The organism is Halomicronema sp. CCY15110 (assembly GCF_016888165.1).
Lineage (GTDB): Bacteria > Cyanobacteriota > Cyanobacteriia > Phormidesmidales > Phormidesmidaceae > Halomicronema.
Genome location: NZ_JACSWC010000312.1, coordinates 1 through 43134 on the forward strand (window position 1 = coordinate 1; position 43134 = coordinate 43134).

Here is a 43134-nt window from a genome sequence, read left to right on the forward strand (position 1 = left end):
CAGCATTACCGCGCCCGCACTCCTGAAATAAACTAGGGCCTGTCGTCCTTTTGCCGCAAGGCTTTGATGACTAAATGCTGACAGGTCCTAGGTCTGCCACTCGAAAAACGGGTAGCTCCAAGTCATCCCTGCGCCAGTACAGTCCTCGGAAATCGTGGACCTGGCACCACGCTCCCCTGCCCCTCATGCGCCCCCGCCCGTCAGCCGTAATGACCCGAAAACTTTCCAATCGCACCCATTAAAGAAATTGCTCCCTAAGCCCCATAATTTCTTTTAAGCTTTGAACACAGCGTTTTGAAGGAATCCCCCATGGTTCAAGTTGGTCAAGTTGGGCGGTTGGGCGTCATTGCCGGAACAGCGATCGCGATCGTTACCCCCGGTTTATTCAGCATGGCCGCTCAGGCTCAAAACAGTTCTCCAGCTAGCGTGGCCGCGCTACCTGTGGTGCCCGACGAAGTCGTGACCTGTGACCTGTTGATTGTGGGGGGCGGCTTATCCGGCACAGCGGCAGCCTATCAAGCCCTGCAAGCAGGACACACTGTGTGCCTCACCGAAATGACCGACTGGGTTGGCGGCCAAATTTCCTCCCAGGGCACCACCGCGCTGGATGAATCTCGTCGCCAACGTCAGCTGCTCTTTTATTCCGCTGGCTACAACGATCTACGGCAGCGAGTTGAAGAAAAATATGGCGAACTTGATCCCGGTCGCTGCTGGGTGAGTGCCACTTGCTTTTTGCCCTACGACGCCCACGCCATCTTATCCGACATGCTCGAAGAGGCCGCCCATGAAGGCAATGGCGAGCTGAAATGGTTTCCCAACACCGTACCGAAAGACCTGGAATTCAATGCCGATCGCACCCAAATCGTCAGTCTGATCGGGATTCAACATACGCCCCAACCAGAAACGCCACCGCTAAATACCGAGCCGCTGTCCGCCATCATCGAAGACTTTTACACCTTCGAAGATTCGGCCCGCTTTGCCAAGACCGTCATTCAATTTGTGCCGCCCGAAACGCCGCCCACAGGCCCGGCAGATTGGTACGTCATTGAAGCGACAGAAACAGGCGAACTGATTGCCCTGGCTGATGTGCCCTACCGACTGGGCCTTGATCCCCAGTCTCACCTCAATCCGTCGTCTCCGGTGACGGAACAAGATCCCTACTGCACCCAGGGCTTTACCTACACCTTCGCCATGGAGAAGACCGAGGAGCCCCAGCCCCAAAACATTCCCGAGTATTACCCCCAGTACGAGCCCTACTTTAGTTGGGAGCAAGTCCGCGATTTCGACGCCCAAGACTATTACGATTTCGTCTTCACCTATCGCCGCATCTGGGCCGCCGAGCCCGAACGGCACGAAACGATCGCAGGCGTGCCCCGGCCCCGGCCCGGTGATATCTCAATGCAAAACTGGACCTGGGGCAACGACTATCGCCCTGGCAATGCGGTGGACAACCTCATCTACACCCACGACCAACTGGCGGAACTGGGACAGCTAGAGCCCGGTGGCTGGCTCGGTGGCCTGCGGCAAGAAACCCTGCGGCGCGGCGAGGAAAATGCCATCAGCTACTACTACTGGATGGTGATTGGCGAAGGCGACTCCCAACTGGATGACAGCCTTAAGGAACCTGTGTTGAACAGTCGCTATTTAGCTGGCTACGACTCGCCCATGGGAACCGCCCATGGCCTATCGAAATTTCCCTACATTCGTGAAGCGCGGCGGATTGTCGGTCGCCCTTCCTTTGGCTATGACGATGGATTTGAGATTAATGAGGTCGATTTCACCTGGATTGATTTCAACGACCCGTTTTATGAAGAAAACCTCGATCCCGCCACCTACGAGCGGCTGCGGGTGGAAGCGGCGGGCCAAGGGGCGATCGACGCCCTGGTCAACGAAACTCCCCCCGGCGAGATTCCCCAACGGCGGCGGGCCAGAATTTATCCCGATTCCATCGGCATTGCCCAGTATGCGATCGACTTTCACCCCTGCATGTTAGAGAGTCCGCCGGAAAAACCGGGCAACATTGAACGGCCAGGGGTGCGGCAGGCACACGGCCAAGCCTATCCGACTCAGATCCCCTTGCGGGCACTGATTCCCCAGCGGGTAGACAATCTGCTAGTGACGGGCAAAGGCTTAGCGATGAGCACGATCGCGGCCGCCGCCTACCGGGTGCATTCCTACGAATGGTCGGTGGGCGTGGGAGCTGCCGCCACGGCTGACTTTGCCCTGCGCAACGGCGTTTTGCCCTATGAACTGGTGAATGAGACACCGCTGCTTGATCCGCTGATGTATGAACTGCGGCGTGAGCTAGAACTGAGTGGCAATCCCACCCAGTTTCCCGGCACGTCCATTTTCAACGAAGATTGGGAAGACTGGCGGCCATGGTAATCACATTCTCCGTCCCTGACGCTTGGGTACTGCTTTGAGCAACTTCCTGTTTGATTTTGATGGCACATTAGCCGATAGCTTATCGGCGATCGTCACCATCACGAATCGGTTAGCCCCCGAGTTTGGCTTTCGTCCCACCCCGTTGGCCGAGGTCGAAGCCCTCAAAGGGCTCACCGCGCGGCAACTGATTCGCTATTCTGGCATTCCGTTGCTCAAAATCCCGGCGTTACTGCGGCGCGTGCGGGCTGAGTTGAATCAACAAGGAGGACACATTGCCCCCTGCCCTGGCATCCCCAAAATCATTCGCACCCTGTATGAGCAGCACCATACGCTGGCAGTGGTCACCTCCAACGCGCCGGCCACGGTGGAGGCCTTTTTAGCGGCCCATCAACTGGCGGACTGTTTTCTCAGTGTGGATGGCGGCGGCACCCTCTTTCGCAAAGGCAAGCTAATTGTGCGCTGTCTGGAAAAACATCAGCTTGCTCCCGCTGACACCGTTTACGTGGGCGATGAAATTCGCGACATTGACGCGGCGCGGTTTGCTGGGGTCAGACCGGTTTCGGTGACTTGGGGCTTTAATAGCCGACCTTTACTGATGAAGATGACCCCCGACTGGTTAATTGATGATCCCGATCGCTTGCTGGCGATCGCCGAACAGTTACAAGCTCCTCAACGTCCCTGACTACAGCGCGATCGCCCGCGCCCACAGCCCCCTTCCGCGATCTCGCAGCAAATTATCCGCTGTTTCGACAACAAGGTGCTATAGTTAGGAGCCAACCCAAATGGCTACGGACGCTAGGAGAGTCAGCCGTTTTGTCGCGGTCAGCGTCACGTGTAAGTACAAGAGTTTTGCAAATGTAAAACTTTGCCATTTGTTACATAACGTCAATTAAGTTATTATTAGATTCTCCAAGGGTGCATTCTGGTCTGCACCTGCAATCTTCTCTGTATGGAGAGATGCTTAGCCACACACCGCCTAGACTGGGCCCAACTTGAACTTTGGGGTAGGCGCTTACCGGAATTACATACTGTATGACTTTTGAATCTCTTGGCTTGTCTGGCAAGCTGCTGCGGGCGATCGCGGATGAAGGTTACGAGACGCCGACTCCCATTCAAGCTGAGGCCATTCCAGCGGTTTTGGCCGGCCATGATTTATTGGCCAGCGCGCAAACTGGCACGGGTAAAACAGCTAGTTTTACATTGCCGATTTTGGAGCGCTTGAACCAAGTTAAGCCTGCTCGCAATCGTCCAATTCGTGCTCTGGTGCTCACCCCCACTCGCGAACTCGCGGCGCAGGTAGAAGCCAGCATTAAAACCTACGGCAAGTACATGCCGCTAAAGATTGCCTCCATCTACGGAGGGACTCGCATGGGGCCGCAAATCGCGCGCTTGCGCAAAGGCGTCGATGTGTTGGTTGCCACCCCAGGGCGTTTGCTCGACCATTTGGGTCAAGGCACCGCTGACCTTTCCTCAGTGGAAACGTTGGTGTTGGACGAAGCCGATCGCATGTTGGACATGGGCTTTATCCACGACATTCGCAAAATTATTGAGCACATAAAAAGCGAGCGGCAAACGCTGTTGTTCTCCGCCACCTTCTCGCGTCAGATTCGTAAGCTGGCGGACGATCTCTTAAACAATCCGCAGATGATTGAGGTCGCTCGTACGAACACCGTCGCCGAGAACGTTACCCAGGTGGTGCATCCGGTGGATCGCCATCGCAAGCGCGAGCTACTGTCCCACATGATCGGCTCCAAAAATTGGCGTCGGGTGCTGGTATTCACCCGTACCAAGCATGGCGCTAATCGCCTGGCCGAGCAGCTCCAAAGCGACGGCCTAACGTCGGACACGATTCACGGCAATAAGAGCCAAAGCGCCCGCGCCCGCGCCCTCGACTCGTTTAAGCGGGGCAAGGTGCGCGTTTTAGTCGCCACCGATGTGGCCGCTCGCGGACTCGACATCGATGAACTGCCCCATGTGGTGAACTTTGATTTGCCGAACGTGGCAGAAGATTACGTCCACCGCATTGGCCGGACGGGCCGAGCGGGTAATGACGGCGATGCCATCTCCCTGGTCTGTGTCGATGAGCATTATCTGCTGCGCAATATCGAGCGGTTGCTCAAGCGCGATATTCCTTCGACGGTCATACCGGGATACGAGCCCGATCTCTCCATCGCGCCGCAGCCGATTCCGGGTGCTAAGCGTCCTTCGAATCGAAGCGGCAGCGGTGCCGGCAAGAGCTATTCCCGGAATGGCCAAAGCCGCCGTTACGGCGGTGGTGGTGGTGGTGGTCGCAATAGTGGGCGGCCATCGGCTCCCAATACTCGCGGTAGCGGCAAGTCACTGCCCGCGCCCGTACTGAATAAAGGGAAGCGTAAGCAAGCGTAATCGCGGATTAGCGAGTTGATTTTGCGGGGGATTGTCACTGTTGTGACAGTCCCCTTTTTGCATGGGCACGCGTAACCGGGTGCATGTCAGGTTTGCAAATATCCTGCCTGGCCCACCCTTTGGGAAGAGCAAAGCTCTACATCCCCCAGCCCCTCCTCCCAACATTGGGCTACTACATACATCTCGATGGCTCCCTCAAAATGCTGCCTTTGCCCCCCAAACTTGGGGGATTTAGGGAGCTGAATCACTGGCAAGTCATCACGGATAACTTGTGTACGTAGTATCCAAGCTGAGGAGAGGGGTTTAGGGTGAGGGCTCAGCGGTGACATACTCCCCGCATGACCGCCCCAGTCTCTGCTTTCAGCAAATTAGGCAGAACTCTGTCAAAGACTTGTATAGCAAGGTTTCTGGCCTTGAGTTGCAGGGGGTAAAACCTCACCGCCGGCGGCACCTCTCCTGGGTAAGGAGAGGTTTATCAAGGCTGTCGGTTCGTCTCCTTGCGTGGGCGTAGCCTGCCCGGAGGGCTTAGGTGAGGTGAGGTTCTACAGCCCATAAAACTGCCACGACCGATCGCGGCAACCTTTCCCCGACCAGCGATGCAGCAACTTGTGTATCAGGGATGACTTCTGGGAGGGGTGCCCGCAAGGCGGGGTGGGTCTGAATTAAGAGGAGAAATTAGCGGCAAACCCATCCCCAACCCCTCCAGCAGAGGGGAAATTCACCCCCAAGAGGCTGGTTGGACATGAGATTTATTTGACCCGAACTGACGTTCGTTATGGCGCTGGCGATTGCTGGGCCGTAATCATCCCAATCAATCCGTCAATCATGCGATCGCGCTCTAGGGGCAACACGTCATCCCCATGCAGGAGTTTCTGAATAATCAGGTAATGCACCAGAGAACCGGCAAAAATGCGGGCGGCGATCACCGGGTCAGGCAATTGCAGTTGAGTTTGGGACGACAGGTATAGCGTCAGCTGATCCAACATGGGCTTGGTGATGTCTGTCACAAACGTTTTAGCGACCTCCGGGAAGCGATCGGATTCGCCAATGACCAAACGCATCAGGGTCAGCAAAGGTTGGTTTTGCTCAAAACTATCGAGCATACACACCGCAATTTGACGCAGCACCTGCTGGGGCGGCGCTTGCAAATCAGCCTGTGAGAGCAAGGCAAACGCTTCTTGACGACTGGCAAAAGTCATCTCCTGCATGAGCGCTAAAAACAACCCCTCCTTGTCTTGAAAATTGCTGTACAGCGTCGATTTGGAGACGCCGGCGGTGGCGGCAATGCGATCCATGCTGGCCGCGGCATACCCCTGAGCCATAAATACCTGAAAGGCTCCCTCTAGAACCGCCCTTGCCTTTTCGGAACGCTCCCTCATCGGCGGCATTGAAGAGGATGAATTGGGCAACATCGGCACACGTTCAGAAACATTCACTGCCCTCATTGTCCACCTTCGGAGCCACATTTGACATGCCAGCGCGAACCATACTAAACGGTTTAGTTGACAAAACCATACCGTTTAGTATGATCTAAGTGTCGTTCATCCGCTTGAGTCAAAGTTATGAGTGCGAATGCGTTGAATTCCCAGGGGTATGGCGGCCAGCGATCGCGGCGTTGGGGGGTCATTATCGGGCTGGTTGCCGTCAGTTTGGCGGGAGGAATGGCCTGGAAAAATGGACAATGGGCAGCTATCGATGGCCCCGAGTCGGCAGTTGTCCTCAGTGCTGACATCAATACCGTGACGGCTCTGGGACGTCTGGAGCCAGAGGGGGAGGTGATTCAGTTAATGGCACCCACCGCGATTCAAGAAAGTCGCATTCAAGAATTGCTGGTTAATGTTGGGGATCACGTGGTCGCTGGGCAAACGATCGCCATTCTGGATAATCGCGATACCTTGCAAGCCGCTCTGGCCAGCGCCCAAGAACAAGTCCGCATTGCCCAGGCCCGGTTGGCCCAGGTGCAGGCCGGGGCTAAAACCGGCGAGTTGCAGGCCCAGAATGCGGAAATTTCGCGTTTACAGGCCAACGAAGCGGGGGTGTTGGCAACTCAGCAAGCCACCATTGACCGCTTGCAAGCAGAAGTGAATAATGCCCGGTTGGAATACGATCGCTACGATGCCCTCTATCAGCGGGGTGCCATTTCAGCATCAGAGCGAGATGCCCGCGAGTTGACCTGGGCAACGACCCAGCGGCAGCTCCAGTCAGCCCAATCAGAGCTGGCCCGGCTCCGGAGTACCAGTCAGGGGCAGATTCAGCAAGCGAGGGCGACTCTCGACCAACTGGCAGAGGTGCGTCCCGCCGATGTGGAATTAGCCGAGGCCGAAGTGGCGGCGGCGAGGGCAGCCGTTCAAGAAGCGGCGAGTCATTTAGCCAAAGCCTATGTGCGATCGCCGCAAGCTGGGCAAATTCTCAAGATTCATACTCACCCCGGAGAGAACATTGCGAGCGCAGGGATTGCCACTGTGGGGCAAACCGACCAGATGATAGCGATCGCTGAGGTTTACCAAAGCGACATTCAGCACATTCAACTGGGGCAAGCCGCGATCGTGACCTCTCCCGTGATTGCGGGCGAACTGTCAGGCACCGTCGAGCGCATTGGGTTGCAGGTTGAGCCGCAGCAAGTGGTGGATGAAGACCCCGCTGCCAATATCGACGCCAAGGTGATTGAAGTGCAGGTGCAGCTAGACGATGCCGCCAGGGCCCAGGTGACCGGCCTGACGAATCTCCAGGTCACGGTCCGCATTGCGATCGCCGAGGGAGGTCTGGAATGATGCGTCGTTTTCTAAACGCCTTGCAGCAGCGTACGCCCCTCGGACTGAAGCAACTCAAACATGATCCGATCCGGTTACTGACGGCCATTGCAGGCATTACGTTTGCCGATATTTTGATCTTTATGCAGTTAGGGTTCGCCGACGCCCTCTACAAAAGCAATACCCAATACCCTCGCGCATTGCAGGCAGATCTCGTCATGATTAGCAGTGAGGCCAAAAACTTTGGGCAGTTGAGCACCTTTGCCCGGCGGCGGTTGTATCAGTCTTTAGATGTGCCGGGGGTGCAGTCTGCCGATGCCATTTATTTGGGATCCACGCAATGGCGCAACCCGCAAACCGGTCAAGAGACTTCGATGCTCATTGTGGGACAAAACCCAGAGCAGCCGGCTTTAGATTTGCCCGTGGTCAATGCACAACTCGACCTGCTGCGCCTGCCAGATACCGTGCTCTTTGACCAGGCTTCGCGGGGCGATTATGAGACGGTGATTGCCCAAGTTCGGGCCGGGGTGCCCGTCTTTACCGAAATTGGCCTCCGGACGGTCGCTGTGGGTGGCCTGTTTGAAGTGGGGGCGTCCTTTAGTGATGATGGGGCCTTGATTACCAGCGATCAAAACTTTTTGCGACTCTTCGGTCGTCGGGACGCTGGGGCCGTGAGTCTGGGGCTGATGCAGCTCGATGAGGCGGCGGATTCGACTCAAGTGCTGGAGGCGTTGCGCGATCGCCTGCCGGGGGATGTGCAAGTCTTGACCCACGCCGAATATATCGACTTCGAGCTGAATGATATTCAGTCCGAGTCGCCCATCGGCTTTGTATTTGGCCTGGGGTCAGCCATGGGCTTCATTGTGGGCGTCGTGATTGTATACCAAGTGCTATCGACGGATGTGAATAGTCACCTGGGCGAATACGCCACCTTTCGAGCGATGGGCTATCGCAACGCCTACCTGCTGGGCATTGTCTTCGAAGAGGCCGTGATTCTCTCGGTGCTCGGGTTTGTCCCTGGTTTGATCATCGCTCTGGGTGCCTATCAACTCACGGCAGCGGCTACCGCGTTACCCCTCGCGATGCCGGTCAGTCGCGCCATTTCAGTGTTGCTGTTGACCTTTGTCATGTGTGGCGGCTCCGGCGCCATTGCCACCCGTCGTCTTCAGGCTGCCGACCCTGCCGATATTTTTTAACTCAGGCCGTTCAACGCTTACCTTTCCATCATCATGAGTCAAAATTTTTCCATTGTGGTTCATCAGCTGGATCATTTCTTCGGCACTGGCAAACTCCGCAAACAGGCCTTATTCAACATTAATTTGGAAATTGCGGCGGGTGAAATTGTGATCATGACGGGGCCTTCGGGCTCTGGCAAGACTACTCTGCTCACCCTGATTGGCGGATTGCGATCGGCTCAGTCCGGCAGTTTGCGTGTCGTGGGGCACGAAATTTGCGGCGCTACTGAAAATGATTTAGTGCAAGCCCGTCGCCATAATGGGTACATTTTTCAAGCTCACAATTTGCACGGCAGTTTAACCGCGCTGGAAAATGTGCAGATGGGGCTTGAAGTGCATCGCCGTTGGGCCAAAGCTGACAGACATCGCCAGGCGGCGGCAATGCTGGAGCAGGTAGGGCTAGCAGAGCGCATGCATTACTATCCCGGCGATCTCTCAGGCGGGCAGAAACAGCGAGTGGCGATCGCCCGCGCTTTGGTGAGTCGCCCTAAAATCGTTCTCGCTGACGAACCCACCGCCGCCCTAGACAAAAAATCGGGGCGCGATGTGGTGGACATTATGCATAATCTCGCCAAGCAACAGGGCTGCACCATTTTGTTAGTCACCCACGACAACCGCATCCTTGACCTTGCCGATCGCATCGTCTACATGGAAGACGGGCGTCTTTCTAAGCAACCGGAACCATCAGCCTTGCCTTAGCGGCGCTGCCATCGGTTGCCTGCCCTAACGTCATGGTTTGCCATCTCAACTGGCGTAGCAATCGATTGAAAGGGGCCAGGGACAAGGTGTACGGAACGCTATTGTCTCAAGCGGTTTAGTCATTGAGAGTAGCCCAACCTGATGGTGGATTGCGATAGCAAAAGGCAAAATTCAAAAGGTAAAATTGAGACCCTCGCAGCACAAGGCTTCTAGCATTTTGAGGGGGGTGAATCTGACAGCCGCTCGCTATATGAGCGTATGCCTTTTGCCCAGGGCCACATCGGCCGCCAGGGCTGGTTTACCATAGGAAGCACTGAAACTATTCGCGTGAAATTGCCTGTGCTGCTCGATCAGATGGGATTTGTGGTCAAAGTATTGGGGATGTCGGCGGCGATCGCGATCGCGTTCAAAACCGTCGCTCCCCAGCTCCCGATTCCGGCCACCTCGGCGGTGAGTCTGGCGATCGTGCTCTTGCCGTCCCTCATTGTCGGGGCTATTCTGACCTGGCAACTGTGGAAACTGAACCATGCCGACGCGACGCACCCTCGACGAGATTAACGCCAAAATCCGCACTCAAACGGCGGTGGTAGAAACGGCAGAAGCTTTCAAACAACGAGTCGCTCAGTCGAGCGTGGGCGAAGCTTTGGCTGCCGTGGATGTGGTGACGACGGGCACCTTTGAGCCAATGGAATCGTCGGGAGCGATACTCAATATTGGCCACACCGACCCGCCGATCAAAATTCGTGACTGTCGGTTGGATGGGGTGCCCGCTTATGCCGGGTTCGGGGCGGTGGATTTGTATCTGGGAGCCAGCCAACCCGCCGACTCTGGCAACCCTGGCGACAACGTGCCGATGCGAGACCGAGGCGGCGGCCATGTAATTGCCGATTTGGTCGCAGGCAAGGCGGTGCAACTGCAAGCGACGGGGCACGTAACGGACTGCTATCCGCGCGGCAAGCTCGACACCACGATTTCCCGCGAGACGATCAACCAGTTTTATCTGTTTAACCCGCGCAACCTCTACCAAAACTTTATCGTGGGGGTGAATGGCGGCGATCGCCCCCTCGCCACCTATCTGGGGCCGTTGCAACCCAATTTGGGCAACGCGGTGTATGCCAACTCCGGGGCTCTGTCGCCGCTGATGAATGATCCCCATTTGAACGTGGTGGGCATTGGCAGTCGCATTTTCCTCGGCGGCGGTATTGGCTATGTGGCGTGGGAAGGGACGCAGCATTTCCCCCTGCAAAAGCGCTTGCCCAATGACACGCCCATTGGCCCCGCCGCCACCGTGGCGCTAATTGGCGATGCCAAACAGATGCAGCCGCAGTGGGTGCGGGGCTGCTATTTCAAAGGGTATGGCCCCTCGCTGATGTTGGGCATTGGCATGGCGATTCCCCTGCTGAACGAGGAAATTGCCCGCCATTGTTCAGTACAAGACAAAGACCTAGTGGCCCCGGTGATGGATTTTTCCATTCCGCGCCGGGTGCGCCCCACCTTTGGCCTGGTGAGCTACGCCCAGCTCAAGTCAGGCCGCCTCACCCTGAACGGCCAAACGGTGCGCACGGCTCCCCTTGCCAGCATTTATCTGTCGCGCCAGGTCGCCGCTGAACTCAAAGACTGGATCACCCAGGGCCAGTTTGAGCTGACTGCCCCCGTCGCCCCCCTGGCCCGCGATCGCGCCTTCCTCGCCCAAGACACCTGGAATCCCCAGGGCGGGCTGAGCTAACGCGGCGGATATCCCTCCACAGAGCGAGAGCGTCCGCTCGCCGACTTCGTTAACATGTCAACAGAGGTTTACAAATGTTAACGAGGCGCTCACCGATATGTTTGACCTGCTAGCAGCCACCCGCGACTACTGGAAACAGCTCGATCACGTGGAAGCGGCCTACCACCGGGGCGAGCTGTCGGCCCAGGAAGTCAATACGCAGGTGCATGACCTGATGGCCGAACTGGGGGACGCCCGCCGCCAAGCCTTTAAAGATGTGTGGGCCAGTCTACAGGTGACCCTATCGCAGCAGCGAGACGCGATCGCGGGCACCGTCGCGGTGGGCCTCTTAGCCTATCTCTGGCTCGCGACCCTGGCCTGATGGCGAACTGGCTGGTTCGGCTCCAGCTTCAAAGCATAAATGGCTCTACGCGCTGGTCACTGCGAATGCGATCGCGATCGACCGCCGACAGCACTTGATGCTCGGCTGGGGCAGACGACAAACAGCGCATGACGAGATCGGCCACGTCGGCGCGGGTGATACTCCCCGCGATGCGTTCATCCTTCACCAACATGCCCTGGCCCGTCGCCGGGTCAGACAGCAGCCCCCCCGGTCGCACAATGGTGAAGGGCAAGCCACTCGCCATCAAATGTTCTTCGGCCTTGGCCTTAGCCAGCAGCGCTGGCCGCAGGGTTTCCAACACTTGCTCTGGCAACGCCACCGCACTCTCTCGTACTCCAATGGAAGAGACCAGAATTAACCGCTCACAGGGCAACCCTTTCACCGCATCGATTAAGTGGCGGTTGCCTAAATAATCACACCGAGGCTCGTCGCGGGTGAAGCCCTTGCCCCCCAACGTCGTCACCACGGCAAACGGTTCATCTCCAAAGCACTGCACCGCTGCGTTCATCCGGTCGGGATCAAGGGCATCGCCGATTTGCACTTCAGCGCCTAGCGCTTCGAGTTGCGGACGGGCGTCGTCGGTGCGCAGCAGTGCCATCACCCGGTATCCCCGCTGCCGCAAGCCTCTGACAACTTCAAAGCCAACACCGCGGCTAGCACCTGCGACAAACACGTTGTGAGAATGAGAGGTGGTCATTGTTATTGGTATGACTGAGGGCGTTCATTTAGTCTCAGCGTCTCACATTAACAATGCTCTACGCACGATGATGCGGACTGTCTTTAGCGATTAGGCCGCCGACTAGGCATTCTCCTCCAGCTCGTTTCACGGAAATGGTTCAGGATGCGATTCATGCTCCACTTCAAAGACGTGACCATACAGGCTAGAAAGGATCTGTTTGCCCTCTTGGGTAAGTTTCAAGTGCGCGATCGCATCCTTAATAAAGGGGTACACCGTCTTCCAGTAAAAGCGGGGATAGTTGCGCCGCAAATCTTCGGGGTGACGATAGCCCAACTGCTGGTTGACGCCCGTTTCTTCAAATTCATAAAACAGGGCGGGAATTTTGTGCAAATAGCGCGGATCGGACAGTTGCCCGATCAGGTCAGCGGCTCGCACTAACCCCGGAAACTCCACCGTGTCTTGGTGATCCCCATCGAAGGGCACCGGAAACCGGGTGAGTTCAATATTGCTTTTGATAATTTCCGCATCAATTAAACTGTGCCCCCCAAAGCGTTCTTCGACAAAGCGCTTGCCGCGATCGACATGGTAGGGCGTGAGACTAGCGTCGGTGTGCCCTTCGGGAAACTGCACCGTCTCCTCGTCATTTTTACCCGTGGCATAGGTTCTCGCCGAAACGACGTCCCGACGACAGACACCTTTGACATAGCCAATATCGTGACAGACGAGCGAGATGGTGAAATGGAGCCAATCTTCGCACGAGACCCGGCCCTCGCGAATGTGCTTGCCCCGCAAAATTTGCTGCCCCACCAATGTGACAAAGATGGCGTGCTCCACATCGTGATACAGGGCATTGCTGTTGGCAATGGTTTCCACCCCCATGTTGCCCACCCACGCAATGATATCAGCGTAGTCAGGCTTTAACCCGCCATAGGTTTGGGTGTAGTTAGACCGCAGCTCAGCCACAAAGGCATTGCCGAGAAGCTTGTTGGGGTTGATCATGCGACTGGGGGAAACGGGGAGAAAATTGTGCGCCGGCCATAAGACTGTTCTATCCGATCTAACAAAGGCTCAACAACCTGATCAGGACTGATTACATCTCATTTATTGCCAAGGGGACAATGAGGCGTGAGGGATGATGAGCATCAGCACCGTTACTTCCGGGCTGGGTTGCAGCATCTGCCCGAACAAGCCTTGCTGGGATCAGGCAATGGCCGACAATGCCGAGCTAGCTGATCGGTAAATATCGCCCGATCGCTGCCGCTGTCCATGCGTTAACCCATCAGGCGACTGGCAATCGCGAGAGGGAACCGCTTTAAGGGTGCGACTTACCGTGGCATTGCTTGTATTTTTTGCCGCTGCCACACCAGCAAGGCTCGTGGCGTTTGGGCTCTACAGGTGGCAAATGCTCGCCGTCCAGGTAAAACCAGACCCCTTTCTGCTTTTTGAACCGCGATCGCTCGTGGATTTGTCCGGGCTGGTCGGCCTGAAACCGCGCGACGAATTCAACCATGCCGGTATCGTCATCCGATTGGCCTTGCTGGGTCGAGAGAATGGTCAGGCCGAGCCAAGTCGTACTGGCCATACTTTGGCGCAGCGTGGCGCGATCGCTCAATTGCCGCTGGGTGGGATGGTGAGTCGCCATCAGGTAGTCAACGTTTTGCTGCACATAGGCGGTGTAGCGCGATCGCATCAGCGCTTCGGCCGTGGGCGCGACTTGTTGCCCAGAAAGATAAGGCTCACAGCAGCTCAAAAAGGGGCGATCGCTGCCGCAGGGACAGGGAGAACAGGAATTCATCTTGGCAACTCATAGTTGAGTCGGCACCACACATTCGCCGACAAATTTCAAGGCATTCGTCATTCGAGCCCCAGGCCAACCCACGTTACGCCGCCGTTAGGCAAGTTGCCCTCACAGTGTGAATGCACTCAGGCCGGCGTTTTCATCACATCGGCATCCACCAGCGAACACCGCTCAGCAACGGGGCAATCGCTTGTCGGCGGGGGGCGTCAATGGCGCGGCTAACTCGCCGATAATGTCACACAGGGTTCGCCTTGACACTGATTCACCTCCACCAACACATGGGAAAGGGTCGGAATGTGAGCCAGTAATTGTTTATAGTCGGTCGGTGATTTGGGATCGTGCGTCACGAGTGAAATCGTTGCCGCCAAATGATTTTGGTCGAGATACCAAACATGTAAGTCGGCAATGCGATTATCCGCATCGGCCTCAATGGATGAAATGATGTCACGCTTCACCCGCTTGTCTACCGCACCATCCAGCAGCACTGCACTCGTATCTTGGAGCAGCCCATAGGCCCATCTCGTAATGACGATCGCCCCAACGATGCCCATCAAGGCATCCAGCCACACCCACCCGAAAAATTTGCCCGCAAACAACGCGACGATCGCAAACACCGATGTGAGGGCATCGGCGATGACATGAAAATAGGCTGCCCGGAGGTTCTGGTCTGGCGCATGAGGGTGATGATGATCATGACCACCATGATGATCATGGTCGTGCAACAACCAGGCACTGGCTAAATTCACCACTAGCCCCAAAGTAGCGACCCCAATGGCCTCATTAAACAGAATTGGATGGGGACTAAAAAACCGCTCTACGGATTCAAACGCCATCAAAAAAGCCACCACGGCTAGCGCCACCGCACTGGCAAAGCCCCCCAAAACACTCACCTTACCCGTGCCAAACGTATATTTTGGGTCGCCTGCATGTTGGCGCGCATAGCGATACGCAAAGATTGTGATGCCAAAGGCCGCGACATGCGTTGCCATATGCCAACCATCGGCTAACAAGGCCATCGACCCAAAGAGGGTACCCGCGATAATTTCTGCCACCATCATGGCGGCGGTGAACCCCATTACGATGAGGGTATTTTTCTCGGCATGGCGCTGATGCGTTGCGAAGTTGTGCCGATGCTGCCATTGCTCCAATGTATGGATATGCATAAAACTCCTGTGGTGTTTGGTAGACAGACTTCCTGCCACAGCCTGAGTGACTTCTATGGTTAAAAAATGGTTGAACAGGCTGCCATGCCCAAAATGGTTTCTAACCGTCTTAATTTTTGTCCCAGTACAAGGACGTGCATAGCTATTTTACCGAGTCGATAGTTGCGAGGGGACTGTCCGCCACAGTTCTTCTAGCTTGTTGGCGGGAATGGTGAGGTACAGCACATCTTGGTTGTCTAGCGTGTAAGAAAACAGGTCAAACCCGTGGAGGGCTCCCTGGGGGGTCTGAATGTATAGCGGCACCAGATCCGCTTCTTGGGCAATGTCTGCCACCCGTTTGCCAAAAAAGGTATGCCCCGGAGTGATCAAGGTACCCAGCGCAACCCACAAACTCTGACCAGTCATCCCGCTGCCCAGCACTTGGCCCCCTAGCGCGGCGGCGGCAAACGAAGGGGCCGCTAATTCGGTAGGACTCAGCACTTGCTCGAACTCAAACACTTGCTGCACTTGGCGGGCAAAGTTGGGGTCTTGATTGCGCACCACAATGGGCAACTGATGGGCGAGGCTCTTGGCCGCTAGCGCAATTTCGAGGTTGCCGGTGTCGTAACTGGTCACCGCCAGTAGTCCGGTAGCGGTGGTAATGCGGGCCTCTTTGAGGGTATCGGGCAGGCTGGCATCGCCCACAATCACGGGAATTTTGAGCGCACGAATGCTGTTGACAAAACGCCCTTGGGCGTCGCGTTCGATGACGACGACATCGTGGCCACCCAATTTGAGCTGACGGGCAATTTGAAAGCCCACGCCCCCCAGCCCACAGACAATGTAGTGGTGACGTTGCGGCAATTGCACCGCATTCCACACTTGATGAAAATGCGTGCCTAACACCAAGTCATTCAACAGAGCATAGAACACCCCAATGACCCCGGCTCCCACCAGCATCATGATGGCGGTAAATATTTTGATGGCGACGGGAGCCTGCTCGGCGACTTCTTCGTGACCGCCCGCACCCGTCAACATGCCCACGGTGAAATACAGGGCGTCGGCGATCGCGATATTGAAGTTGACGCTGATGTAAATCAGGGTGGCCGCCGCGATTAATAAAAATAAAACGAGGGTAATAGCCAGCGCCGCCTGACTCTGTCGCCGAAATTGGCGTAAACCGGCCAAAAAACTGCGAATTCGTCGTTCCCAGGTGAGGCGCTGCATTCTGCCGGGGGAGGGTCGGGTCGCGATGATGAGGCGATCGCCCACGGCCAGTTTGTGATCTTGGAGCACCGCCGAGACCAAATCCACCTGCTGATGGGCGGCTTGGTAGTAGATCAACATGCGATCGCGGTTTTCCCATAGATGTCGCAGCAACACCCCATTCCAAGGATGGTTGCCATCGATCAATTCTTCGTACATGGGCCAGTTGCGCCCCATCAAATCAATCTGGCCGATGGCCGCATTGCCCAAGGCGGCATAGGCAAAGATGGGGCCAGACAACGCCGACACACTCATGGAAACGTGATACGAGAGCGTTTGATCCAGACGGCTGCCCAGCCCCTCATTGAGGAGTCGGTTAATAATGAGAAGGCGCGGATTCAGCACGCGCGCTTGGGTCAAAATCGCCAAATTCAGGGCATCGTCTGAGGTCATCAAGAGCAAGGCGGAAGCATCGTGGATGCCTGCTTGTACCAAGACGTCGGGCGATCGCAAATCGCCGACCACCACATGCTCTTCGTCGATGGGCTGCGAGCTGATGCCAATCACCTGCGCACCCTGCTGCCGCAACAGCGAAAAAACCCAATACCCCGTATTTCCTAACCCACAGACAATAATTTTTGGCTTCATTGAGTAATAGAACGCACGATGTGGGAACACCGCATCCATCTTTGTAATAGTGTCTAGGGGCAATCTAAACGTGTTGTAGCGTTTGATACATCTACTTACTTTTTAGGCCGCTTCCATGAATCGTGGCGCAGGGGCGATCGCCCGTAAGTCCACTTCCACAGCTAGTCCTTAAATCTAGCGCTTAAATCCAGCGGAAATAGCCTGCCGTAAACTCCCAACCCGCCTCCAGAAGCGGTTGGCTGGCAAATTCGCTGCCCCTGATCGGTGTGTAAGTGGTCGCCCCACGACTCCCCTCCACCCTTGCTAGTCTACGGGGCGCGCGGCATTCACGATCAGGGAAATCACGCTTTGGACATCCCGCCAACCGAGAAGACTTATCTGGAGAGGATGAGCTGGGAGCCGTCAGGGGTTTTGCAGACATCAATGCGGGTCTCAAAGGCTTCGCGAAAGTGGGGAATGTGAGTCACGGCCAGGATGCAGGCAAAGTCCGCCGCGATCGCATTAATGGCCCCAATGAGGCGATCGCAGCCTTCCCGATCTTGCGTCCCAAACCCTTCATCAATGATCAGCGTGCGCAATGGCGTACCCGAACGCTGAGCCAGCAGTCGCGCTAAGGCCAGACGAATCGCAAAATTGACCCGAAAGGCTTCCCCACCGGAGTAGGTTTCGTAGGGGCGGGTGCCCTGGGCATCGGCGATGACAATATCCAGGGTGTCGATGAGTTTGCCCTGGCGACTGCGACCCGCCCGCTGGGTGAGGAACTGCACGTGGAGTTGGTGGGCACTGAGGCGACCCAACAGGTGGTTGGTTTCCGCTTCGAGTTGCGGCAGCAGATGCTCGATCAGTAGTGCCTGCAAGCCGTTGCGGCCAAAGGCGGTGGCGAGTTCTTGGTGGACGCGGTGACAGCGGCGGGCCTGGGATAAGTCTTGCTGGTGCTGGGTGAGCTGGTCTTGCAGTTGGTCAAACTGGATGAGTTGCTGGCGCAAGGCCCCCAGTTGCGCCAGATGCTGTTCGCGCTGGTGTTGGCGATCGCGCTGGCGTTGCTGTACTTGCTGTATTTGGGCCTGCACGTCTGGGGACTGCTGCAACTGCACCGTGAGGACTTGTAACTGCGTGGTTAAATCGGTTTGCTGTTGAGCGACCTGCTGTCGCTGCTCGGTCAAAGCGGCGAGCTGCTGTTGCAGTTGGGGCTGTCGTTGCTGCGCCTGTCGCAGTTGTTGATCATGCAGCCGCCACCCTTGGGCTTCCTTCAGCTGCGTTCTCAGGGTTTGGTGCTGGTCCAGGCGGTAGCCCAACGCTGCGAGTTGGTCATCCAGCTGGATGATGGCCTGCACCGTGTCGGACTCTTTGAGGGCAGCGATTTCGGCATCCAAAGCGGCGATCGCTGCTGCCAGTTGCGGCTGTCGTTCCAGCAATTGGGCCTGCTGACGTTCGGCCTGGCGAATTTCGGCCTGACGAATCTCCGCCCAGCGCAGGCGATCGACCTGGCCCCGGGCCAGGGCGTGATCGCGCTCGTCATAGGCCAGTTGGACAAGTTGCGCTTCGATCTGTTGCAGTTCCGCCTGTAAATCCTGGGCATAATCGCGCTCTTGCAGACACCGTTCCAGATGCGATCGCTCTTGCCCCAGGGCCGCGAGCTGCTGGGCTACCGATTCGCTAGAACCCAGTTGGGCCATCAGACTGCCGCGCTGTTCGAGGATGTGACCATAGCTAGCGAGTTCCTCCTCCAGTTCGCGATATTCCTGGCGTAGAACCTGGATTTCTCGCTCGGACACGGCCAACTGCTCACGAATCACCCAAATCTCGCGCTGCAACTCCTCGCGCTCGGTCTGATGTTTTTGCAGCACGTCATCCCAATTGTGTTGATCGAGGGGGCGATCGCACACGGGGCAGGCGGCATCGGGCTGTTGCAAAAGCTGCAGTTTTTGCTCAATTTGGCCGAGTTGGACTTCATAGCTGCGCTGTTCGGCCTGCAAGCGCTCCATAAAGTGGCGGCGTTCGATGCCTTTTTCCCGCACTTTTTCTTGATAGGCGCGTTTGGCCGTCAGGTCTTCCAGGGTGTGGCCGACGGCGAGCACCGCTTGCTGCAACTGGGGCTGCTGCGCCTGCTGTTGCTGGAGCTGAAATTCCGAATTGGCGAGGGCGGTCAAGCGCGCCGTGAGTTCGGCCTGGGTTTGGTCGAGCTGTCGCTGGAGGGTTTGCTGCCGCTGTCGCAGGGGACTGACCTGGAGCTGCACCTGGTCGAGGTGTTGCCGGCGATCGCGGGCTTGAGTCAGCGCCACGAGGGCGTCTTGTACGGCGGCCTGCTTTTGCAAAATCGGTTCCAGCTCAGCCAACTGCTGAGCCAGGCGATCGCGCTCGTGTAGCTGCTGCTGCCGCTGGGTTTGCAATTGCTGAACTTGGGTCTGGTGGGCTTGATAATGGCGATCGCGCTCGGTCTGTAGCGCTTGCTGTTGCTGAAATTTGGCCGAAAAGACCTCATCCTGGGTTTCCAAATCCTGCAATTGCGCTAGGCCAGCGGCAATCTCATCCGCCTGCGCTAAGACGGCGGCGACGTCTTGCCACTGGGCCGTCACCTTCGCCGTTTCTGCCGCGAGCCGCTGGGTTTCGGCATGGCGATGGCTGAGCTGTTGTTCTAGCAACAATTGCGACTGCACCAAGCTTTGCCGCTGGTGTTGCTGCTGTTCTAGCTGTTGCTGCTGGGCGTGGTCTTGCTCGTAGGCCTGCTGAATGGCCACCAGACAGGCTTCTATGTGCTGGGCCTCCTGGGCGATCGCGCCGCGTTGCTGCACCTGTGCTGCCAGATTTGCCACCGAGGTTTCCAAGAGAGCCAGGGTGGCTTTGGCTTCCCGCGCCCGATCTTTGGCTTTGTCGGCCAGGTCGTCGTATTGCCCCAGCTTCAACAAATCGGCAAGAATCTGCTTGCGCTCGCTGGGCCGCTTCAGCATAAACTCGTCGGCCCGGCCCTGACGCAAATAGGCCGAATTCACGAAGGTCTCGTAGTCCAACCGCAGAGTCTGACAGATTAACTGTTGGGTAGCCCGCATGCCCCGCTGGGTCAAGGGCCGCCAGCCCGGCTCGGTCTGCACCTGAAACTCCAACGACCCGCCCTGGTTGCGCCGCCGCGATCGCACCACGCGATACAGCTGCTGTTGGTGCTCAAAGGTCAAATCCACCTGCGCTTCTAACGTGCCGAGATGGATCACATCGTCTTCGGCGACGGTGCGGCTGTGGCCCCACACCGCCCAGGCGATCGCTTCCAACAGCGACGATTTGCCCGAGCCATTGGGGCCGGACACACAGGCAACTTGCAAACCCTCAAAATTGAGGGTAGCAGCTCGATAACTCAGAAAGTTGCGGAGCGTTAGCTGCTTCGGGATCATGCCAGCAACAACTAAGGGATAGCTCTAAAATAGCAGTACAATCGACCTAAAGTACAGACGAACTTTAGGATATTTGATCTTATGAAACATTCCCCACTGGCTGACAGGAAATCGCGGCAAGGTTGTGTCCCAAATTATCGGCGGGCGATCGCGCCAAACCAATCACAATCGGGCTGAACCAAGTTGGGCAAAATGTCGATTTCACCATCACTTTAGTTGGGACAACCAGAATGTCTGATCGCCCCGATCACAGTTTTTTCTCCCCCATGGATCAGGCTATACGGGCCATTGTCAGATGAGATATGGTGATGCCAACCCTCTGGAGGCGAAAATCACCGTGGCTAGTAGCCTAACCGTGAGACAACTGGGAATACTGCGTCCTAACCATCGCGAAACAGTGTTTTGCCAAACCCTTGTGGTGGGCAATTCGGTGGCGGCGTACACAGCCACCCTGGCAATTTTGCAGGCGGGGGGACAGGTTTGTTGGGCGCAGGCGGGCACGTCAGCAGGGGGAGAAATTTGGCCCCGCCAATCGCGATCGCACCCCGCAGAATCGTACTTTAGTTGGCGTTTAGGTCGGCGGATTTCGCCCTGGGAAGCGGGCACCATCATGTCCGAAAGTCAGCAGGCTTTTTGGACCCATTGGCGCTCTCCGTCAGCTCTCCATGCCGCCTCATCCTCAACATCGCAGTCCGCCCCCACAGCAGGCGCTGAAACCGCCCGCTCCCAGTCAAAGGGCGGCCAGTTTCGTGAGGCGATCGCCCCCTATTTACAAAACCAGCAGCTCATCTTGATTCCCCAGGGACTACCGATTCGTGTGCTCTATTCACAACAGCGGGGGCAGCGCCGGGTGCATCAGGTCGTCTTTCACGACCCCACCCCCCACCAGCAGTTTCAAGTCCATGCGCGGCTGATTCTCGATGCCACGACAGACGCTCGCTTACAACAAGATTTAGTGGCGGATGCAGCGGCTCCCCTCAGCCCCGAACATCAGCTCACGGTGGCAGAAGCGATCGCTCACCACCGGCGAGAAGCGCGGGGATACTTTTTTGCCGACAGCGTGGCCCTGGTGATGGCGACTGGGGAACCAGGGGGCAAACCGCGCCCCTTTTCAGTGCCGTTGCGATCGCTGATGTTGCGCAATACCGAAGGCTTTCTGACCGTCAGCCTGCCGGGGTGTGTCCCGCAGTTGCGGCCTCTGTTTGCCCATCCTCGCGCCCAGTGGGCCTTGGGAGAAGCCGCCGGACAAATCGCCGCCCGGGCAGCCCAACTGGGGAGCATTCAAGCGTTACGGCAGCCCACTCACTGGGCTTGGCGGTTGCAGCAAACCCTGGTGCGCCAGGGTATTCCCATTTTTGCCTTTGATGATGTGGCGCTGGACGATCCCGACTTTGAAGCGATTCAAATGGTGGCGATCGCCGACGTGGTGCGCACCATGCGCCGCCGCGACCTCAGCTTTCGCCCCGCCACGCCGATTACCAAAGCGGTGCTCGCCTCGGCGCTGGCCCGCTTGCCGCAATCGAAAGTGGCCTCCCCGGATGACGCGACCGCCCTCTCGGATGTGACGGCCAACCACTGGGCCGAGCAAGCGATTCAAACGGCGATCTCGAACCACACCCTCTCGCCCGAACCAGACACCACCTTCGCCCCTGGCAAAGTATTGACCAAGCGCCAACTCTGGCAAGTGATGCAGCCACTGCTCCCCCCCGCCATGACGACCCCACTGTATCCGCTGGATGACACCCCCGCCCGCCGCCGACATCTATCGCGATCGCTCTATCCGATCCTGCAATCTCAACTCAGCGAGTGAAACAGGAGGTATTGCTGATTGCCGCCTTTTTTCCCTCTGGGAAAGAGGTTTGCCGAAACGGCCAAGCAGATCGTCAAGCGAGGGGGTTGCAGTTTCTCTACAGACAGAATGATGTCGGTTTAGAGCAACCCGTGGTATCTGTATGGTGATGTTTAGGCAGGGTACTGACTGATGGATTTGATGAACATGGTGGGACAGGCGATCTCGCGCTCTGATACCGAAGCCAGTAACGACCTAATGGGCACCGTTTTGGGCGCGCTCAACAACGCACCCGTGGAAAACAACAAAATTGGCGACGTGGCCCATGACTTGCAATCGGAACTGCAAAAACGGGGAGACGCCAGTTCACTCATCGGCAGTTTGCAAAGCGTCGCCGCCACGGGAGCGGTTGAACAGCTGTTGGCATCCGAGCAGGTGATGGCGATCGCCCAACACGTCGGCGTCGAACCCGCCATGGTGAAAAGCGTGACCCCACTCATTGCTCAATTCATTGTTAAGGGCTCTAACAACCAGGGCGAAGGGCTGTTGGAGAAGGTGCTCTCGGGCGAGGTCGATCTCGGACAAATGGCTGGCATGATCGGTATGGCCAGCAAATTTATGAAGTAGTTAGGAGTTCTCTTCCGCCCCCCCCTGCCTCTCCAAACCGTTCACAAAATCGTAGATTTGGTGAGCCAAATGGCGCTTCGGACAGGGGGGCACAACTTGTCTTTGGCCCTGCTGTCCCAACAAAATTGCCTGGTTCGAATCGCTGCCAAAGCCGCTGTCGGCCTGATCGATGGGATTGGCGACGATCGCATCCAACCCTTTTCTCTGCAACTTTTCCCAGGCGGGGGGCTCAATGTCCCCAGTTTGGGCGGCAAACCCGATGAGTCGCTGGTGCGGCTGTTTGAGACTGGCAAGATGGGCGGCAATATCGGGCACCGGCGCGAGGGGCAACTGTTCCGGCAGGGCAGCTTTAGGCAATTTTTGCGGGGCGCGATCGCGGGGCTTCACATCGGCCACCGCCGCCGCCATGATGATCCAATCCGCCTGGGGCAGTTGCGCCACCAAGGCTTGCTGCATTTCCGCTGCGCTGGTGACGGCAATTTTCTGTACCCCCGTCAGCCCCTGCCGATGAGCCGCCACCATTGGCCCATGCACCAGGGTCACCGTCGCGCCGCGATGGGCTGCTGCTTGCGCCAAAGCGACGCCCATTTTGCCCGTCGAGGGATTGCCGATAAATCGTACCGGGTCAAGATATTCCTGGGTGCTGCCCGCACTGATTAATACATGCTTGCCCGCTAAATCACGCTGGCCCTGGGTCAGCAATAGCGAGTCAATCACCGCCAAAATTTCCGAGGGTTCAGCCATGCGGCCCTGACCAACGCGATCGCACGCCAACCGTCCCGCTCCAGGGGTGATCGCGTGATAACGCGGATCGGTCAAGAGCTGCTGCCAGTTGCGCTGCACCGTCTGCTGCTGCCACATGTCGGTGTTCATCGCCGGTACCACCAACACCGGACAAGTCGATGCCAGCACCGTATTCGTCAGCAGATTGTCTGCCAAACCGTGGGCCAGCTTTCCCAGCGTATTCGCCGTCAACGGCGCAATCACCAGCAAATCCGCCGATTCCCCCAGGTCAATGTGTAGGGGCCGGGAGTGCGTCGCCGCCCAAAACTCGCGATCGGTATAGGCCGGATGACGGCACAGCGTGGCCAAAGATAACGGCGTGACAAATTTCTGCGCCCCAGCCGTCATCACCGGCACCACATTAATGCCCGCCTTGGCCAGACTCGAAGCAACTTCGCAGATTTTATAAGCGGCAATGCCGCCCCCCAGCCCCAAAATGACGCGGTGAGTCGTCGCCGCCGCTGCCGCCCCCATAAATTTGCGTCCTAGGTGAACGATTTACTCCTCATCAAACGGCTCATTATCAAGCAAATAGGTATAGTTCTTCACGAGTTCGGGCCGCTGAAAGGCCACCGCTCTGAGCAAATGCCAGTCTTTGAGGCCATCAAAGGCGCTGTCGTAGGCGTCTTGCTCCAGTCGTTTAGCAAGCTCGGCAACTGATTCGTGAGTCATCGCCGAGACCGACTCTTGAGAAACATCATTCAGTGTGCTCATGCTAACTCCCCTAGGGTTCTTCACCTTTGTCGATGGTATCGCAAACAAACCTAGCCATTTGGTCGCTCACGACTGCTCAGCCACCCAGGGTGAAGAGCAGTCCCTTCTCCTGAAACCGCTGCCGAGCTGCCAAAAATTATTTCAGCAACCTCACCGCTGTCTGCAACTACCTGCCAACGCCGGTTACTCTCATCTTAAAAGTTGGCCTGGGGATGCGATCGCCCCTGCGTCAAAACTTATCGAAGCGACAATTGGCCACCAGAATCCGCTAATGGCTCATGTCCCAACCGTACGATTCCTGGGCTCATGCCCCTGGTGGCCCGGTGATCGTCCATCCCATTGCGGTTGAAAACGGTGGACGGAAAGACTGGCAAACTTCAGCTTGCAGGCTTTTTCCTTTCGTAAGCTACTATTAGCGACAACAGCCTGCTCAATGATTTCCCCAACTTGCCCTGTGGACTCTTTGCCTCCTTCCCAGCGACAGTCGCGCCAGATTGTGTCCCCCGCCAAATCAAAAAAACGCGGCCCCATTTTGGGCACCGCTTGTTTACTGCTGACAGTGGCCTGGCTCATCTCCACAGAAAGCCCGCTGATTTTTGGGCGATCGCTGCACCAGCTGCCATTCGTTGGCAACGTGGACTCAGTGCCCCTTGCGATGGAAACGGGCGACCCCTACATTCGCGCCCTCATGCGCACCATTTCTGTTGCCGAATCACACACCGCCGACCCCTACCACACCCTGTATGGCGGACAGCGCATCAACGATCTAACCCAGCACCCCGACCTCTGTATTAAGATTGTGGCTGGCCCGAATACGGATGATTGCACCACCGCCGCTGGACGATACCAGTTTCTGAGCACCACCTGGCTCGAAAAGGCCCGACAGTACCATCCCGAGCCGCCTCAGTGGTATTCCTGGTGGGCCGACTATAACTTTGGCCCCACCTATCAAGATGCCGTGGTTTACCGCTGGTTAAGCGATTTTGATGCCTGGAATGCGGATATTCCCGACCTACTACGGCAGGGACAGGTCGAAGAGGTGTTCTATTTACTCTCTGGCACTTGGACCAGCCTGGGCTACGGTACCGAAGACAATGTCGTGACGCCCTACCTGCGAGAGATTTATCAGCAAATGCTGCAAGAAGAACTGGCCGCCGCTCAGTAAGTAGCCCGCTTGAAAATAAAATACTTACAAATATTTATAGGTTGAGTTTCGACTTTGTCCAGCTCTCGCAGCTAACAGATTGAGCGAAGCCGAAACCAGGTTCATCCTGAATATTTCCGCCGCTGATCCCTAGAAGTGCGGGCGGCGGCGGCGGGCCAAAGACCAACCGTCGTAATGGATAGCACTGCTTCCGAGCAGCACAGACAGAATGCCTGAAGTTCCCCGTAGTCAGGAACATTCAGGCATGAGGCGATCGCGCTTAGCTCCCGCCATCAACTAAGCCAGCAGCCCAACCGAAGTCAAGATCCAAGTCAGAATGCTGTTCACGATGGTCAGGGCAAAAGCACCCAAAATCGCGCTCATGATGCCCCACTTCAAGCGAAAACCATCTATCAGCATCGCGGCTAGACCAAACACCACAATACTGATGATGAGCGGAATCAGGCCAAGACTAATAATGGCTCCAAAGGTGCGCAACCCCTGCGGCAAAAAATGGTAGAGACCATTGAGTGCGCCGATGATCGCCCCCCCCAACAATGCTTTGGCAGGACTATCAACTTCTACGCCTGTGGGCAGCAAAGAAACTAACCATAAGCTAATGGCTAGCACCACCACCGTAATTAAAAAACTGATAATTAAACCGGACATTTCTGGTGAACTCCTTATCTTTACAGGTGAGTAACGCCGTCAAAAAGCTTTCGATAGAACCTGATTGCCAACAATGGGGCTTAAAGTTGGCAAAAACTACAGCACAGAGTCTATGCAATCAACAGGAGTCATAGACTTAACCTTAGAACGTTCTTTTTCAGCTATTCGTCTGGCGTAAGTTTGTACCTTTCAACATTACTTCATTTAGGTGCCCCGACTTGTTCAAGAAAATATAAAGCCCGAATGAAGGAATGAAAATCCAGCATTTTGGTCGGCTTTTGCGGTTGATTGATCAAATATAGGCTGAGCACAATCAACATCTGATGACGAAAAACCGGAACAGTGGTTGCCTTCAATAACTTTGCTTTATTTCCATGTGGGGCTGATATTCATAGCCTAGGTGCGCCATATCCAAATATTGACACTGCTTGAACAAAGGGATCATGGGCTCGTACCTAGGACAATTTTTCACCTCCAAAGAAGCCACGGCCCGCCAATCACCAAGTCCTCCTCCCCAATTCGGGAGTCGATTTGGAAGCTTATCCCCTGACACCCGGCCCGCCCTGATCCAGCTACCCAACACTGTTCACGAGATACTCGCCGCGAAGGAAAATATCAGCGATCGCCCCCACGATGCAAGCGTGCAAGTATTTAGTTTAATAAATCCGAAATTCTGTAAAAAGGTGGACATACACCTTCTGAGTATGACCACCTGCCCAGTCTTTAACTGACTCCAAAGCCCGAGTTATTTTTCCAAAATGATCAGGCTTAGTAACCTAATTTACTTTTCTACCTCAGGTACGATGTCTGGACGTTCTTTACCTTCCCAACCAGTGGGGCGTTTAGAGTTGTACCACGCAATTGAGCCAATGCTGACTGCCGCAATGAAGCCCACAATTCCTAAAATACTCACTATTGATAAATAAGAAGCATCAGCTGTCTCTACTTGCATTAGAGGCATATAAATAAGTGAGTGCATACGTTTTCCTTAACGGGCTAACACGAGAAGGTTATCGAAATATCTTGCCGCTTACATCCCTCCTAGTGTGGAATTGATTGCTCCATCAGGCGACAGAGTCAACAGAATAGTAGTGTCAGATTGACTGAGAAGTGATTCGATCTTGATCGCGTCTAAATCTTTCTGTCCGAACCCAAATCTTAGGAGAAACTTTAAAGCGGTGGCTTGCCCAGCAAAGGATACCGGAGCCTGTTTTCAATGGCGTGACAATTAGATTCTAGGGCGCGATTCTCAGCGCTCAGGTATACCACTAGCAATCCAGATACTTTGCAAACACTCTTTTATCTAGGCGCAATAGTGGAGTTTTGATATTTGGATTGACCTTATCGACTGCGGCGTTTGAATAGTTATAGCTGTGACGCGACGATCGCCATTCTTCTCGGCAATCAGTCTCATAAAAACAACGTAGCGGTGCGATTAGCCGTAGCGATCGCACCGCTGCAACCTCACTCCATTAATCAAAATCGGCATATTGAGGCGGACTGTTACCCGTACGGCTGGTGATTTGAGGATAGTCACCCTTGGGCGCTTTTTTGCGCACCTCTCTCACTTCGATCACGTGCCACCAGTTGTCACCAAAGTCAAAGGTGTAGCCAAAAATTTCACCTTTTTCGAGGTTGAGATCATTGAGGGTGGTCTGGGCGACGTCACCCGCATAGTCCAGGCTACTGACCGCTGCGAGTCCGTAACGCTGACAGTCTGGGTCGTCTGGCCCTGCCCCCCCGACTTGAAAGTCGTACATGTGCTCTTCTTCACGATCGAACGCCTCAAACAAAATCTGGTGCAGGTCTTGGAGCGACTGCTCTCCCTTGATGAGGACGATCCGCATGATCCGAGGATTCTTTTTGGCAAAACTTTCGGTAACGGGTCCCTCGACTAAATCAACTTCCAAAATGTAGAGGGCGTCGCCCGATCGCTGAATGACTGATTTTGGTTTTTGTGATTTGGGAAGTGCTGGAGCCGCCGCCTCTGTCGTACTGGGTGCATAGGGAATGATCCCCGCCGCTGCCAGTTGTTCCTGTACTTCGGGGGGAGCCGATCGCGCATCCAAAATCATGCCATTGACCGAAATCATCCACGCGAGGGGATTGTCGCCCAGCTTGCTGGGTAAGCACCAATCGGGGTCGAGTTGCCCCATATCCAGCATGTCGCGCACTTGCTTAGATTTGCCCTGGCCAGTGCTGCTGCCCACGCCAAACCAGGCATACAAATCGCTGGCGCTGATGTGCGGCGTTTGAGACGAGTCGAACAAAAAGTTCACCATGCCGATCGCGTGACTGAGGCCACAGGCCCAACTGCGATCGCGCCCACTTTTCAACGGTGAGGGGCGCTTGCGGCAAAGGGCTGCGGTGGCCTGGCGAATCAAAGTGGCATATTCGTCATGGAGGTGCTGCGCCGCAAACTCGTCGGTCATGGCGGTGATGCTGTCGAACTTAGCCTGCATCGCCTTGGGTACTTTTTCCGATGTGGTAGACTTTGCCATCTTGCCTCCTGCCAATGCGTCCGGTCAGCTGCGTGAGCCATGGGGGTTGATTGCCAACTTGCAGGCATTGTAGCGGAGCGATCACGATCGGCTGGTCGCAAGCCCTGCTATGGCCATTCACCAAGTGATGAGATTTGGCGGGGTGACCTGGCTATTGGGCGTCGTCGCAGACGGTTTCTGTACCGGCTAACCGGGGCAACGGCATGCCCGTCTCAGATTCACACTGGGCAACGACCGTCGTAGTGCCGTTAGCTACCTCAATCGCAAAAACGCCTGTCGCAAAGTTAGGGTTGCCTGGTGTATCTGGCGTGGCCGTCATGACGACCTGAGTGGGTTGCTGGTCGGCGATCGCGATTTGATAGCCCCCCTCATCGAGTCGAACCCCAACCCCCAGATCGGCCAAGGTGCTCGTGAATTGTCCATTTTCCAGATAGTAAGCCTGTTGGCTTCGGGCCAGTGCGCCTAAGTTGGTGCGGACTTGCGAGGTTGTTGCCGCTGACGGATTGGGAGACAGGGCGCGATCGCCCCCAGGGGATAACAGCAGGCCAAAGCAACCAGCAGTCAAGGTCGCCGACAGCAGGCTACCAGACAACATCATGAAGCGTCGGAAATACATCATCAGCCCTCACAGTTCCAACAAAGATATAGACCCACAATGCCCACATCCAGCCCGCAATCTTAAAGTTACTAACGGGTCAGTTGCGCTTGCAATTGTTCCTTTTCTTGCTTGAGTTGAGCGACTTCTGCTTGCAATTGCTCATGTTTGAGCGCCCGCTCGATCGCGGCTCCAGCGTGGATGTTGAATGCCAGCATAAAAAACTCATCGTCATCGGTAAAGCTGGTTTTGAAACAGGTTGGCACTGCCACATTGGCGGGCTCAGGAACCACCGAAATGGGCGAGATCCCAGAGCGGTATTTATTGAAGGCTTGCGTCACCGCAATCAGCTGCCCCGCCGTATCGAACACGGGCATACAAAGCAGGCTGTAGGTGCGATAGCGGCCCTGGCGATCCACTTGCTGAGCCAGTTGCGAATCGGGGCGATCGTACACATCACAAGGCAGATTCAAAATTGTCCCGGTTTCTGCCACTTGCCCCACGTAGCCCTGGCCCAGGGGCGATCGCATGCGGTGCGCGGTGCCATCTGGCAACCGCAGGTCAGTCCATAGATCGCCGCGATCGCGATCCCACAGCCAAATGGCGCTATGGTCCGCCTCCAGTAAATACTGCGCTTCTTGTTGGACTCGGCTTAAGGTGGCCGTCAGCGACGAACCACTGTAGTTCAGCGCTTGAGTCGCCTTGACCAGTAGGGTGGCCGATTTTTGGCGTTTGGCCGCTTGAAAAAAGGCCTGTGAGCTTTCTAAAATCAATCGAAAGACCCCGTGAAAGCCCGCAAAAGCGACCTCATCGGCTTGCGTAAACCCTTGCAAATCAATCCGGTGAATGAGGGGGACGCGGGGATCGGCATCGGGCAAACATTTATTCAACACCTCGATCACCGCTAACACCTCGCCGTAGGGGTCAAGCACGGGCAGCGCCATCAAGGTGTAAGTGCGGTAGCCGGTCTGGGCTTCCAACTTTTTGGCCGCCCCGGAGCGGACATCGTCATAAAAATCGAACGGGACGTTGATGCTGGCTTTGGTGTGCGCGACTTCGCCAGCAATGCCCTGGTGCCAGGGTAGGCGAATTTCCAGACCCACGGTCGAATGCTCCGTCTCGGTGACTGTCGACCACAGCTCTTGGCGATGGTGATCGACCAGGAAGACCGTGGTGCGATCGGCGTTGAGAATTTCCCCCACCTTCAGCGCAAAGGTGCTCAACATGTCTTGCAGAATCACGTCAAAGGTTTGGCTTTCAAGCATCGCCAGAGTTTGCGTGACCACCTGCAATTGCAACTCGACCTGATGAATCACCTCTTGGCAAGTATCGCGATTGAGCGGGGCCAGGAGGTCGGCAAAAGAATGTGTGGGTTCTTGCGATCGCTCCAACAGCGGCGAATTCAACTTGGCAATGACTTCAAAATCCAGCTCTGAGGCCAGCTGTGACCAATCAACGAAACACCCGTTAGTGACAACCATGTGCGATTTCCCGATTCCAAAACAGTGACATTTCAGGCATCCAGTCAAGCTTGCCCTGGAGCGATCGCCGAGCGCGCCCCCGGTAAGTACCGCCGTCGCCCCCACTGGCGCGATGGCCGAGCCCTCGTCTGGGGTCAGTGATGGGGGGCCACCCCGCAATGGAGCGCTCGGCTGGCCCAGTGGATCACCAACCTGACTGGGCCGTTCTCGACTGAAGAACTCCCGTGTTAATAGTTAGAGTCTGCCCAGTGGTTGGAAGGGGCGTGACATCGGGACACTGTTTTTTACAAGGTGGCGAGCATGACTGCTGTCTCGAAAGGAATTGCGCCCCAGGCGGATAGCGGGCTCCAGCGGGGTCGAATTTGAAACTGCTGCCAACCGTGCGAATGGGGCCGAGACCCGCTGAGAGGCATCGCCCAATCGGGGCTACCATGGGGCTATGCAGACAGGGCAAACGGATTTATGCGCAATCGCCACGTTTTGATTACCGGAGGCACGGGTGGCCTGGGCCGCGGCGTCACCGCAGTACTGCTCGCCCAGGGAGCCTCGGTCACCATTCCCTACGTCAATGCTCAGGGGGTGGACAACTTGCAAGCACAGCTGTCGGCTGATGAGCGATCGCGGGTGCGGTTTGTTTCGGCGGATCTCAGCGACGAGGCCTCGGTCATCTCGCTGATCCAGAGTCACGATCGCCTGGATGCCACGATTCATCTTGTGGGGGGCTTTGCCATGGGGGCAACGGCTGACTTCAGTTTTGCCGAGTGGCGACAACAGTTGGACTTGAACCTGAACACCACATTTTTGATCTGTAAGCACAGCTTGCAAAAAATGCTCTCGCAAGACTATGGCCGCATCGTCACAGTGGGGTCGCGAGGGGCTGTACAGCCCACCGGACAGTTAGCCGCCTACTGCGCCTCTAAGGCGGGCGTTGTCGCGTTAACCCAAGCGATCGCGGACGAAACGAAGGGCACGGGGGTCACCGCTAACGTCGTCTTACCCAGCGTGATCGACACCCCCGGCAATCGTCAGGCCATGGGTGCAGACCAAGCCCAGCAGTGGGTGACACCCGAGTCGCTGGGCCAGGTGATTGCCTTTTTAGTCTCCGATGCGGCCAAAGACATGCGGGGAGCAGCGGTGCCGGTATATGGCCAAGCTTGACACCGCAACAGTCTTTGCGAAACCAACTTTTCGGCGCTTTTTGGGGGTCATCGCTTTAATGTGGGTGACTTTGGGGGCGCTGCTGGCGATCGCCACCCTGAGCCAAAATGCTCCAACCACAACGACCGAGCCGCTCTTGACGCCCATCTTCTATCTCATTGTGTTTGGGGGCGGCAGTTTGTGGGTGCTCTGGCAATATCGCCGCCGCCAGGTCAATCTCCCACTGCTCCTCGGGCCATGGCCCGAGCGCCCCGATTGGCTGGCCTGGTTTGGGGTCTGGGTCATGTCATTTATGTTTTCTCTCGGCGCGTTTCAACTGTCGTTTGTGGCGTTGTCGTACTGGGCACCCGATTGGGTCGCCAGCACCTTAGCCGAGTCACTATTTTTGGGCGCAGAGGAAACGGCTATTCCCTGGCTATACAACCTGTTGATGGTGTTGCTGTTGGTCGTGGCCGCCCCGGTGTTGGAAGAGTTTTTGTTTCGGGGCTTTTTGCTACACCGCTGGGGCACCCGCTGGAATCCGCCGGTGGCAGTGCTGCTGACCTCCATCCTGTTCGGCATTTTGCACGGCAACGTGATTGGGCTCACCCTGTTTGGTCTGGTGATGGCGCTGCTGTATTTGCGCACCAACAGCTTAGGGGTGGCGATCGCCATTCATGCCCTCAATAACGCGATCGCGGCTAGTCTGGAAATCATCTCGCGCCTCACCGGCAACGCCGAACCCACCTCGCTAGAGGAATTCCGTTCCGGCGTCTGGTTTGGGGCAATTCTATTAGCCGTATCGATGCCTTTTCTAATCAAATTCATTCGCCGCAATTGGCCGACCAAAGACACCCCTTTGCCCTATTGGGTCAACCGCGATCGCACCTTGGCGCGATGACTCGGCAAACCTTGAAAATTAGACACCTAAAACCTTTGCCTAAATCACCATGCCATCGGGCAGGGTGGCATCTTTTAGCACCACCACAATCCCGCTGCGAATATAAAACCCATCCTGCTCACGCTCGGCTTCCTGCACATTGTCTTTATTCAAAATTTTGACATTGCACCCAATCCGAGCATTCTTATCAATGATGGCGTTGCTGATTTCGCTATTGGCTCCTATCCCCAGGGCAATTTGGGGGCGATCGCAGCGGCTATCTTGCTCAAAATCTGATTGATAATAATCGGCCCCCATCAGCAAACTATTGCGAATCAAGCAGCCTGATTCGATCCGGGTGCGGATGCCCAAAACGGAATGATGAATCTGGCAGCTTTTAAGAATACAGCCCTCACTAATCATCGACTCTGTCACGGTGCATTCCAGTTGCTTCGTCGGTGGCAAATACCGTGCTCGGGTGTAAATAGGGGCCGATTTATTGTAAAAACTAAAGTCAGGATTGGGCTGTTTTACCAAAGCCAAATTAGCGTCATAGAACGCTTTGATGGTGCCAATATCTTCCCAATAATCATTAAAAAGATATGCCTGCACCTTCATTTTATGAATCGCTTCAGGCAGGATCTCTTTACCAAAATCGGTATAGTCTGGGCGACGCTGCAATAAATCTAACAGCGCCCGGCGCTTAAAAACATAAATCCCCATCGACGCAATGTAGGGCATTTTCTGAGCAGCGGCGGCATCCATGCCTAAAGCCGTCGTGTCAACCTGCATGTGTTTAAGCGCCTCGCCCTCAGGCTTCTCGTAAAAATCGATAATGCGACCATGCGGATTGATTTTCATCAGGCCAAAACTAGAGGCCCGGGCTTCATCCATCGGCACCACAGACAAAGTAATGTCGGCCCCACTCTCGCGGTGCTGACGAACAAAGTCGCTATAATCCATCCGATACAGATGGTCTCCCGACAAGATCAAATAATCGTCCACATCATGGGACGCAAATCGCCCTAGATATTGTCGAACCGCATCCGCTGTGCCTTGAAACCAAGCCTGGCTTTCGGGAGTCTGCTGCGCGGCCAAAACCTCGACAAAACCTTGTTGAAAGCCAGAAAAAGCGTAAGAGCGCGAAATATGTTGGTTTAACGAAGCCGAATTAAACTGCGTCAGGATATAAATTTTGAGGATATTTGAATTGATGCAGTTGCTGATGGGAATATCAATTAGTCGATGCTTTCCGGCTAGTGGCACCGCTGGTTTTGCCCGAGTTTTGGTCAGGGGATAAAGGCGCGTACCAGCACCGCCGCCCAGAATAATGGAAATAACTCGATTCATTGACCTGACTATTTAACAGCTTTTGAAAAACAAGATATTTGACCTGACATCAAGGGCTTCCAAATCGTGACTTACGGATTGCGATCGCAAGCAAAATACCTGTTCCGAAATTATGGATAAATTGGCAAAATGTAAACTTTTCCTGGAAGTCTTACCTCAAGCCAGTACAGTATGCAAAATTAATTACATCATGCTATTGACAAGTTTTATCTGTGCTCACCTTCTCAAGAAAGTCGGATGCTGGCACGGGTCAATCGACATAACGCCACCTCTATCGAAATAGAGAGATGATGACTGGCCCACAGTGACAAGATGTAGTCTAAATCTTAGCTGATGGTTTCCATTCCCCCAGCGAAGTAACGCATTGTTTCGATTCCTGATTCCCGGAAAACGGTCATGGAGAATTTATTCTTAATCTCTACCTCTAGCTAGAAGTGAGGATAGACACTTTCGAGTAACGTTTTAGAAATAAACATTATTGCAGATTTCATTCGTGACTATGAGTAATCCTATTCCCTTGAAAGGACCGGAATTAGTAGATTGTGCAAAGGCCAATGCCGGTGAGGGTGTGGGTATTGCCGCTGAGCGATGTGGGTACGGTCAAGATGTTACAACCTTTCAAACAGCCCTGAAACAGGCTTGTGCTGATATTGGTGTAAATGTAGAAGCGATCGCTGACTTAATTACTCCCCAGCAGCGGGTTATGACTCAGGGCGGATTGTCCATCTCTCCAGACACTTCTTCTGACCTGTAGGATTGATCTATAGGGTTTGAAAGTTGCTAGCGCTCACAAATATTGTCAGACCATTAGACACTGATCTTTCACAATACCTGTCACAACAAAGAGGGCAATGACCGTCATCCTAATTAGCGGCATACTGGGCCTACTTTTGCTGTTTGCGTTTGTCAGCTATCTTTACCTTAGCGGTCATTTTTTGCCCCGATTAAACTATTCGATTAAAGGGTTGAGTCCGTCGGCGTCTCACTTTTTGGCTACCATCGCCAGTATGTCTGATTCGTTGATGACTCAAGGCACGGCAACGAATTTTTGGTCAGATATTGCGGCTATTCAGTCGGCTCGACTGACACTGATGGCCCAGGCTCAAACCAGCATTCAGTTCGAGACATTTACCATGACCCCGGGCCAACGCGCCGATGACTTTGCGACTGTACTCAAGTGCAAAGCGATGGCCGGCGTTGTCGTGGAGGTGTTAGCAGACAGCTATGGCGCTCATACATTGCCCGACAGCTATTGGCGATCGCTGAAACATGCGGGCGTCAAGGTTCGTTTTTTTAAGCCTTTTACCGCTAGAGCCCCGTTGGAATATTTGCGCCGCAATCATCGCAAATTGTTGATTGTGGATCAAACTGTGGCGATGATTGGCGGGGCTGGTATTGCCGACCGCTGGGACGGCAAAGATGCTAACGAGGGTGAAGTGCCCTGGTATGACTTTGAAGTCGAGTGGCGGGGCGAAATCGTTAGTTTGTTGACGGGCTTTTTTTGGCAACATTGGCTGGATGCGGGCGGCGAAGTCGACCTTTCACGCCACGACCTGTCGTCAGCTCCCGATACCCACACGACACCGGTGCTCATCACCCCCGGCGAAGCTCCTTCCATGGGTGATTCGCCCATTCGCAGCTTGTTTCAGCTCTGTATTGCGGCGGCCAAAGCTCGATTGTGGATTGCCAGCCCCTACCTATTGCCAGACGATGTCACTTGCCAAAAATTAGCCGCCATTCAACAGCAAGGGGTCGATGTGCGGATTCTGACCATGGGGTCTCGGGCGGATAAATATTTCGTGTATTGTGTGTCCCACGAGCGGTATCGCGCCCTACTCAACGCCGGCATCAAAATCCATGAGTATCAGCCCAGTATGATGCATGGCAAACTTGTGCTGATCGATGATTTGTGGGTGAGCTTGGGGAGTGCCAATCTTGATCCACGCAGCTTTTTCCACAACGATGAGCTAAATGTCTGCTCCAACGAGCCGACCTTGCTACAAGAAGTTGAAGCCTTTTTTGAAGCTGGTTTTGCCCGCAGTGAACGGGTGGAATTCCCTGCATGGCGGCAGCGATCGCTCAAACAGCGACTGATCGGTAAGGTGGGAAATCTACTGTATTGGCAACTCTGATTGCCAGCCCAGCGAGACCAGTCCTGGGGAATTTTTCAGAGCAGCACGTCTGCTAACCTGGCGACGGCCTGCTCCAAGTTGTCGTTCACAATTTGCAGATCGAACTCATCCGCTGCGTCGAGTTCCACGCGCGATCGCTCCAAGCGACGGGTGATGGCAGCTTCGTCATCCTGACCGCGATCGCGAATGCGACGTTCCAATTCTTCCGGCGACGGGGGCACGATGAAAATTTTGAAAGCTGCGGGAAAGGATTGGGCCACTTGCCGGGCTCCCTTCAACTCAATTTCGAGAATCACTTGATTACCGCGCTCGATCTGCACTGTCACGGGCTGGCGGGGCGTGCCGTAATAGTTACCGGCAAACTCGGCCCATTCCAAGAGTTCGCCCGCCGCAATCATCGCTTCAAATCGCTCGCGGGAGACAAAGTAGTAGTCTTTGCCGTGCTCCTCGCCTTCTCGCGGGGCGCGGGTCGTCGCTGAGGTCGAGAGATACAGGCCAGGATGTTCCTGCCGGAGGCGATGCAGTAAGGTGCCCTTGCCAACGCCGCTCGGCCCGGTCAGCACGACTAACCGCCCTGGTGTCGCCGGGGCGGCGATCGGTTCGTCTGAAGCCTCATTAGAGAAGAGCGCAGCATCGGGAGATAACGTTTGAGTCATGGGAGTTAAGGGAATCGCGGCAAATAAAAACTAAAGGGGTTTAAAAATAAGCCTGAGTTCCGGCTGATAGGCTCAGCCAACTCGGGAAAAAGCGTCAATGACAGCCCCAGGATTAACGCAGTGGATCGTGCCGTCAGAGACACTCATCCAGCATTCAGAAGTGAAAAAGTTGTTTGATATAGGATAACAGGCATCGCCACCTTGGCACGCCTAATTGGGTGCCTGATCAAACAGCACGGTGGTCATGTAACGCTCAGCCCAGGCATCGCCAAAGGCTTTCTCCAGCACTCGTCGCGTCTTATCGTTTTGCTGTTGTTGCGTGCAGTAGTGATTTTGCCCGGCGAGAATTTCGACCCGGCGCTCGGGCTGGGGAGCCGCCGCGATCGCCTGCTGACAGTGAATGGTGAGATAGCCTTGCACCTGCTGCAAAAACTGCTGCTCTTCTTCGGGGGTCGTTGGCCGCACAAATAGACACGCTTCGGAAAAAATGTCGCCCCACGTCGGAATTTCTCGCGGTTGACTAAACTCCGGCTGGGCCAACTGGGCTAAAGCATCGCGATAACTGGCCGACAGGGTGCGATCGCGACTCACGGGCGACAAATCCACGATCGCGGCACTGATTTGGCCGCGCCCCCCCACAATGTCGCAGCCAAACATGGGCAAATCATAGTCAGGGTTGGGAAACATCACGCAGTGCAAGATATCCAGCGTTTTCCCCACCCGCGCCAACTCTAGGTGCTGCTTACGAAACTGAGGCGCTTGATAGCAGGCATTTTCGATGACGAGCTTTTCGCCTTCTAATCGACCTTCGACGTAGCCCAAATCTTCCGGCAGGTGATAAGGCGATAGGGTGAGATGCTGCTGCCACACCGTTTCAATAATGTCCGCCAGTTGGCGAATCATCGGATGCTGCTGTTCGCGCAAAGAGGTGGATGGGGACGCGGTCATAAGCAAGTTGGATGAGGGAAACAACGGAGCCAGCAGTGAGCATCGACAACTACTAAGGCAGCAGTCTGAAGACACGCTCGAATAAGCAAGCATTGGGATTCTCAGCATATCAGTTTAGTTGGCTTCCGCTAAATCTGAGGCTTGGGAAGGCATCCCCAAATGGTGAGAGTTACATGTGCAATTCGCCAAGGTTCTGTCCTGAATCACTCGTGAGTGATGGGGAGATTTAAACTAGAGTTCTATGGCAATTACGTTGTGGTTACTGCGGTCTCTGTGCTTCCTCTGAATTCTCAAGTTTTGCCTGGACATAACCAGGAAACCTATCAACGGTTGCAGGCCGCCGTGCAGGCGATTCCCCCGCATCAGATTTGGTTGGCGACCTGCGACGATTTGCCTTTGCAGCGGCAGTTAGCCGCCACGTTGGCAGAAAGCTTACACCACCGCCGCCAGATGGCCGCCCCCCAGCGACTGTTCGATATTGAGCAGCCGAACCTGGTACAGCAAATTCAAGGCTGGCTACCCTTGACGCTGGCTGATCGCCCGCCGGTGCTTCAGGTGCTGGGCATTGAACAACTCACGCACTGTGGGCCAGACACGCAGTATCAATTTTTGCGATCGCTGCATCAGCTCTGGCCCATCTGGCAGCAGTTAGACGTCAGCCTGTTATTGTGGCTGCCCCGGCCCTGGCTGAAGCAAATTCGGCGGGAGGTGCCACATCTGGGGCGCAGCGTGTTTGAGTTTATCGGGGAACCGACCCCCATTTCGACGATCGCCCATCAGCCCCACTTTCAGGTCGCTTTTTCCGCCGTACGTGATTGGCAATTTTGGTCACCGCCCGCTGCCGAAGAGCTGGCTGATGCTCCCGCGCCCACCGAGGCTTCGCTAGAGACACCGTCCGTCCCGATCAATGAGCCCCCAGAGGCAACATCGCCTGAAGACGCCGCCGCAGACGCGCCCTTGCCCACCGTCTCAGCCTCTTTGTGGCATCAGCTCCAGGATGATTTGACTGACTTTGAATCATCCCCCCGCCCACCCAGACCGTCCCTTGGGGAAGATGCGACATCAACCACCGATACCGCCGCCGCTCCGGCTGCCGCCCCCGAGTCTTCCCCCGCCGCCACCACGTTGGACCAGCCCGCTGAGACGGCAGAGCGATCGCCCCAAACGATAGCCAAAGTGCCCGTACCCACCGAGACAGAAGCGGCAGGGTTCCAGTCGGTACCGTCAGCGTTCGTGCCGCCGCCAGGCGATCGTTCGCCGTCTGCTGATTGGGCGATCGCGCTCGAACTACGCGATCGTGTACAGACGGGTGACCACAGCACGACCACTTTAGAGAGGGCCCTTCAGGCTTACGAGTCGCTACAGCCAGAGCACCCCGCGACGCCCCAACGCACCGAAGCCTTGAACGATTTAGGCAGCCTTTACTGGTTATGGGCGCAGCAGGCAACCACCGGGGAGGTCTATTGTCAACGGCTGACCCACAGTTGCGAACTCTATGAAGCGGCTCTGGTGCACATTAGCCCGCACACTGCGCCAGGTGTATTGAATCGGTTGCATAGTAATCTCGGCAGCGTGTATAGCTTGCTGGCCGTTCATCAACAGCCAGGGCAATATCTGGGAAAGGCCGTGCGGGCCTTTCATCGGGCGCTGCAATATGCCCCCGTCGAGTCCATGCCCGAAGAATATGTGACGTTGCAAACCCATTTGGGCACCGCCTACTGGAGTTTGGCTCAGCAGACCCAAGAGTCCACCCATTTGCACCGGGCGATCGCGGCGTATCAAGAGGCGCTACAACACTCGCAACCACAGCCCGCCCCACAGCTCTATGCGCAATTGCAAAACAACTTAGGGATTGCTCTTTGGAGCTTGGCTCGCCATGAGCGGCCCGTGTTTTTGTTGGAGCAGGCAATCGGGGCATACCGCACCGCCCTGGCTTATCGCACGGTGGCAGCCGACCCCGCCGGGTATGCGGCCACTCAGAACAATCTCGGTACCGCTTATTGGGATTTAGGGGGGCACTGCGAAGCACAATCCACGGCCCAGCAACAAGCTTGGCGACAGGCGATTCTTGCCTACGAAGCGGCGATCGCGGCCACCGAACCGCTGGCGGAGTCACCCCTCAGTTTTGATGTGTGGGCCGCGCACCACAGTGTCGGCGTGGTTTATGACCAGTTAGCGATCGCCCTAGCGCCTAACATCACTGCGCAAGCGCCACTCTTGACTCAAGCCACCCACCACTACGTCGCCGCCCTGACGGGCTGGCAGTCGCTGGCCTCAGCCTCGGCAGAAACCGCCTTGCAGGCCTTGGTGCGCAATTTGCAGCTGCAGGCCAGGTTTCTGGGCATTGAGCAACAACAGCGATCGCTGAGCCAGATTCCCGCCGACTGGCTACCGGAGATTTGGCGCAAGCTCTAAAGCGATCGCCGCCAGCCCTGTCCTGAGATTGAGGCATCAGTGGCGCAAGCTGAAGCTGAATCACGATGCCTCCGCCATCAGCTAGTCAGGCTGCATTCGGTGCAACGCTCTCAGGCGATGAACTTGAGGTTAGGCCAGCACTTCAATTCTTGCCTTTGGTCACCTTTATTCGATATTTTCCTCTGTGGCATGTAGTACATAAACAACATCTACTTGAGGCTCCGCGTGTTAGAACACATTACTTTGCCTGATAACGTCCTGCCGCCTGTGGCACCTTATTCTCACGCCGTCCGAGCGGGGGATTTTTTGTTCGTGACGGGGCAACTCCCTGAAGACCCGCAATCTGGGGCAGTCCAAAAAATCGCGATCGCGGATCAAACTCGCCAAGTGATGGAAAACTTGAAGCGAGTACTGACCCACGCCGAAACTGGGTTTGACCGAGTGGTCATGGCTCGCGTGTTTGTCACCGACTTTCGGTATTACGACACGGTGAATGAGATCTACGCCAGCTACTTTGGCGCGGCGCGGTTGCCAAGTCGTACGACCGTTGGCGTAACCGCCCTCGCCGGATATGGAGACGTTGAAATTGATTTGATCGTCTATTGTGGCGACTAAGAGTGGCGACTAAGATCAGCACCGCTAGGTAGTGGTCAGCGGGCCAAGCAAAAATGCTGCCTCCGGCTGGAAGCAGCATTCAAAATGCGGGGCGATCGCCCGCGATCGCCCCCAACTGACTCCTTTTAGTTGTCAGTCAACTGAGTCAGCAGCTTGCTTGATCGCTCCACAAACGATTTCATGCCATTGGCGTCAAACCCCTTTTGCGCCATGAGTGCTAGGTCATAGACATGCTGACAAATTAGATCAGCCATGCCGCCAGCAGGAGAACTGCTGCCATCCGGTTGGACGATCGCGCCTTGCTTCAGCTTCGACAGATTCTTGATCAGCGGATGCGCCGTATTAACCAGCAGCACATGCTCCTCGGGAAACTCAGCGTTGGTTTGCTGCATCATCGCCATCATTTCCTGCATCCGCCGAGTTTGTTCGGGCAGTAGCACCATGGCTGGCGGCGTGTCGGGGGTTTCCGTTTTCAGCGCTTGCGTACGCACATCTAACTTGGGCAGATTTAGAGCGGTTTCAAACAGGCTCTTGATTTCCTCGTCGCGGGTCTGATTGGTCGTCGGATCAACAATTTCGCTCTCTTGATCCTTATCAAACAGCGCATCATCTAACTCGGCATCCACCCGCGAGAACTTCACATCACTGTATTGCTGCTCCAGGTAGGTGACAAAATGCTGGTCAATAAACGTATCGAGGAACAGCACTTCCAATCCTTGGGACTGATGCAGCGCAATGTAAGTCGCTTGCGAAGCCTCGTCCGTGGCATAAAACACCCGATTTTCGTGCTGCGCTTGGTTGCGCTCCAGGTAGTCCTTGAGGTTGGTGTAGTAGCAACCGTTCGCATCGGTCGGTACCTGGTTGTCGCCATCAACCTCAGACCAAGCATCTCCCGCATCGGTTTGGACTTCCACCTTGGCGGCCTCTTCACCCGCATCTTCTCCCAGTTTGGCGGTGGTGCGGAAGATGATGAAATCTTCGACCTGCTGCTTGAACTTGTCATCGTTCATCGCCCCGAATTTGATGAAGGTGCCCAGGTCTTGCCAGGACGAAATATACTTCGCCAAGTCAGTGCGATAGAGCCCTTTCAAGCTATCGCCGACTTTGCGAGCAATGTATTCGGAGATTTTGCGGACGGTGCGATCGTTTTGCAAAAAGCTCCGCGACACGTTGAGGGGAATGTCCGGGCTATCGATCACCCCCCGCAGCGGCATCAGAAACCGGGGAATCACTTCTTCGCAGTTGTCGCTGACAAATACTTGATTGCAGAACAGCTTGATGTTGCTCTTAGTGACGTCAATGTCGGGCTTCAGCTTGGGGAAATACAGAATCCCGTTGACATCAAAGGGATAGTCCGTCTTCAGGTGAACCCACAGCAGCGGCTCCTCTTGAAAGGGATAGAGGTAACGGTAAAACTCCAGATATTCCTCATCGCTGAGGCTATTGAGAGACTCCTTCCAGGGAGCCTCGTGCTTATTGATCACCTCATCATCAAGTTTGATGGGGACGGGCAAAAAGTCGCAGTATGTCTTGACCAACTGGCGAATGCGCGTTGGCTCCAGATATTCCTGCTCGTCTTCTAGCAGATGCAGGGTGACGGTGGTGCCGATGGTAGAGCGCTCCGAGGGGGATAACTCAAACTCCGTCGTGCCATCGCAACGCCAATGCACGGCTTCGGCCCCGTCCTGATAGGAGAGCGTGTCAATCTCGACTTCACTCGACACCATGAACGAAGAATAGAAACCCAAGCCAAAGTGACCAATGATGTTGGCATCACCGCTTTCTTTGTACTTGCTAACAAATTCTTCGGCGCTGGAGAATGCCACTTGGTTAATGTATTTTTTAACCTCTTCGGCAGTCATCCCGAGTCCCGTATCGGAAATGCTCAGGGTTTTGGCGTCCTTATCCACCTGGATGGAAATCTCCGGTTCGCCGGCCTCACCGGCATATTGGCCCGATCGCGACAACAGAGACAGCTTTTGAATCGCATCAACGCCGTTAGAAATCAGTTCCCGCAAGAAGATTTCATGGTCAGAATAAAGCCACTTCTTGATGATGGGGAAAATATTCTCAGTATGGATACTGATATTGCCTTTTTCCAGAATCGTCGCCATAGTCGGTGACCCACGCTATTTCTACACTGCTTATTGGGCTTGATTCTCGGCGGCGATCGCCCCTTTCATCAAGGGCAAAACTGCTCCTGAACCGGTACGGGTTTCCGAATGGGAACAGGGAGAGGGGGGGTTGGGTGCCGGGGTAGGGGCGAGGCATGCTCGATGT

General features: G+C 55.6%; 37 protein-coding genes. 18 read left to right on the forward strand and 19 right to left on the reverse strand.

Translation table 11 applies throughout. From position 1 onward, the window contains the following. Positions 1–390 precede the first annotated feature (390 nt). The 3 genes from JUK32_RS13680 (at position 391) to JUK32_RS13690 (ending at position 4770) form a co-directional block, all read left to right on the forward strand. Positions 391–2385: an FAD-dependent oxidoreductase gene (locus JUK32_RS13680; RefSeq protein ID WP_375541566.1), complete on the forward strand. Its 1995-nt coding sequence runs from the start codon at positions 391–393 to the stop codon at positions 2383–2385. 34 nt (positions 2386–2419) lie between these two features. Continuing rightward, the gene (locus JUK32_RS13685; RefSeq protein ID WP_204139417.1) at positions 2420–3067 is read left to right on the forward strand and encodes an HAD hydrolase-like protein; all 648 of its coding nucleotides are present in this window, start codon (positions 2420–2422) and stop codon (positions 3065–3067) included. 350 nt (positions 3068–3417) lie between these two features. Then, a complete protein-coding gene (locus JUK32_RS13690; RefSeq protein ID WP_204139418.1) occupies positions 3418–4770 on the forward strand; it encodes a DEAD/DEAH box helicase in 1353 nt (450 codons plus the stop codon). A gap of 773 nt (positions 4771–5543) precedes the next feature. Here the strand turns inward: JUK32_RS13690 and JUK32_RS13695 are convergent. Beyond that, positions 5544–6149 carry a TetR/AcrR family transcriptional regulator gene (locus JUK32_RS13695; RefSeq protein ID WP_239112647.1) on the reverse strand — a complete coding sequence of 202 codons (606 nt, stop codon included), beginning with the start codon at positions 6147–6149 and terminating at the stop codon, positions 5544–5546. Between the two features lie 183 nt (positions 6150–6332). Between JUK32_RS13695 and JUK32_RS13700 the strand changes: the two genes are divergently transcribed. From JUK32_RS13700 to JUK32_RS13725, 6 genes are all read left to right on the forward strand, one after another. Beyond that, positions 6333–7541 carry an ABC exporter membrane fusion protein gene (locus JUK32_RS13700; protein ID WP_204139420.1) on the forward strand — a complete coding sequence of 403 codons (1209 nt, stop codon included), beginning with the start codon at positions 6333–6335 and terminating at the stop codon, positions 7539–7541. Then, positions 7538–8716: an ABC transporter permease DevC gene (gene devC / locus JUK32_RS13705; RefSeq protein WP_239112648.1), complete on the forward strand. Its 1179-nt coding sequence runs from the start codon at positions 7538–7540 to the stop codon at positions 8714–8716. Before JUK32_RS13700 ends, devC begins: the two co-directional genes overlap by 4 nt. Positions 8717–8749: 33 nt before the next feature. After that, complete coding sequence (locus JUK32_RS13710; RefSeq protein ID WP_204139421.1) at positions 8750–9454, forward strand: DevA family ABC transporter ATP-binding protein; 705 nt, start codon at positions 8750–8752, stop codon at positions 9452–9454. A 258-nt stretch (positions 9455–9712) separates the two neighbouring features. Continuing rightward, on the forward strand, positions 9713–10012 hold the full coding sequence (locus JUK32_RS13715; protein ID WP_204139422.1) for a hypothetical protein: 300 nt from the start codon (positions 9713–9715) through the stop codon (positions 10010–10012). Next, complete coding sequence (locus tag JUK32_RS13720) at positions 9981–11180, forward strand: homocysteine biosynthesis protein (RefSeq protein ID WP_204139423.1); 1200 nt, start codon at positions 9981–9983, stop codon at positions 11178–11180. Before JUK32_RS13715 ends, JUK32_RS13720 begins: the two co-directional genes overlap by 32 nt. Positions 11181–11277: 97 nt before the next feature. Next, positions 11278–11541, forward strand: coding sequence for a hypothetical protein (locus JUK32_RS13725; protein ID WP_204139424.1), 264 nt, complete (start codon positions 11278–11280; stop codon positions 11539–11541). Between the two features lie 28 nt (positions 11542–11569). On the opposite strand, the gene JUK32_RS13730 is transcribed toward JUK32_RS13725, so the two are convergent. The 7 genes from JUK32_RS13730 to JUK32_RS28035 form a co-directional block, all read right to left on the reverse strand. Beyond that, positions 11570–12259, reverse strand: a complete 690-nt coding sequence (locus tag JUK32_RS13730; protein WP_204139425.1) for an SDR family oxidoreductase — start codon at positions 12257–12259, stop codon at positions 11570–11572. A 126-nt stretch (positions 12260–12385) separates the two neighbouring features. Next, positions 12386–13240, reverse strand: a complete 855-nt coding sequence (locus JUK32_RS13735; RefSeq protein WP_204139426.1) for an Npun_R2479 family HD domain-containing metalloprotein — start codon at positions 13238–13240, stop codon at positions 12386–12388. 313 nt (positions 13241–13553) lie between these two features. After that, positions 13554–14036, reverse strand: coding sequence for a YchJ family protein (locus JUK32_RS13740; RefSeq protein WP_204139427.1), 483 nt, complete (start codon positions 14034–14036; stop codon positions 13554–13556). Positions 14037–14257: 221 nt separating this feature from the next. Next, a complete protein-coding gene (gene dmeF / locus JUK32_RS13745) occupies positions 14258–15202 on the reverse strand; it encodes a CDF family Co(II)/Ni(II) efflux transporter DmeF (RefSeq protein WP_204139428.1) in 945 nt (314 codons plus the stop codon). 147 nt (positions 15203–15349) lie between these two features. Further along, entirely contained in the window at positions 15350–17035 is a 1686-nt protein-coding gene (locus tag JUK32_RS13750) for a TrkA family potassium uptake protein (protein WP_204139429.1), read from the reverse strand. 374 nt (positions 17036–17409) lie between these two features. Continuing rightward, a complete protein-coding gene (locus JUK32_RS13755) occupies positions 17410–20418 on the reverse strand; it encodes an AAA family ATPase (protein WP_204139430.1) in 3009 nt (1002 codons plus the stop codon). Positions 20419–20497: 79 nt separating this feature from the next. Continuing rightward, the gene (locus JUK32_RS28035; protein ID WP_255538242.1) at positions 20498–20626 is read right to left on the reverse strand and encodes a hypothetical protein; all 129 of its coding nucleotides are present in this window, start codon (positions 20624–20626) and stop codon (positions 20498–20500) included. A gap of 129 nt (positions 20627–20755) precedes the next feature. Here JUK32_RS28035 and JUK32_RS13760 point away from each other — a divergent pair, with 129 nt between their 5' ends. Beyond that, positions 20756–22228 (forward strand): S-layer homology domain-containing protein, encoded by a 1473-nt coding sequence (locus JUK32_RS13760; RefSeq protein WP_204139431.1) that lies wholly within the window; start codon positions 20756–20758, stop codon positions 22226–22228. A gap of 171 nt (positions 22229–22399) precedes the next feature. Continuing rightward, entirely contained in the window at positions 22400–22834 is a 435-nt protein-coding gene (locus JUK32_RS13765) for a hypothetical protein (RefSeq protein ID WP_204139432.1), read from the forward strand. On the opposite strand, the gene coaBC is transcribed toward JUK32_RS13765, so the two are convergent. Then, positions 22835–24091 (reverse strand): bifunctional phosphopantothenoylcysteine decarboxylase/phosphopantothenate--cysteine ligase CoaBC, encoded by a 1257-nt coding sequence (gene coaBC / locus JUK32_RS13770; protein WP_204139433.1) that lies wholly within the window; start codon positions 24089–24091, stop codon positions 22835–22837. It abuts the gene before it with no gap. A gap of 24 nt (positions 24092–24115) precedes the next feature. Further along, positions 24116–24331 (reverse strand): DUF2555 domain-containing protein, encoded by a 216-nt coding sequence (locus JUK32_RS13775; RefSeq protein WP_204139434.1) that lies wholly within the window; start codon positions 24329–24331, stop codon positions 24116–24118. Positions 24332–24794: 463 nt separating this feature from the next. Here JUK32_RS13775 and JUK32_RS13780 point away from each other — a divergent pair, with 463 nt between their 5' ends. Continuing rightward, positions 24795–25496: a glycoside hydrolase family protein gene (locus tag JUK32_RS13780; RefSeq protein WP_239112651.1), complete on the forward strand. Its 702-nt coding sequence runs from the start codon at positions 24795–24797 to the stop codon at positions 25494–25496. Between the two features lie 276 nt (positions 25497–25772). On the opposite strand, the gene JUK32_RS13785 is transcribed toward JUK32_RS13780, so the two are convergent. The 5 genes from JUK32_RS13785 to JUK32_RS13805 all read right to left on the reverse strand — a co-directional run bounded on the left by JUK32_RS13785 (position 25773) and on the right by JUK32_RS13805 (position 30721). Continuing rightward, a complete protein-coding gene (locus JUK32_RS13785; protein WP_375541567.1) occupies positions 25773–26132 on the reverse strand; it encodes a phage holin family protein in 360 nt (119 codons plus the stop codon). A gap of 793 nt (positions 26133–26925) precedes the next feature. Then, a complete protein-coding gene (psb35, locus tag JUK32_RS13790) occupies positions 26926–27096 on the reverse strand; it encodes a photosystem II assembly protein Psb35 (protein ID WP_375541568.1) in 171 nt (56 codons plus the stop codon). Positions 27097–27616: 520 nt separating this feature from the next. Next, positions 27617–28645, reverse strand: coding sequence for a DUF6398 domain-containing protein (locus JUK32_RS13795; protein WP_204139437.1), 1029 nt, complete (start codon positions 28643–28645; stop codon positions 27617–27619). 151 nt (positions 28646–28796) lie between these two features. Further along, positions 28797–29264 carry a type IV pilin-like G/H family protein gene (locus JUK32_RS13800; RefSeq protein ID WP_204139438.1) on the reverse strand — a complete coding sequence of 156 codons (468 nt, stop codon included), beginning with the start codon at positions 29262–29264 and terminating at the stop codon, positions 28797–28799. A 68-nt stretch (positions 29265–29332) separates the two neighbouring features. Then, the gene (locus JUK32_RS13805; RefSeq protein WP_204139439.1) at positions 29333–30721 is read right to left on the reverse strand and encodes a GAF domain-containing protein; all 1389 of its coding nucleotides are present in this window, start codon (positions 30719–30721) and stop codon (positions 29333–29335) included. Positions 30722–31183: 462 nt separating this feature from the next. Here JUK32_RS13805 and fabG point away from each other — a divergent pair, with 462 nt between their 5' ends. Continuing rightward, positions 31184–31879 (forward strand): 3-oxoacyl-ACP reductase FabG, encoded by a 696-nt coding sequence (gene fabG / locus JUK32_RS13810; protein ID WP_204139440.1) that lies wholly within the window; start codon positions 31184–31186, stop codon positions 31877–31879. After that, entirely contained in the window at positions 31866–32759 is an 894-nt protein-coding gene (locus JUK32_RS13815) for a CPBP family intramembrane glutamic endopeptidase (protein WP_204139441.1), read from the forward strand. Before fabG ends, JUK32_RS13815 begins: the two co-directional genes overlap by 14 nt. A gap of 39 nt (positions 32760–32798) precedes the next feature. On the opposite strand, the gene JUK32_RS13820 is transcribed toward JUK32_RS13815, so the two are convergent. Continuing rightward, entirely contained in the window at positions 32799–34088 is a 1290-nt protein-coding gene (locus JUK32_RS13820; RefSeq protein WP_204139442.1) for a glucose-1-phosphate adenylyltransferase, read from the reverse strand. A 499-nt stretch (positions 34089–34587) separates the two neighbouring features. Between JUK32_RS13820 and JUK32_RS13825 the strand changes: the two genes are divergently transcribed. Continuing rightward, the gene (locus JUK32_RS13825; RefSeq protein ID WP_204139443.1) at positions 34588–34842 is read left to right on the forward strand and encodes a hypothetical protein; all 255 of its coding nucleotides are present in this window, start codon (positions 34588–34590) and stop codon (positions 34840–34842) included. A 97-nt stretch (positions 34843–34939) separates the two neighbouring features. After that, a complete protein-coding gene (locus JUK32_RS13830; RefSeq protein WP_204139444.1) occupies positions 34940–36220 on the forward strand; it encodes a phosphatidylserine/phosphatidylglycerophosphate/cardiolipin synthase family protein in 1281 nt (426 codons plus the stop codon). A gap of 35 nt (positions 36221–36255) precedes the next feature. Here JUK32_RS13830 and gmk read toward each other — a convergent pair whose 3' ends face one another. After that, complete coding sequence (gene gmk, locus JUK32_RS13835) at positions 36256–36876, reverse strand: guanylate kinase (RefSeq protein ID WP_204139445.1); 621 nt, start codon at positions 36874–36876, stop codon at positions 36256–36258. Positions 36877–37086: 210 nt separating this feature from the next. Beyond that, positions 37087–37824, reverse strand: a complete 738-nt coding sequence (locus JUK32_RS13840; protein WP_204139446.1) for a phycocyanobilin:ferredoxin oxidoreductase — start codon at positions 37822–37824, stop codon at positions 37087–37089. Positions 37825–38079: 255 nt separating this feature from the next. Between JUK32_RS13840 and JUK32_RS13845 the strand changes: the two genes are divergently transcribed. Both JUK32_RS13845 and JUK32_RS13850 read left to right on the forward strand, forming a co-directional pair. Further along, the gene (locus tag JUK32_RS13845) at positions 38080–40239 is read left to right on the forward strand and encodes a tetratricopeptide repeat protein (RefSeq protein WP_204139447.1); all 2160 of its coding nucleotides are present in this window, start codon (positions 38080–38082) and stop codon (positions 40237–40239) included. A 225-nt stretch (positions 40240–40464) separates the two neighbouring features. Next, complete coding sequence (locus JUK32_RS13850; RefSeq protein WP_204139448.1) at positions 40465–40854, forward strand: RidA family protein; 390 nt, start codon at positions 40465–40467, stop codon at positions 40852–40854. Positions 40855–40979: 125 nt separating this feature from the next. Here JUK32_RS13850 and htpG read toward each other — a convergent pair whose 3' ends face one another. Further along, complete coding sequence (htpG, locus tag JUK32_RS13855; RefSeq protein WP_204139449.1) at positions 40980–42968, reverse strand: molecular chaperone HtpG; 1989 nt, start codon at positions 42966–42968, stop codon at positions 40980–40982. Positions 42969–43134: the final 166 nt, after the last annotated feature.

What these genes read in the sequence shown, in the direction of transcription:
- JUK32_RS13825 (WP_204139443.1), top strand. Translation starts at nt 34,588, where the DNA reads ATGAGTAATCCTATTCCCTTGAAAGGACCGGAATTAGTAGATTGTGCA.
- JUK32_RS13700 (WP_204139420.1), top strand. Translation starts at nt 6,333, where the DNA reads ATGAGTGCGAATGCGTTGAATTCCCAGGGGTATGGCGGCCAGCGATCG.
- JUK32_RS13715 (WP_204139422.1), top strand. Translation starts at nt 9,713, where the DNA reads ATGCCTTTTGCCCAGGGCCACATCGGCCGCCAGGGCTGGTTTACCATA.
- JUK32_RS13690 (WP_204139418.1), top strand. Translation starts at nt 3,418, where the DNA reads ATGACTTTTGAATCTCTTGGCTTGTCTGGCAAGCTGCTGCGGGCGATC.
- JUK32_RS13740 (WP_204139427.1), bottom strand. Translation starts at nt 14,036, where the DNA reads ATGAATTCCTGTTCTCCCTGTCCCTGCGGCAGCGATCGCCCCTTTTTG.
- JUK32_RS13800 (WP_204139438.1), bottom strand. Translation starts at nt 29,264, where the DNA reads ATGATGTATTTCCGACGCTTCATGATGTTGTCTGGTAGCCTGCTGTCG.
- dmeF (WP_204139428.1), bottom strand. Translation starts at nt 15,202, where the DNA reads ATGCATATCCATACATTGGAGCAATGGCAGCATCGGCACAACTTCGCA.
- gmk (WP_204139445.1), bottom strand. Translation starts at nt 36,876, where the DNA reads ATGACTCAAACGTTATCTCCCGATGCTGCGCTCTTCTCTAATGAGGCT.
- JUK32_RS13765 (WP_204139432.1), top strand. Translation starts at nt 22,400, where the DNA reads ATGGATTTGATGAACATGGTGGGACAGGCGATCTCGCGCTCTGATACC.
- JUK32_RS13805 (WP_204139439.1), bottom strand. Translation starts at nt 30,721, where the DNA reads ATGGTTGTCACTAACGGGTGTTTCGTTGATTGGTCACAGCTGGCCTCA.
- JUK32_RS13755 (WP_204139430.1), bottom strand. Translation starts at nt 20,418, where the DNA reads ATGATCCCGAAGCAGCTAACGCTCCGCAACTTTCTGAGTTATCGAGCT.
- psb35 (WP_375541568.1), bottom strand. Translation starts at nt 27,096, where the DNA reads ATGCAAGTAGAGACAGCTGATGCTTCTTATTTATCAATAGTGAGTATT.
- JUK32_RS13730 (WP_204139425.1), bottom strand. Translation starts at nt 12,259, where the DNA reads ATGACCACCTCTCATTCTCACAACGTGTTTGTCGCAGGTGCTAGCCGC.
- coaBC (WP_204139433.1), bottom strand. Translation starts at nt 24,091, where the DNA reads ATGGGGGCGGCAGCGGCGGCGACGACTCACCGCGTCATTTTGGGGCTG.
- JUK32_RS13735 (WP_204139426.1), bottom strand. Translation starts at nt 13,240, where the DNA reads ATGATCAACCCCAACAAGCTTCTCGGCAATGCCTTTGTGGCTGAGCTG.
- JUK32_RS13775 (WP_204139434.1), bottom strand. Translation starts at nt 24,331, where the DNA reads ATGAGCACACTGAATGATGTTTCTCAAGAGTCGGTCTCGGCGATGACT.
- JUK32_RS13830 (WP_204139444.1), top strand. Translation starts at nt 34,940, where the DNA reads ATGACCGTCATCCTAATTAGCGGCATACTGGGCCTACTTTTGCTGTTT.
- JUK32_RS13840 (WP_204139446.1), bottom strand. Translation starts at nt 37,824, where the DNA reads ATGACCGCGTCCCCATCCACCTCTTTGCGCGAACAGCAGCATCCGATG.
- JUK32_RS13720 (WP_204139423.1), top strand. Translation starts at nt 9,981, where the DNA reads ATGCCGACGCGACGCACCCTCGACGAGATTAACGCCAAAATCCGCACT.
- JUK32_RS13750 (WP_204139429.1), bottom strand. Translation starts at nt 17,035, where the DNA reads ATGAAGCCAAAAATTATTGTCTGTGGGTTAGGAAATACGGGGTATTGG.
- JUK32_RS13710 (WP_204139421.1), top strand. Translation starts at nt 8,750, where the DNA reads ATGAGTCAAAATTTTTCCATTGTGGTTCATCAGCTGGATCATTTCTTC.
- JUK32_RS13815 (WP_204139441.1), top strand. Translation starts at nt 31,866, where the DNA reads ATGGCCAAGCTTGACACCGCAACAGTCTTTGCGAAACCAACTTTTCGG.
- htpG (WP_204139449.1), bottom strand. Translation starts at nt 42,968, where the DNA reads ATGGCGACGATTCTGGAAAAAGGCAATATCAGTATCCATACTGAGAAT.
- JUK32_RS13695 (WP_239112647.1), bottom strand. Translation starts at nt 6,149, where the DNA reads ATGAGGGAGCGTTCCGAAAAGGCAAGGGCGGTTCTAGAGGGAGCCTTT.
- JUK32_RS13795 (WP_204139437.1), bottom strand. Translation starts at nt 28,645, where the DNA reads ATGGCAAAGTCTACCACATCGGAAAAAGTACCCAAGGCGATGCAGGCT.
- JUK32_RS28035 (WP_255538242.1), bottom strand. Translation starts at nt 20,626, where the DNA reads ATGGTGAAATCGACATTTTGCCCAACTTGGTTCAGCCCGATTGTGATT.
- JUK32_RS13820 (WP_204139442.1), bottom strand. Translation starts at nt 34,088, where the DNA reads ATGAATCGAGTTATTTCCATTATTCTGGGCGGCGGTGCTGGTACGCGC.
- JUK32_RS13680 (WP_375541566.1), top strand. Translation starts at nt 391, where the DNA reads ATGGCCGCTCAGGCTCAAAACAGTTCTCCAGCTAGCGTGGCCGCGCTA.
- fabG (WP_204139440.1), top strand. Translation starts at nt 31,184, where the DNA reads ATGCGCAATCGCCACGTTTTGATTACCGGAGGCACGGGTGGCCTGGGC.
- devC (WP_239112648.1), top strand. Translation starts at nt 7,538, where the DNA reads ATGATGCGTCGTTTTCTAAACGCCTTGCAGCAGCGTACGCCCCTCGGA.
- JUK32_RS13725 (WP_204139424.1), top strand. Translation starts at nt 11,278, where the DNA reads ATGTTTGACCTGCTAGCAGCCACCCGCGACTACTGGAAACAGCTCGAT.